Origin of the sequence: Micromonospora sp. WMMA1363, from assembly GCF_030345795.1 — a bacterium.
In the GTDB taxonomy this organism is placed as follows: Bacteria; Actinomycetota; Actinomycetes; order Mycobacteriales; family Micromonosporaceae; genus Micromonospora.
Genome location: NZ_JAUALB010000001.1, coordinates 3,633,992 through 3,688,928 on the forward strand (window position 1 = coordinate 3,633,992; position 54,937 = coordinate 3,688,928).

Annotated in this window: 58 protein-coding genes and 3 pseudogenes (2 of these 61 cut by a window edge); 21 read left to right on the plus strand and 40 right to left on the minus strand. The window is 72.2% G+C overall.

Annotated elements, in window-relative coordinates; translation table 11 throughout:
- A protein-coding gene (locus tag QTQ03_RS16840) for an IclR family transcriptional regulator (RefSeq protein ID WP_502889870.1) crosses the window boundary here: on the plus strand, positions 1-114 show its final stretch. Its footprint begins 483 nt before the window's first position; the window shows 114 of its 597 coding nt (coding positions 484-597); the start codon falls outside the window, past its left edge; it ends in the stop codon at positions 112-114.
- A gap of 12 nt (positions 115-126) precedes the next feature.
- On the opposite strand, the gene QTQ03_RS16845 is transcribed toward QTQ03_RS16840, so the two are convergent.
- A complete protein-coding gene (locus QTQ03_RS16845) occupies positions 127-618 on the minus strand; it encodes a GNAT family N-acetyltransferase (RefSeq protein ID WP_289278884.1) in 492 nt (163 codons plus the stop codon).
- 135 nt (positions 619-753) lie between these two features.
- Here QTQ03_RS16845 and QTQ03_RS16850 point away from each other — a divergent pair, with 135 nt between their 5' ends.
- Positions 754-2,304 carry a hypothetical protein gene (locus QTQ03_RS16850; protein WP_289278885.1) on the plus strand — a complete coding sequence of 517 codons (1,551 nt, stop codon included), beginning with the start codon at positions 754-756 and terminating at the stop codon, positions 2,302-2,304.
- Positions 2,305-2,655: 351 nt separating this feature from the next.
- Here QTQ03_RS16850 and QTQ03_RS16855 read toward each other — a convergent pair whose 3' ends face one another.
- From QTQ03_RS16855 to QTQ03_RS16865, 3 genes and pseudogenes are all read right to left on the minus strand, one after another.
- Positions 2,656-4,344 (minus strand): S8 family serine peptidase, encoded by a 1,689-nt coding sequence (locus QTQ03_RS16855; RefSeq protein WP_289278886.1) that lies wholly within the window; start codon positions 4,342-4,344, stop codon positions 2,656-2,658.
- Positions 4,345-4,410: 66 nt separating this feature from the next.
- Positions 4,411-4,515, minus strand: a pseudogene (locus tag QTQ03_RS16860) (HAD family hydrolase); the annotation flags it as partial.
- A 79-nt stretch (positions 4,516-4,594) separates the two neighbouring features.
- The gene (locus QTQ03_RS16865; RefSeq protein ID WP_289278887.1) at positions 4,595-5,560 is read right to left on the minus strand and encodes an EamA family transporter; all 966 of its coding nucleotides are present in this window, start codon (positions 5,558-5,560) and stop codon (positions 4,595-4,597) included.
- Positions 5,561-5,646: 86 nt separating this feature from the next.
- Here QTQ03_RS16865 and QTQ03_RS16870 point away from each other — a divergent pair, with 86 nt between their 5' ends.
- Positions 5,647-6,192 carry a CGNR zinc finger domain-containing protein gene (locus QTQ03_RS16870; protein WP_289278888.1) on the plus strand — a complete coding sequence of 182 codons (546 nt, stop codon included), beginning with the start codon at positions 5,647-5,649 and terminating at the stop codon, positions 6,190-6,192.
- Positions 6,193-6,246: 54 nt separating this feature from the next.
- Here the strand turns inward: QTQ03_RS16870 and QTQ03_RS16875 are convergent, their stop codons facing one another.
- Both QTQ03_RS16875 and QTQ03_RS16880 read right to left on the minus strand, forming a co-directional pair.
- The gene (locus tag QTQ03_RS16875) at positions 6,247-6,429 is read right to left on the minus strand and encodes a DUF397 domain-containing protein (RefSeq protein ID WP_289278889.1); all 183 of its coding nucleotides are present in this window, start codon (positions 6,427-6,429) and stop codon (positions 6,247-6,249) included.
- The gene (locus QTQ03_RS16880) at positions 6,420-7,232 is read right to left on the minus strand and encodes a helix-turn-helix domain-containing protein (protein WP_289278890.1); all 813 of its coding nucleotides are present in this window, start codon (positions 7,230-7,232) and stop codon (positions 6,420-6,422) included. The genes QTQ03_RS16875 and QTQ03_RS16880 overlap by 10 nt, the downstream gene beginning before the upstream one ends.
- Before the next feature lie 255 nt (positions 7,233-7,487).
- On the opposite strand from QTQ03_RS16880, the gene QTQ03_RS16885 reads away from it, so the two are divergent.
- Positions 7,488-7,814, plus strand: coding sequence for a hypothetical protein (locus QTQ03_RS16885; protein ID WP_289278891.1), 327 nt, complete (start codon positions 7,488-7,490; stop codon positions 7,812-7,814).
- Positions 7,808-8,116 carry a hypothetical protein gene (locus QTQ03_RS16890; protein WP_502889769.1) on the plus strand — a complete coding sequence of 103 codons (309 nt, stop codon included), beginning with the start codon at positions 7,808-7,810 and terminating at the stop codon, positions 8,114-8,116. The genes QTQ03_RS16885 and QTQ03_RS16890 overlap by 7 nt, the downstream gene beginning before the upstream one ends.
- Before the next feature lie 80 nt (positions 8,117-8,196).
- On the opposite strand, the gene QTQ03_RS16895 is transcribed toward QTQ03_RS16890, so the two are convergent.
- The gene (locus QTQ03_RS16895) at positions 8,197-8,604 is read right to left on the minus strand and encodes a RidA family protein (protein WP_289278892.1); all 408 of its coding nucleotides are present in this window, start codon (positions 8,602-8,604) and stop codon (positions 8,197-8,199) included.
- Positions 8,605-8,681: 77 nt separating this feature from the next.
- On the opposite strand from QTQ03_RS16895, the gene QTQ03_RS16900 reads away from it, so the two are divergent.
- Positions 8,682-9,305, plus strand: coding sequence for a TetR/AcrR family transcriptional regulator (locus tag QTQ03_RS16900; protein ID WP_289278893.1), 624 nt, complete (start codon positions 8,682-8,684; stop codon positions 9,303-9,305).
- A gap of 25 nt (positions 9,306-9,330) precedes the next feature.
- On the opposite strand, the gene QTQ03_RS16905 is transcribed toward QTQ03_RS16900, so the two are convergent.
- The 3 genes from QTQ03_RS16905 to QTQ03_RS16915 form a co-directional block, all read right to left on the minus strand.
- Complete coding sequence (locus tag QTQ03_RS16905) at positions 9,331-10,740, minus strand: class II fumarate hydratase (protein WP_289278894.1); 1,410 nt, start codon at positions 10,738-10,740, stop codon at positions 9,331-9,333.
- A gap of 58 nt (positions 10,741-10,798) precedes the next feature.
- Positions 10,799-12,466, minus strand: a complete 1,668-nt coding sequence (locus QTQ03_RS16910) for a fumarate hydratase (RefSeq protein WP_289278895.1) — start codon at positions 12,464-12,466, stop codon at positions 10,799-10,801.
- Positions 12,467-12,635: 169 nt separating this feature from the next.
- Positions 12,636-14,078, minus strand: a complete 1,443-nt coding sequence (locus tag QTQ03_RS16915) for a PQQ-binding-like beta-propeller repeat protein (RefSeq protein ID WP_289278896.1) — start codon at positions 14,076-14,078, stop codon at positions 12,636-12,638.
- Positions 14,079-14,246: 168 nt separating this feature from the next.
- On the opposite strand from QTQ03_RS16915, the pseudogene QTQ03_RS30700 reads away from it, so the two are divergent.
- Positions 14,247-14,463: pseudogene (locus QTQ03_RS30700) on the plus strand (ArsR family transcriptional regulator); the annotation flags it as partial.
- A 110-nt stretch (positions 14,464-14,573) separates the two neighbouring features.
- Here QTQ03_RS30700 and QTQ03_RS16920 read toward each other — a convergent pair.
- Positions 14,574-15,635, minus strand: coding sequence for an LLM class flavin-dependent oxidoreductase (locus QTQ03_RS16920; protein WP_289278897.1), 1,062 nt, complete (start codon positions 15,633-15,635; stop codon positions 14,574-14,576).
- Complete coding sequence (locus QTQ03_RS16925; protein ID WP_289278898.1) at positions 15,625-16,017, minus strand: SCO5389 family protein; 393 nt, start codon at positions 16,015-16,017, stop codon at positions 15,625-15,627. The genes QTQ03_RS16920 and QTQ03_RS16925 overlap by 11 nt, the downstream gene beginning before the upstream one ends.
- Positions 16,018-16,325: 308 nt before the next feature.
- Here QTQ03_RS16925 and QTQ03_RS16930 point away from each other — a divergent pair, with 308 nt between their 5' ends.
- Together QTQ03_RS16930 and QTQ03_RS16935 are read left to right on the plus strand one after the other, a co-directional pair.
- Positions 16,326-17,315: a permease gene (locus QTQ03_RS16930; protein WP_289280866.1), complete on the plus strand. Its 990-nt coding sequence runs from the start codon at positions 16,326-16,328 to the stop codon at positions 17,313-17,315.
- A 12-nt stretch (positions 17,316-17,327) separates the two neighbouring features.
- Positions 17,328-18,065, plus strand: coding sequence for a TIGR03943 family putative permease subunit (locus tag QTQ03_RS16935; protein ID WP_289278899.1), 738 nt, complete (start codon positions 17,328-17,330; stop codon positions 18,063-18,065).
- A 364-nt stretch (positions 18,066-18,429) separates the two neighbouring features.
- On the opposite strand, the gene QTQ03_RS16940 is transcribed toward QTQ03_RS16935, so the two are convergent.
- The 13 genes from QTQ03_RS16940 to QTQ03_RS17000 form a co-directional block, all read right to left on the minus strand.
- A complete protein-coding gene (locus QTQ03_RS16940; protein WP_289278900.1) occupies positions 18,430-19,083 on the minus strand; it encodes a choice-of-anchor M domain-containing protein in 654 nt (217 codons plus the stop codon).
- Entirely contained in the window at positions 19,080-19,727 is a 648-nt protein-coding gene (locus QTQ03_RS16945; RefSeq protein ID WP_289278901.1) for a choice-of-anchor M domain-containing protein, read from the minus strand. The genes QTQ03_RS16940 and QTQ03_RS16945 overlap by 4 nt, the downstream gene beginning before the upstream one ends.
- Positions 19,728-19,893: 166 nt before the next feature.
- A complete protein-coding gene (locus QTQ03_RS16950) occupies positions 19,894-20,835 on the minus strand; it encodes an anchored repeat-type ABC transporter permease subunit (protein WP_289278902.1) in 942 nt (313 codons plus the stop codon).
- Entirely contained in the window at positions 20,835-21,548 is a 714-nt protein-coding gene (locus QTQ03_RS16955; RefSeq protein WP_502889871.1) for an anchored repeat-type ABC transporter ATP-binding subunit, read from the minus strand. The genes QTQ03_RS16950 and QTQ03_RS16955 overlap by 1 nt, the downstream gene beginning before the upstream one ends.
- Before the next feature lie 26 nt (positions 21,549-21,574).
- Entirely contained in the window at positions 21,575-22,555 is a 981-nt protein-coding gene (locus tag QTQ03_RS16960; RefSeq protein WP_289278904.1) for a choice-of-anchor M domain-containing protein, read from the minus strand.
- A 10-nt stretch (positions 22,556-22,565) separates the two neighbouring features.
- Entirely contained in the window at positions 22,566-24,152 is a 1,587-nt protein-coding gene (locus QTQ03_RS16965) for an anchored repeat ABC transporter, substrate-binding protein (protein ID WP_502889770.1), read from the minus strand.
- A 4-nt stretch (positions 24,153-24,156) separates the two neighbouring features.
- Positions 24,157-25,683 (minus strand): TIGR03773 family transporter-associated surface protein, encoded by a 1,527-nt coding sequence (locus QTQ03_RS16970; protein WP_289278905.1) that lies wholly within the window; start codon positions 25,681-25,683, stop codon positions 24,157-24,159.
- Between the two features lie 41 nt (positions 25,684-25,724).
- On the minus strand, positions 25,725-26,978 hold the full coding sequence (locus tag QTQ03_RS16975) for a WxL protein peptidoglycan domain-containing protein (RefSeq protein ID WP_289278906.1): 1,254 nt from the start codon (positions 26,976-26,978) through the stop codon (positions 25,725-25,727).
- Between the two features lie 126 nt (positions 26,979-27,104).
- Positions 27,105-28,574, minus strand: a complete 1,470-nt coding sequence (locus QTQ03_RS16980; protein WP_289278907.1) for a choice-of-anchor M domain-containing protein — start codon at positions 28,572-28,574, stop codon at positions 27,105-27,107.
- Between the two features lie 48 nt (positions 28,575-28,622).
- Positions 28,623-28,928, minus strand: a complete 306-nt coding sequence (gene rpsN / locus QTQ03_RS16985) for a 30S ribosomal protein S14 (protein WP_289278908.1) — start codon at positions 28,926-28,928, stop codon at positions 28,623-28,625.
- Positions 28,928-29,095: a 50S ribosomal protein L33 gene (gene rpmG / locus QTQ03_RS16990; protein WP_095565727.1), complete on the minus strand. Its 168-nt coding sequence runs from the start codon at positions 29,093-29,095 to the stop codon at positions 28,928-28,930. Before rpmG ends, rpsN begins: the two co-directional genes overlap by 1 nt.
- Complete coding sequence (gene rpmB, locus QTQ03_RS16995; RefSeq protein ID WP_289280868.1) at positions 29,095-29,331, minus strand: 50S ribosomal protein L28; 237 nt, start codon at positions 29,329-29,331, stop codon at positions 29,095-29,097. The genes rpmG and rpmB overlap by 1 nt, the downstream gene beginning before the upstream one ends.
- A gap of 57 nt (positions 29,332-29,388) precedes the next feature.
- Positions 29,389-29,547 carry a hypothetical protein gene (locus QTQ03_RS17000; protein WP_289278909.1) on the minus strand — a complete coding sequence of 53 codons (159 nt, stop codon included), beginning with the start codon at positions 29,545-29,547 and terminating at the stop codon, positions 29,389-29,391.
- A gap of 45 nt (positions 29,548-29,592) precedes the next feature.
- On the opposite strand from QTQ03_RS17000, the pseudogene QTQ03_RS17005 reads away from it, so the two are divergent.
- From QTQ03_RS17005 to QTQ03_RS17015, 3 genes and pseudogenes are all read left to right on the plus strand, one after another.
- Positions 29,593-30,911, plus strand: a pseudogene (locus tag QTQ03_RS17005) (CobW family GTP-binding protein).
- Positions 30,901-31,161 carry a type B 50S ribosomal protein L31 gene (locus QTQ03_RS17010; protein ID WP_289278910.1) on the plus strand — a complete coding sequence of 87 codons (261 nt, stop codon included), beginning with the start codon at positions 30,901-30,903 and terminating at the stop codon, positions 31,159-31,161. Before QTQ03_RS17005 ends, QTQ03_RS17010 begins: the two are co-directional and overlap by 11 nt.
- 134 nt (positions 31,162-31,295) lie before the next feature.
- Entirely contained in the window at positions 31,296-31,541 is a 246-nt protein-coding gene (locus QTQ03_RS17015) for a transcriptional repressor (protein ID WP_289278911.1), read from the plus strand.
- Positions 31,542-31,691: 150 nt separating this feature from the next.
- Here QTQ03_RS17015 and QTQ03_RS17020 read toward each other — a convergent pair whose 3' ends face one another.
- On the minus strand, positions 31,692-32,084 hold the full coding sequence (locus QTQ03_RS17020; RefSeq protein ID WP_289280869.1) for a Fur family transcriptional regulator: 393 nt from the start codon (positions 32,082-32,084) through the stop codon (positions 31,692-31,694).
- 735 nt (positions 32,085-32,819) lie between these two features.
- Entirely contained in the window at positions 32,820-33,311 is a 492-nt protein-coding gene (locus QTQ03_RS17025) for an Lrp/AsnC family transcriptional regulator (RefSeq protein WP_289278912.1), read from the minus strand.
- A gap of 139 nt (positions 33,312-33,450) precedes the next feature.
- On the opposite strand from QTQ03_RS17025, the gene hppD reads away from it, so the two are divergent.
- The 3 genes from hppD (at position 33,451) to hisC (ending at position 36,937) form a co-directional block, all read left to right on the plus strand.
- Positions 33,451-34,656 (plus strand): 4-hydroxyphenylpyruvate dioxygenase, encoded by a 1,206-nt coding sequence (hppD, locus tag QTQ03_RS17030; RefSeq protein ID WP_289278913.1) that lies wholly within the window; start codon positions 33,451-33,453, stop codon positions 34,654-34,656.
- A gap of 290 nt (positions 34,657-34,946) precedes the next feature.
- Entirely contained in the window at positions 34,947-35,837 is an 891-nt protein-coding gene (locus QTQ03_RS17035; RefSeq protein ID WP_289278914.1) for an RDD family protein, read from the plus strand.
- Positions 35,834-36,937: a histidinol-phosphate transaminase gene (gene hisC / locus QTQ03_RS17040; protein WP_289278915.1), complete on the plus strand. Its 1,104-nt coding sequence runs from the start codon at positions 35,834-35,836 to the stop codon at positions 36,935-36,937. The genes QTQ03_RS17035 and hisC overlap by 4 nt, the downstream gene beginning before the upstream one ends.
- A gap of 151 nt (positions 36,938-37,088) precedes the next feature.
- On the opposite strand, the gene QTQ03_RS17045 is transcribed toward hisC, so the two are convergent.
- The 5 genes from QTQ03_RS17045 to QTQ03_RS17065 form a co-directional block, all read right to left on the minus strand.
- On the minus strand, positions 37,089-38,345 hold the full coding sequence (locus QTQ03_RS17045; RefSeq protein WP_289278916.1) for an outer membrane protein assembly factor BamB family protein: 1,257 nt from the start codon (positions 38,343-38,345) through the stop codon (positions 37,089-37,091).
- A gap of 72 nt (positions 38,346-38,417) precedes the next feature.
- Entirely contained in the window at positions 38,418-38,885 is a 468-nt protein-coding gene (locus QTQ03_RS17050; RefSeq protein WP_289278917.1) for an SRPBCC family protein, read from the minus strand.
- Positions 38,886-38,987: 102 nt separating this feature from the next.
- Complete coding sequence (locus tag QTQ03_RS17055) at positions 38,988-39,197, minus strand: DUF397 domain-containing protein (protein ID WP_289278918.1); 210 nt, start codon at positions 39,195-39,197, stop codon at positions 38,988-38,990.
- 261 nt (positions 39,198-39,458) lie between these two features.
- Complete coding sequence (gene fahA, locus QTQ03_RS17060; RefSeq protein ID WP_289278919.1) at positions 39,459-40,658, minus strand: fumarylacetoacetase; 1,200 nt, start codon at positions 40,656-40,658, stop codon at positions 39,459-39,461.
- Positions 40,655-41,518: a hypothetical protein gene (locus QTQ03_RS17065; RefSeq protein ID WP_289278920.1), complete on the minus strand. Its 864-nt coding sequence runs from the start codon at positions 41,516-41,518 to the stop codon at positions 40,655-40,657. The genes fahA and QTQ03_RS17065 overlap by 4 nt, the downstream gene beginning before the upstream one ends.
- A gap of 81 nt (positions 41,519-41,599) precedes the next feature.
- Between QTQ03_RS17065 and QTQ03_RS17070 the strand changes: the two genes are divergently transcribed.
- On the plus strand, positions 41,600-42,766 hold the full coding sequence (locus QTQ03_RS17070) for a homogentisate 1,2-dioxygenase (RefSeq protein WP_289278921.1): 1,167 nt from the start codon (positions 41,600-41,602) through the stop codon (positions 42,764-42,766).
- A 68-nt stretch (positions 42,767-42,834) separates the two neighbouring features.
- Here QTQ03_RS17070 and QTQ03_RS17075 read toward each other — a convergent pair whose 3' ends face one another.
- From QTQ03_RS17075 to QTQ03_RS17090, 4 genes are all read right to left on the minus strand, one after another.
- The gene (locus QTQ03_RS17075) at positions 42,835-43,878 is read right to left on the minus strand and encodes a tetratricopeptide repeat protein (RefSeq protein WP_289278922.1); all 1,044 of its coding nucleotides are present in this window, start codon (positions 43,876-43,878) and stop codon (positions 42,835-42,837) included.
- A 10-nt stretch (positions 43,879-43,888) separates the two neighbouring features.
- Entirely contained in the window at positions 43,889-44,371 is a 483-nt protein-coding gene (ispF, locus tag QTQ03_RS17080) for a 2-C-methyl-D-erythritol 2,4-cyclodiphosphate synthase (RefSeq protein ID WP_289278923.1), read from the minus strand.
- A 107-nt stretch (positions 44,372-44,478) separates the two neighbouring features.
- Positions 44,479-45,174 (minus strand): 2-C-methyl-D-erythritol 4-phosphate cytidylyltransferase, encoded by a 696-nt coding sequence (gene ispD, locus QTQ03_RS17085; RefSeq protein WP_289278924.1) that lies wholly within the window; start codon positions 45,172-45,174, stop codon positions 44,479-44,481.
- Between the two features lie 56 nt (positions 45,175-45,230).
- Entirely contained in the window at positions 45,231-45,716 is a 486-nt protein-coding gene (locus QTQ03_RS17090; protein WP_012015454.1) for a CarD family transcriptional regulator, read from the minus strand.
- Positions 45,717-46,039: 323 nt separating this feature from the next.
- Here QTQ03_RS17090 and QTQ03_RS17095 point away from each other — a divergent pair, with 323 nt between their 5' ends.
- Positions 46,040-46,726: a hypothetical protein gene (locus QTQ03_RS17095; RefSeq protein WP_289278925.1), complete on the plus strand. Its 687-nt coding sequence runs from the start codon at positions 46,040-46,042 to the stop codon at positions 46,724-46,726.
- A 91-nt stretch (positions 46,727-46,817) separates the two neighbouring features.
- Here the strand turns inward: QTQ03_RS17095 and QTQ03_RS17100 are convergent, their stop codons facing one another.
- Genes QTQ03_RS17100 through QTQ03_RS17110 form a run of 3 tightly spaced genes read right to left on the minus strand, consistent with a single transcriptional unit; the run spans position 46,818 to position 49,819 of the window.
- Positions 46,818-47,879, minus strand: a complete 1,062-nt coding sequence (locus QTQ03_RS17100) for a type III polyketide synthase (protein ID WP_289280870.1) — start codon at positions 47,877-47,879, stop codon at positions 46,818-46,820.
- The gene (locus QTQ03_RS17105; RefSeq protein ID WP_289278926.1) at positions 47,876-49,039 is read right to left on the minus strand and encodes an acyl-CoA dehydrogenase family protein; all 1,164 of its coding nucleotides are present in this window, start codon (positions 49,037-49,039) and stop codon (positions 47,876-47,878) included. Before QTQ03_RS17105 ends, QTQ03_RS17100 begins: the two co-directional genes overlap by 4 nt.
- A gap of 42 nt (positions 49,040-49,081) precedes the next feature.
- Entirely contained in the window at positions 49,082-49,819 is a 738-nt protein-coding gene (locus QTQ03_RS17110; RefSeq protein ID WP_289278927.1) for a methyltransferase domain-containing protein, read from the minus strand.
- A 46-nt stretch (positions 49,820-49,865) separates the two neighbouring features.
- On the opposite strand from QTQ03_RS17110, the gene QTQ03_RS17115 reads away from it, so the two are divergent.
- The 4 genes from QTQ03_RS17115 (at position 49,866) to disA (ending at position 54,437) form a co-directional block, all read left to right on the plus strand.
- Complete coding sequence (locus QTQ03_RS17115; protein ID WP_289278928.1) at positions 49,866-50,717, plus strand: UbiA family prenyltransferase; 852 nt, start codon at positions 49,866-49,868, stop codon at positions 50,715-50,717.
- Between the two features lie 134 nt (positions 50,718-50,851).
- Positions 50,852-51,577 carry a hypothetical protein gene (locus tag QTQ03_RS17120; RefSeq protein WP_289278929.1) on the plus strand — a complete coding sequence of 242 codons (726 nt, stop codon included), beginning with the start codon at positions 50,852-50,854 and terminating at the stop codon, positions 51,575-51,577.
- Between the two features lie 110 nt (positions 51,578-51,687).
- Positions 51,688-53,142: a DNA repair protein RadA gene (gene radA / locus QTQ03_RS17125; protein ID WP_289278930.1), complete on the plus strand. Its 1,455-nt coding sequence runs from the start codon at positions 51,688-51,690 to the stop codon at positions 53,140-53,142.
- Between the two features lie 119 nt (positions 53,143-53,261).
- Complete coding sequence (disA, locus tag QTQ03_RS17130; protein WP_289278931.1) at positions 53,262-54,437, plus strand: DNA integrity scanning diadenylate cyclase DisA; 1,176 nt, start codon at positions 53,262-53,264, stop codon at positions 54,435-54,437.
- A gap of 30 nt (positions 54,438-54,467) precedes the next feature.
- On the opposite strand, the gene QTQ03_RS17135 is transcribed toward disA, so the two are convergent.
- On the minus strand, positions 54,468-54,937 hold the 3' portion of the coding sequence (locus QTQ03_RS17135; RefSeq protein ID WP_289278932.1) for a hypothetical protein. Its footprint extends 244 nt past the window's final position; 470 of the gene's 714 nt are visible here — the last part of the coding sequence; the start codon falls outside the window, past its right edge; the stop codon is at positions 54,468-54,470.

Genomic DNA, 54,937 nt, shown 5'->3' on the forward strand with positions numbered 1-54,937 from the left:
GTGCCCGGTCTGGAGGCGAGCGTCGGAGTGGTGTCCCTGGCGCCGCTGGACGCCGAGACCGTCGGGGCCCAGGTCCTCGCGGCGGCCAGCGCGATCTCCGCCACCCTCCGCTGACCGCCCGTGCGGCTACTCCGCGCCACTCCGCAGCCGTTTCGCCATCTGCTGCGTGGTGACCTGGTAGCCGCTGCGCTCGTACAGGGCGATCGCCGCCGCGTTGTCGCCGAACACGTTGAGGCCCAGTCGCCGCGCCCCAGCCTCGCGCGCCAACGCCTCGGCGGCGCCGAGGATGGCCGCGCCGTAGCCGGAGCGGCGGTGGGCGGACTCGACCCGGATGTCGAAGAGCCACGCCATCTCGGTCGACCCCGTGCGGGGATCCGCCAGACCGAGCCACACGCTGCCGACCACCTGACCGGCGTCGTTCTCCGCCACCAGCAGGTAGTGTCCCTCGGTCGCCAGCCCGCGCGGCAGGAACGTCGCTCGATCCTGACGCGCCTTCTCCACTGACACCTCGTACGGGGCCGTCGTGGCGAGCGACTCCACGTACTCACGGATCTGCTGCTCCGAGTACACGTCGTACTCGTCCTGGCGCATGTCCCGCAGAACCACCACCGGATCCATGATCAAAGGCTACCGGTCCGCGAGCCGGGCCGTCGACCGGGCCCGAAGGGGGATGGTGACGTCCATTGTCGATGCCCCGGCACGCCGCTAGACTCCACTATCCATCGACATTCATCGACAGGCAGGATCATGACCATGCGCAAGCGAGGTCTCGCCCTGGCCTCCGCCATGACGGTATTCGGCCTGGCGTTGCCCGGAGCCACCACAGTCGACAGCTCCGCCGGCCGCGCCCTGCCCATCCCCGTCGGCCCCCGCGGCATCGCTCTCCAGCCGTTCACGGGACAGCCGGCCGCGGCCCACCCGATCGACGCCCCCGAGGCGCCGCGGCATCCCTTCATGGCCGACAACGGCTCCAGCAACATCCACGGCGACGCCTACCAGACCGACACGTACCGACGTCCCGGCCCAACCGGGCGCGACCTGACGGTCCGCAGCCGGCTGCAGGGCGGGATGTGCCTCTCGGTCACCTTCGACTCCAGGGGCCGGATCGTCACGGTCTGCATCACCCCAGGCCAGGCGCCCCGGCTCCTCCTACTGGATCCGGGCACCCTCGACGCGATCGCCGCGCTGCGCCTGCCCGGCACCACCAGCACCAGCCCCACCGAGATCTCCGGCGGCGTGTACTTCTACCTCGACAACCACGACCGGGCGATCATCCCGACCGACGCCGGTGACATCCTGGTCGTGGCCGTCCAGGGCGACCGCCTCGTGCCCCGGCGCAGCTACGACCTCACCCCCGCCATCGGCACCAGCGACATCGTGTCGGCCCTGCCGGACTGGTCGGGACGGCTCTGGTTCGCCACCAAGGACGGAACGGTCGGCACCCTCGACATGACCAGCGGCCGAGTCGAGACACACGGCATCGACGGCGAGCAGATCGCCAACAGCATCGCCGTGGACGAGTCCGGCGGGGTCTTCGTCGCCAGCGACCACGCGCTCTACCGGTTCGACGCGGCCCCCGACGGCCGACCCGAGGTCACCTGGCGCACCCCCTACGACCGGGGCAGCCGACAGAAACCGGGCCAGCTCAGCCAGGGCAGCGGCACCACTCCCACCCTGATCGGCCCGGCGTCCGGCCCGGACGGCGGCTACGTGGCCATCACCGACAACGCCGACCCGGCCATGCGGGTACTCGTGCTGGCCCGGGGAAAGGCCGGACCGACCAGGGTCTGCGCCCAGCCGGTCTTCCCCGCCCGCACCGGCGCCACCGAGAACAGCCTCGTCGCCGTCGGCGGTGACCTCATCGTCGAGAACAACTACGGATACCGGGGCGACTTTCGGACGCTGCTCAAGGGGCTGGCCGGGGCCAGGCTGGCCGACACCGCGCCGGGCCTGACCCGGATACACGTCGACTACTCCGGCCGACGCTGCTCCGTCGCCTGGTCCAACACGACCGAGCGGATCCCGAGTGTGGTCAGCAAGGTCTCGCTGGCCAACGGACTGCTGTACACCTACACTCATCCGTCCGCCGACGAACTGGCGTTCCGACCCGGCGGCCGGCTACTGGGTTGTCCGGACGCGTGGTACCTGACCGCGATCGACGTGCGGACCGGCGAGCGGGTGTGGCGCCGGCTCGCCGGAGCCGGCCCGCTGGTCAGCAACCACTACGCCCCGGTCTCCCTCGGGCCGGACGGCGCCGCGTATGTCGGTAGCGTCGGCGGCCTCATCCGCATCGCCGACGGCTAGCCGGCCCGCCCGCGGCCTGCGATTGCCCGCCATGAGCGCGTCCCGGCAGCACACGCGGCGGGCGCTCCGAGGAGTGGCCGGACAGCTGCGGCGAGAGTGAGGTGGATCCCCGACCACCGAGCGACCCAGCCGGACACGGCGTTGGGGACGCTGGCACCCGGATCGTTTGCGGCCATCGATCCCTTCCCCGCGGTAGTCACGACACTTCTTCGGCTGCCCCGGGGCCGTCACCCAGTCGGGAGACGCCGCACCACGCGAGGCGAGGGCCCCGCCCGCGAGGTCCGCCACCTGACCGACCAGGGGGTCCGGCCGACCGGGTGGTCGGCCGGACCCCGAGGATGTCCCGTCCGGTCAGGGGCGGGCGTACGGCCTGAGCGGGGTGGTCACCGCCGCGTACGCGTCGACGATGCCGTATCCGTAGAAGCCGTTGAAGTTGAGCCCACCGGCGCAGTACGCGTCGTAGGACTCGTCGCGGCCCTCGTCGCGGTACTGCTGGAGCCGCGGCTCCGGGCAGGCGTGCTCGGCGGCCGTCCGGTACAGGTGCTGCTCCACCAGGTCCGGGTGCAGGCCGAAGCCGCCCCGACGCTGCGGCTTGCCGTGCTTGCTGACGATCAGCGCGGCCACACCCGAGGCGTGCGGCGAGGCCATCGAGGTGCCCTGGAGGTACGTGTAGTACCCGCACTCACCGTTGCGCTTGCACTCCTTGAGCACCGACGTTTCGGCGCCCGGGACGACGTTGCCGTCCTCGTCGACCGCACCCTCCTCCTGAAGCACCTTCTTCGGGTAGGTGGAGAGGATCAGGTTGCCGTAGGTCCGGTAGCTGTCCGTGCCGAAGCCGTCCCGGAACCAGCCACCCGGTGCGGCAACACCGATCTCCTCGGTGCCGTAGTTCGAGAAGTCGGACTTCTTGCCGGACGGGCCGACCGACGACACGCCGATCACGTGCGGGCCTTCGACCGGAAGGTCCCAGCAGCTGTTGTTGTCGATCTCGCGCGGGTACGGCGGGGTGTCGCCGTAGTCCGGGCTGGAGGTGTCGGTCCGCGGGTTGGCCAGGTCCTCGTGGTTGTTGCCGAGCGAGCCGACCAGGGTGACCCCACGGTTGTGCGCGAAGGTCAGCGCCCGCTTCATCGCCTTGATGATGGCGCGCTGCTCGGCCTGGTGCTCCGGCGAGTCGGCCGGGTTTGCGGTGCAGTTGTACAGCCACGGGTCGACGTAGAACGACATGTTGACCACGTCGAGGCCAGCCCTGCCGGCGTGCAGCAACGACTTGACCACCGGCTCCAGGAAGAAGTAACCGGAGTCCTGGCCGCCCTTCAACTCGACCAGGGAGACTTTCGGCGCGACACCGGAGAGGCCGAACCCGTTGGCGGCGGCGCCGATGGTGCCCGCGACGTGGGTGCCGTGGCCGCCGTCGTCCGTGCCGACCGGGTCGACGCAGCTCGGGACCTCACATTCGCCGTCCACCTCGACGATGTCCGGGGCGAAGTTGCGGGACAGCTTCCAGTTGAAATTCGGTGCGATGTCCGGGTGGCTGGCGTCGAGACCGGTGTCCAGGACACCGACCGTCACCCGCCGGTCGCCCGGCTCGACCTTGCGGGCCCGGTCGGCCCGGATCATGTCCAGGCCCCAGAGCTTGTCGTCCAGCGGGTCCATCCGCGCGGCCCGGCGCCCGCCGGACCCCTTGCCGGCGGCGGCGGCCAGCAGGTGTTCCTGCTCGACCCGGTCGAGCTTGGGCTTGCGGCCGATGGCCTTCTGCTCGGCGGCACCGATCAGCGCCGGGGCGGCGGTCGCCCGGGACGCGAAGTCCGTCCGGTCGCTGGTCACCTGGAACATGCCGACATCGTCGGTACGGGACACCACGGTGCCCCCGGCAGCCCGGATCGCGGCGACGGCGGCGTCAGCGGCGACACCGTCCTCGGCCACGACGGTGAAGGTCCGGGCACTGGTGGGTGCGGCGCCCGCCGGAACGCCGAGGCCGGTTACCGTCAGTGCCAGAACCGTCGCGGTGGCGACGGCTCCAGCGGTGAAACGTTTGCTCACATCGGATCCTCTCGTTGAGGGACGTGGCAGCCATCGAACATCACCGGCACCGTTTGCGCCAGACACCTACCCGATAACGACCGAGAGATCGGCTTCGTCCGTAAGAGCAGTCGGGTCGGCGGGCAGATCCGTCAAGGTGGACACTTCCGCGTCGGGTCGCACGTCGGCGGGCCCGACGGACCGGAGCCTCACCTCTCCCCCGCGCGGTGACCGGCCGGACGCGGGCCGGTCGTAGAACCCGCACAGCGGGTCAACGGCCGGTGGCGAGCACCAGCTCCTCCTGGGGGTCGGTGACCGTCGGGGTCTCCCGCGGCTCGTCGAGGCGGACCAGGGCCACGCCGGCGACGATCAGCACACCGCCGGCGAGTTGGACCACGGTCGGCAGCTCGCCCAGCACCAGCCAGGCGATCAGCACCGCGAACATCACCTCGGTCAGCCCGACGAACGAGGCCAGCCGGGCGCCGAGGCTGCGGGTCGCCGCGACCCCGGTGAGGTATGCGAGCACGGCCGCCACCAGCACCAGCCCGGCCACCGGCACGAGCCAGCTGGTGTGCTGCCCGGCGAAGTCGACGGCGCCGAAGTACGCCCGCAGCGGCAGCACCCCGACCAACCCGAGGAGCAGCAGCACGCCGGCGCCGACCGCCATCCCGCCGGAGGCCAGCACCACCGACGGCAGGTTCGGGTCCATCCGGCCGGCGAGCACGAAGTAGCCGGCCAGCCCGACCGCCGCGCCGAGCCCCCAGAGCACACCCACCGGGTCGAGACGTCCGGCGCCGGCCAGGTCGAGCACGAGGCCGAGGCCGGCCAGGGCGGCGACGGATCCGGCGGCGGTGAGCCGGCGGGGGCGTTGCCCGTGCGCCAGCCACATCCAACCGACCACGACCACGATGCCCAGGTATTCCAGCATCAACGCGACCCCGACCGGCAGGTAGCGCACGGCGTTGAAGAAGCACACCTGGGCGAGGGCGACGCCGAGCAGCCCGAACCCGCCGATCGACGCGATGTTGCGCCGGAGCACCGACCGGCGGCCGCGCAGCGCCAGCACTGCCGGCACCGCCAGCACCACGGCGGCGAGGCCGACCCGGGCGATCACCAGGGCCTCCGCCGACCAGCCGGCGTTGATCAGTGACCGGGCGAACGTGCCGGACGTGGCGAAGGTCAGCGCCGAGAAGACAGCCAGGGCGAGGCCGGCACCTCCGACGGATGGTTGGCGCATCGGGCTCTCCTTGGCGAGCGAGGGGCGTCATGGGCAAAATATGGCTGTGCCGATGACGCTAGGCCGACCCAGCGACAGGAGTCAAGTTGCTTTTCACCCATGACACCGAGTGCTCGCTGATCGCCGCCGCCGCGCTGGTCAACACCGACAGCGTCGACGGCGAAGGGCTGCCGGACGTGACCGCCCTGGACGAGTTCTTCGTCACGCACACCTTCAGCGGACGACACGAGCACACCGACACCGAGTTGCGGGCGGTCCGCGACCTGCGCCCTCGGCTGCGCCGCATCTGGCACGCCGACACCGACGCGATCGTGGCCATCGTCAACGGACTACTCCGGGAGAACGACGCCCTGCCCCAGCTCATCACGCACGACGACGAGCCGTACCACCTGCACGCGGTGCCCCGGGACGCGCCGCTCGCGGTGCGGATGGCGGTGGAGGCCGCCATGGCGATGGCCGACCTCGTCCGCAGCGGCGAACTGAGCCGGCTACGGATCTGTGCGCACCCCGACTGCGACAACGTGCTGGTCGACCTGTCGAAGAACCGGTCCCGCAGGTTCTGCGACGCCGGCTGCGGCAACCGCGCCGCCGTCACCGCCTACCGCGCCCGCAAAGCCGCCGCGCGACCCTGACCACTTTGGCCCGCGCCCGAGGGCGGGGATCTCCGCGTCGGGCGAGGCGGTCACCTATCGACGCAGGGCGGACACGAAAACCCGCCAGGAGTACGGGTCGAAGGCCAGCACCGGCCCCGCCGGATCCTTGCTGTCCCGCACCCCGACCACCGCCGAGAGGTTGGTCGCCACCTCGACACAGTCGTTGGTCTGGGCGCTCCGAGTGCTCTTCCGCCAGATGGCGCCCATCAAATCCATGACTCCGTCACTTTCCTCACCAGTTCAAGAGACTCCTGCGGGGGCAACGCCTCGCCAAGGATAGCTTCCCAGACCCGTTGCAACCGCCCGAGATCGGCCGGTTGATCAAGCTCCTGCCCACCCACCTGCGTGGCGAGGAACGCCAGTTCCATTCCCTCCCGGAGAGTCGCGAGGATGAACGGGCCCCCGAGCCCCGGATGTTCTTGTGCCGACTGCGGCACGACGTGCAGTCGGACCCGGGGGTGCTCGGTCGCCGTCCGCGCGAGGTGGGAGGTCTGGTCACACATGGTCTTGCGCGTCCCGACCTGACGGCGCAGAGCAGCCTCGTCCACGACCGCCACCAACCGTGGCGGCTCCTCGTCGTAGAGGATGCGCTGGCCCTCCATCCGCTCGTTGAGTCGACGCTCAACGTCCTCCTCTTCGAGCAGGCCACCGGCCTCGAAAACGGCGCGAGCGTAAGCCTCGGTCTGGAACAGGCCGGGCACGTACAGCGGCTCGAACCAGCGCAGCACCTTCGCCTGCGCAACGATCGCGCCTCTGCCGCGCAGCCAGGGCTGGGCACGGTCCAGGCTGACCAGGTCGGTGAGCATGCGGGTGTAGAGGCCGCCGGTGTCGAGGGCCTTGTCGAACTGTTCGAGGTACTTGCCGGTGGGTGGCTGCTGCCCGAGTTCCACCGCGCTGACCATCGACGGTGAGTAGTTGACGGCCCTGGCCAACTCGTCCTGACTCCAGCCCCGCCGGACCCGCGCCCGGCGTAGCTCCGCCACCAGGAACGCCGCGGCGGTCATCTGTCCAGTCGCCATCTCCAGCCGCCCTCCACGAACCGGTTGATCGACTCCAGCGCCACGCCACCGGCATCCCGGACCTGCCCAGAGGGCCTCGGACAGCGCGGACAAACCCTTCCGACCGTAGCGGTGTCCTCAGCAGACTGTGAAGCGCGACGCGCGCCGCTCGGTCCCCGAGCCTGGCGTCGCGGTGGGACCGCCCGCTCCCCGGCCGGACGGTCCCACCGCCGGGGCGATGACGCACACGAGTCGGTTCGAGAGGAAGGCCGCGCCATGTCCCGATCCGCCCGGCGGACCTGGTTTCCGCACCGCTTCCGGGGTGCCCACGACCCGGTCCGGATTGCCCACAACCAGCGTCCCGTACCGCCCGCGCCCCGGCACCGCCGGGTCTGGCGCGGGCCGCGCCCCTACTGTTCCTGTGGCCTGCGCTGGCGGGCCTGCCCGGACCGGCACGCGACCGTGCCGACCGAGCCGGCCGCACCTCCACCGCCACCGTGCCGTCCACCGTGGGCCCGGCCCACCGTGGCGAACCCGCAGGTCGGCCGCGCCGGGCGGCTCACCCTGGCCCAGTCCTGGCGGGCCAACGGCGGCCGGTGGTGACCGGCCCGGCCGCCCCCGCCGCCCGGCCGCACCTGCCACTGCGCCCAATCTGGCTGTGCCGGGCGTGCGCCGCGCCGTGGCCGTGCGCGACCACGCGACTCACGCTTCGGCGGGAGTACGTCGAGGATCCGGTCGCGCTGCGCATCTACCTCTGCACGCTGCTGCACGACGCGGTGGCCGACCTGTACGAGCTCAACCCGCACGACGGCCCGGACCCGAAGGCCCTCTTCGACCGCTTCCTGGCCTGGGCGCCGCGGCTCGGCCCGCGCTGGCCCGAGGACGGCGGGCGCCGTCGGATGTGATCGCCGGCGGCGAGCACCGCGCTGGCGCGGCCGGACGGCGGTGGCTGCCGCGCCGGTCCGGCCGCGCACCGCCGTGCACGTCAGTCGAGGACCGCGGTGGCCTCCACCTCTACCAGGAGGTCGGGGCCGGCGAGCGCGCTGACGCCCAGCCCCGTGAACGGCGCGACCGGGGTGATCCCCAACTTCGCGGCCGCCCGGGCGATTCCCTCCATGAGCAGGGGCATCTTGTCGGGAGTCCAGTCGACGACGTAGGCGGTCAACTTCGCCACGTCGTCGAAGGACGCGCCGACCTCGGCCAAGGCGGTGGCGACGTTGAGGTAGCACTGCTCGATCTGGGCGGCGACGTCGCCGACGCCGACCGTGTTGCCGTCGCCGTCGACGGCGACCTGGCCGGCCAGGAACACCAGCCGCGATCCGGTGGCGACCGCCACCTGCCGGTAGAGGTCGACCTTCGGCAACCCTTCGGGGTTTACCAGGGTGATGGCCATGCTGACTCCATTCGTCAAGAGCCCGTAGGCTCGGCTCACCAAAACATAGCACGGCTATGTTATGTATCCTGGGAGCCGTGGCCAGAACGAAGGACCCCGCGGTCCGCACCCTTCTCATCGAGCGGGCCGCGCACATGCTCCGCACCCGCGAGCCCATCACCCTCCGCTCGCTGGTAGCCGGGACCCACGTGTCGACGATGGCCGTCTACACCCACTTCGGCGGCATGGACGGCATGTGGAAAGCCCTCCGCCAGGAGGGCTTCACCCGCCTGGCGGCCAGGCTCGCCGCGGTCCCGCCGTCCGAGGACCCGGTCCGCGACCTGACCGCCCTGGTCACCGCCTACCTCGGCAACGCCCTGGACCACCCCGACCTGTACCGGGTCATGTTCGACGCCAACTTCGACCTGGAGGACGCCCAGGCCGCGGACGACACCCTGGAGTACCTGGTCCAAGCCGCCGAACGGGGCCGGAGGGCCGGCCGCTACCGCGCCGACATCGTCCCGCTGGAACTGGCGACCCAGAGCTGGACCGTCGCCCACGGGCTGGTCTCCCTGGTCGCCAACGGCCCCCTGCCACGCCAGACGCTCGCCCACGGCCCGCTCCTGCTGACCGCGCTGTTCACCGCCACCGGCGACGACCCCGACAGGTGTCACCGGTCGGTCGAGCAGGGCTGGCAGCGGCTGCACCTGGCCGGCGACTAGCCCGGCCAGATGCAGCGCGGACCCGTCAGGGGTGGGTCATCCGGAGCAGGTCGAGCGCCTCGTCGAGCTGCGTCTCGGTGAGCACGCCGGAATCGACGTGCCCCCGGGCGACCACCACCTCCCGGATGGAGATCTGCTTGGCCAACGCCTCCTTGGCGATCGAGGCGGCCTCGTCGTACCCGAGGTGGCGGTTGAGCGGCGTGACGATCGACGGCGAGCCCTCCGCGTACGCCCGGCAGACCTCGGCGTCCGCGACCAGGCCGACCACACAACGGTCGGCGAACAGGCGACTCGACGCGGCCAACAGCTTGATCGACTCCAGGATGTTACGGGCCATCACCGGGAGCATGACGTTCAGCTCGAAGTCCCCCTGGGAGCCGGCGAAGGCGACGGTGGCGTCGTTGCCGATCACCTGGGCGCAGACCTGGCGAACGGCCTCGCAGAGCACCGGATTGACCTTGCCGGGCATGATCGACGAGCCCGGCTGGAGATCCGGGATACGCAGCTCCCGCAGGCCGGCACGAGGTCCCGAACCCATCCAACGAATGTCGTTGGCCATCTTGTGCAGCCCGACCGCGACGGTACGAAGCTGCCCCGAGGTCTCCACGAGCGCGTCCCGCGCCCCCTGCGCCTCGAAGTGGTTCCGCGCCTCGGTCAGCGGCAGGCCGGTCGAGGCCCGCAGCTTCTCGACCACCCGCGCGGCGAAGCCGAGCGGGGTGTTGATGCCGGTGCCGACCGCGGTGCCACCCAGCGGCAGCTCGGCGAGCCGGGGCAGCGCCGACCCCAGCCGCTCGATACCGTAGCGGACCTGCGCGGCGTAGCCGCCGAACTCCTGGCCGAGCGTGACCGGTGTGGCGTCCATCAGGTGGGTACGCCCCGCCTTGACGACAGTCTCGAACTCGACCGCCTTGCTTTCCAGCGCCTCGGCCAGGTGGGCCAGGGACGGCAGCAGATCCCGCGCCACGAACTCGGTGGCCGCCAGGTGGATCGAGGACGGAAAAACGTCGTTACTGGACTGCGACGCGTTGACATGGTCGTTGGGATGCACGTCCCGACCCAGCTCCCGGCCGGCCAGGCTGGCGATCACCTCGTTCGTGTTCATGTTGGACGACGTGCCGGAGCCGGTCTGGAAGACGTCCACCGGGAACTGGTCGTCGTACCCGCCGTCGGCCACGTGCGCGGCGGCGGCGGCGATCGCGACGGCCAGGTCGGCGTCGATCACGCCCAACTCGCCGTTGACCTCGGCCGCGGCACCCTTGATCTGGGCCAGCGCCCGGATCTGCGCCGGCTCGATCCCCCGGCCGGAGATCGGGAAGTTCTGCACCGCACGCTGGGTCTGCGCCCGCCACAGCGCCTCGGCGGGCACCTCCACCTCGCCCATCGAGTCGTGTTCGATCCGGTAACCCGTCGCCTCTGGAGTCGTCACACGTGCCATCCTGCCGCGCCGAGCGGCGGTGTGCAGATGTTCGGGCCCGGCACCCGGCTCAGCCCGGTCAACGGCGACCGACGGTGAGCACCGGCCTGGTCACCTCGGCGAAGAAGTCGTTGCCCTTGTCGTCGACCACGATGAAGGCGGGAAAGTCCGCCACCTCGATCTTCCAGACCGCCTCCATGCCCAGCTCCGGGTATTCGAGCACCTCGACGTGCTTGATGCAGTCCTGGGCGAGCCGCGCGGCCGGGCCGCCGATCGAGCCGAGGTAGAAGCCGCCGTGCTGCTGGCAGGAACGGGTCACCTGGGCCGACCGGTTGCCCTTGGCCAGCATCACCATCGAGCCACCGGCCGCCTGGAACTTCTCCACGTACGCGTCCATCCGGCCGGCCGTGGTCGGACCGAACGCCCCGGAGGCGTACCCCTCGGGGGTCTTGGCCGGGCCGGCGTAGTAGACGGCATGGTCGCGCAGATACTGCGGCACCGGCTCACCGGCGGCCAACCGCTCGGCGATCTTGGCGTGCGCGATGTCCCGGGCGACGACCAGCGGGCCGCTCAGCGACAGTCGGGTCTTCACCGGGTACTTCGACAGCTCGGCGCGGATCTCGTCCATCGGACGGTTCAGGTCGACCCGCACCACCTCGGAGGTGTCCAGCTGCGCGTCGGTCACGTCGGGCAGGTAGCGGGCCGGGTCGCTTTCGAGTCGTTCCAGCCACACGCCCGACGGGGTGATCTTCGCGACCGCCTGCCGGTCCGCCGAGCAGGACACCGCGATCGCTACCGGGCAGGACGCACCGTGCCGGGGCAGCCGGACCACCCGCACGTCGTGGCAGAAGTACCGGCCACCGAACTGCGCGCCGATGCCGAAGCTGCGGGTCAGCTCCAGCACCTCGGCTTCCAGCTCCAGGTCGCGGAAACCGTGCGCGGTCATCGAGCCGGCGGTCGGCAGCGCGTCGAGGTACTTCGCGGAGGCGTACTTGGCGGTCTTCAGCGCGTACTCGGCGCTGGTGCCGCCGATGACGATGGCCAGGTGGTACGGCGGGCAGGCCGAGGTGCCGATCAGCCGCAGCTTCTCGTCCAGGAACTGCATCATCCGGGTCGGGTTCAACAGCGCCTTGGTCTCCTGGTAGAGATAGGACTTGTTGGCCGAGCCACCCCCCTTGGCCATGAAGAGGAACTTGTACGCGTCCGGGTGCCCGTCCGGGTCCTCGGCGTACAGCTCCACCTGGGCGGGCAGGTTACTGCCGGTGTTGCGTTCCTCCCACATGGTCAGCGGGGCGAGCTGCGAGTAGCGCAGGTTCAGCCGGGTGTACGCCTGCCAGACCCCCCGGGAGATCGCCTCCGCGTCGCCGCCGTCGGTGAGCACATGCCGGCCACGCTTGCCCATGACGATCGCGGTGCCGGTGTCCTGGCACATCGGCAGCACACCGCCGGCGGCGATGTTCGCGTTGCGCAGCAGGTCCAACGCGACGAACCGGTCGTTCGGCGAGGCCGCCGGGTCATCGAGGATCGACCGGAGCTGCGCCAGGTGCGCGGGGCGCAGGAAGTGCGCGATGTCGTGCATCGCCTCGGCGGTCAACGCGGTGAGCGCGGCAGGTTCCACGGTGAGGAACCGGCGACCTCCGGGCCCGTCGACGACGTCGACGCCCTCGTCGGTGACCAGGCGATACTCCGTCTGGTCCGGACGGGTCGGCAGCAGGGGGGCGTACGAGAAGGCGGCGGCACTGCTCATGAGCGGAAAGCCTAGGGCAGGCGGGTCGATCAGTCCCAGCCGCGGTGCGCCCTCGGCGACCGCTCGCATCGGCGCCAGCCCGGGCCGGCGCCGCGCGAGTCCCGCGTCGGTCGACCTGGCGCAGGCACGGCGTGCGGGACTGTTCGCCGCGGGCACCGGACGTGACACGTCAGCCGTCCTCCGGATCGGCGCACGACTCCCGCTTCGGGCCGCAGCTGTCCTCGGCTGGCGGCACGCCGCCGGTCCCGGCGGGACTCGACGGCCGGTCGCCGCCGTTACGCGGTCGGGCGCCGGTGGCGCCGGTGGCACCGGTGAAACGGACGTACCCGATCTCCCGACCCTCGCCGATGATCATGCCGGTCGACCCGACCGCGAGCGCGTTCGCCGCCGTGCGCAGGGTCGCCAGCTCGGCGCCGCCGCGCGGGTCGAGCGCCACGAGCCGGGACGGCTTGTCGTCGGCGAGCACCGCCGCGTGGAGAGTGAGTGCGGCACCCGCCTTCGCCCCGGCGGAACGGGTCCACCGCACCCGATCGGTGCCCAGTTCCCGGGCGGTGACCGAGCGCTGGTCAGCCGCCCGCACGAGGGCGTACCGGTCGTCGACGGCGACGATCCGCTCACCCGAGGCGGCCACCAGCAGCAGCCGACCGTCGTACCCGTCGAGGACCGCTTCCCGGCCGTCCGGTGCGACCCCGATCAGCACGTTGCGCCCGCCCTGCGGGTCCTCCCGTTGCGCGCAGCCGGCGTTGTCGGCGGTCCGCAGGTTGACCCCGGCGCGTTGCCACGTCTCCTGCCCGGTGGCCGGGTCCCGACCGGAGATGGCGAAGTAGCAGGTGCCGTCCTGGGACCGGGCGGTGATCCGCAGCAGCCGGCCGCCGATCACCGACAGTCGCTCCTCGCGGCCCGGCTCGACGTCGGTGAGGACCCGGCCGGTGGCGGTGTCCAGGACGTGCACCCGCCCGTCGATCGGGAACCCGAGCAGCGGGGGCACCGGCTCCGGCCCGGCCAGTTCCTCGTCGACCCGCACGGCGTCGAGCCGGCGGGTGTCGAGCAGGTCCGGGTTGTCGCCGAGCAGGCCGCTGCGGACGCCGGGCACGAAGGCCGTCCACAGGGGAGCCGTTCCCCGCGGGTCCCAGGCGGTGAGGGTGCAGTCGGTCGGCGCCACGCAGTGGGCGTCGAGCAGCAGGTTTCGCCAGGTCCAGACGGCCACCGCGGCGTCGTCCCGCCGGCGGGTGGCGCCGGTCGTCGGGTCGAGTACCTCGTACCCCTTGGTCAGGAGCCTGCCCACGACGACGACGGCGTCCCGGTCGGCGCCGGCGACCGCCGACCAGTCCGCCTTACGCTCCCAGAGCTGCGTGCCGTCGCTGAGCCGGCGCGCCTCGACGCGGGTGCGCTGCTCGACCACCACGGCGTCACCGGCGAACGTGACGCTGCGCGGCGTGCCGCCGATCCGGCGCTGCCAGACCACGTCCGGCTCGGAGATCGGTTCGCTACGGTTGACCCACTCCCACACTCCCGGGAAGGGATTCCACACTCCGGTCGACGCCAGGACGACAACGGTGATCAACCCGAGCAGCAGCCAACCACGCACGCCGAGGCCACTCCCCTTCGCCACCGGATCACGGTAGCCAGCCGTTCCGCCGAGCGCGCCCCGGCACGCCGTCGCGGGGCGAGAAAGGGACCCCGGTCGACGCAACCGGAGGGAGAAGATCCCCTGCGCTGACACCCAGCGCGGCGGCGTCAGGACCCGCCTTTCGCTCCTGGACGAAACAGGGAGGTGGCGGTGCGGATCGAGGTGACCACTGCCGACGTCGCGGCGAGCCGTTTCGCGATCTCACCCCTCGGCGAGGCGATGTCCACGCTCCAGCTCTGCGCCGGGCAGAACGCCCGCCCCCGGCCTGGCTCCCTGGGTGGCCCGGGTGCGACCGGCGTACGCCCGCCGGATCTACGACTCCCCCGATGCGGTGGACCGGATCGCGGAAGTTCAAGATCGTCGCGGTGACAGTGGCCGGCACGGTGAGGGCTTGCGCTCCCATCTGGAAGTCGGAGTCGATCTGCGTGGTGACGTCGACCCCCGCACGTTCGTTGGCCCAGGCTGCCGCGGGCGACGTCACGCTCGCGGCGAGGGCGCCTCGGCCGACAGGCCCAGCACGTCAGCCGCGATGCGGTGGACCGTGCCGATTGTACGGTCGCGTCCGCCGGCCCCCTCCACCATGAGTAGCAGGTGCCGCACGCCGGGCAGGGTGGCAGCCTGGTCCAGGATCTCGCCGCAGCGGCGAGGCGAGCCGACGGGGTGGACGGTGATGAGGCGTTCCACGTAGCCGGCCAGATCCCGGTGACGCGCGGGAGTCCCGTCGAGGCGGACGTACTCGCGGGTGCCGGCCAGCAGCGCCGGAAGCCCCGCCCGGATCTCGTCGGCAGCCCGCGCATCGCTGTCCCCGACGTGCGCGAGGTGGGCGCTGGCGTGGCCGATCCGGTGTCCGTCGTGGCCGTGAACGGCGGCCACCTGGGCGTACCGGTCGAGCAGGCTAGCTTTCTCGGCGAGGTCGGCGTGTAGGCCGAGCAGCAGCGGCATGCCGTGCCGCGCGGCGAGGTCCACCGTCTGCGGCGAGGTTGCGGCGATCCATACCGGTATCCGGCGGGTGGGTCGCGGCACCACCGGCACCGGGCGGAAGGGGAAGCGGTCGTTGCCGGCCACGGTCGGTGCGCCGGACAGCCACCGGCCCAGCAGCTCCAGTGCGTCGTGGAAACCGGCGTGAAAGTGGTCCAGACCGACGCCGAAAACCTCCAGGTCCACCCAGGGGCCACCCCGGCCGACGCCGAGGCGGAACCGACCTCCGGACAACTCGTCGAGCAGCACCGCCTCTTCGCCAAGAGCGACCGGGTGGCGGTTCGACAGGATGCAGGCCGCGGTGCCGACCGCGATGCTCCGGGTGCTGCCGAGCAGGTGCGCAGCGAAGGTGACCGCCGAGGGGCACACACCGTAGGAGATGAAGTGGTGCTCGGCCATCCACACCCCGGCGTACCCGGCAGCCTCCGCGGCCCGGCCATACTGGTGGGCGTCCGCCAGAGCCGCCGCGTGGGTGCCGCCCGAGCGCCGCCCGGCGAGCAGGAACAGGTGGACATCCACCTCCCGGCCCGCCCGCCGGGCGGTGACCGGGTCAGCAGTCACGCAGCTCGGGAGACTGGTTGAGCAACTGGCCGCGGGTGGACACGAAACGGCGGTAGGTGTCCGAATCGACGGCGGACCGGCGGAACGCCGCGATGCGGTGGCAGTTCTGGAAGGCCAGCTTCACACCGAAGTGACGCTCGAGGCTGGACCGGATGGCGTCACTGGCCAGGGCACGCAGCAACTGACCCCGCTCGGACTCACTGGGCGGCGGAATGACATTGTCGGCGAACTCGGCGTCGGACGACTCCAGGTCCACCACCACTCGGCTGACGGTCTGCCAGGCGTACGGCAACGATTCTCGGACGCAGGCCACGAACGCCTCGTCGTCGACGGGACCGGATTCGGCGGCCCGCAACAGGACCGGTGGCACGGTGAGAGACATGCTCCTCCTCACACGATAACGATCAACGATTGTCGTTAGCGTCGCGACGTGAGCACACCATGTCACGGTCGGTGGCGTCAACGGCACCGCTCGTGTTCCACCGCCGACGGGGGACAGCCGGCGGCACGCGCCCACGCATCGCCTGAGTCGGAAGTCGAACTTGGCGCGGTGGCGCCCGCAACGCTGAGCTCCATCACTGGGTTGATTCACTTGTGAGTGCAGCCGGACAGGTCAGCGGTGAGACTGACGTCCCCGAAGACCAGGCCGACGGGCACACGGCGCGACGGGGGCGGCATCACGGGTCGTTCATGCCGGCCGGCGCCGCGAGTGGCACCGAGGGGCACCCAGCGGAGGCGGGTACCGCCGTGGTCGTGGTCGTGACGGTACTGCTGGTACTGCTGGTGGTCGGGCAGTCACCAGTCACTGTCGGCCTTGGTGCTCGGCTGCTGGCGACGTGGACCACTGTCTTCGTTTCGGTGTTGGTGCAGGCGGTGCCCTTCTTGGTGGCGGGTGTGGTGTTGTCCGCAGTCATCGCTACATGCGTCCCGCCGTCGTTCTGGGCGCGGGCGCTGCCGGAACGATCCGTTCTCGCGGTGCCGGTTGCCGGCGCTGCCGGTGTGCTGCTTCCGGGTTGCGAGTGCGGCGCCGTACCGATGGGTGCTGCGCTCGTGCGCCGAGGCGTGACGCCGGCGGTCGCGGTGACGTTCCTACTGGCCGCGCCGGCGGTCAACCCGGTCGTACTCACGGCTACCGCGGTCGCGTTTCCGGCCAACCCGGAGATGGTGCTGGCGCGTGGCCTCGCCAGCATGACGGTGGCCGTGGCCATGGGCTGGCTGTGGTTGCGCTGGGGCCGCACGGACTGGATCAAGCTGCCGAGCCGGCCTGAAGAGACCCGCCGGGCGCGAGCGTTCTGGCTGTCGCTACGCCACGACATTCTGCACGCCGGTGGGTTCCTGGTCGTCGGCGCGGCGGTCGCCGCGAGTGTCAACGTGTTGCTACCGGAACGGGCACTCGGTGTCGTTGTCGGCAACTGGGTCGTCGAGGTGCTGATCCTCGCCACGTTGGCCGTGGTCCTGTCGCTCTGTTCGGAGGCGGACGCTTTCGTCGCGGCGTCGATGTCGCAGTTCTCCCTGACCGCGCGGTTGGTGTTCCTGGTCGTCGGCCCCGCCGTCGACGTCAAGCTGATCGCCATGCAGGCTGGGGTGTTCGGTGGTCGATTCACCCGCCGTTTCGTACCCGCCACACTGGCCGTCGCTATCGGTGTCGCGTCCGTAGCCGGCGCGGTCTTGCTGCCCTAGCTCGGAGGACAGGTGCACCGCCTTGCTCAGTCGCTCCTGCTCCTGGTGTTCGGCGCCACCATGCTGCGGACGGGTCTGACCGACCTGCACCTGCGCTACGTTGCCGAGCCGTTGGGCCCGTTGCTGGTGGTCGCTGGCGGCACAGTCTTGATCGCCGCCCTGGTCGCGTTGCGGCACGACCTGGACCTGGCGGACACACGGGCCACCGTCCGCGTCGGTCCGGGCTCGGTCGGCCATCAGCACGGCGGCGATCACGGTCCGGCGGTTGCCTGGCTGCTTGTCCTGCCCGTGCTCGCGCTGACGTTGCTGGCGCCGCCGGCGCTTGGCGCCTACCGAGCGGAGCGGACCGGCACCATGCTGCACCGGTCGCCGGGTGTGTCGTACCCGGCGTTGCCTGCCGAGGATCCCGTCACGCTCACCCTCTACGAATTCGCCTACCGGGCGTCAACGGACGCCGGCGCCTCTCTCGCCGGCCGCAGGGTCCGACTGATCGGTTTCGTCGCGACCGGTCCGGACGGCCGGCTCCTGCTGGCGCGGATCGTCGTGTCCTGCTGCGCCGCGGACGGCAGACCGATCAAGGTCGGCCTGACCGGTCAGGTACCTGCCAGGCTCGTCCCAGACACGTGGATAGAAGTCACTGGCCGGCGCAGCACTCGCATCGGCACCGACCCCGCCAACGACGGGCCCATCCCCTACCTACACGTTGACGGTTGGCAACCCGTGCCAGCGCCGCGGCAGCCGTACGAGTGAGGTATCACCGCCGGCCCGTGCGCAAGACGCCGACCGACCCCGGCAGCACCGGAGGAAGGGCCGGGTGACTCAGCCTTGATCGTCCTCGCCGCACTGTCGATGCACTCGCACTGCGCGGCGGCGCCCGCCGGCCAGAGCGGCCGGCGGGCGGACACGTCGAGACCGCATCGCACGCATCGTCAGCGAGTTCGTCCACTGCCGGTTTAGCTATAGGCCAACTCCTTCTTGCCGTTCATGGGTGCAGCGGGCCAGCCGGCGCGAGGCCGCGGCGTGGGCGGTGGGATCGCGCCGGCCCGGTCCGCCGCTTGCAGGTACCACCCCTACCTCGGCGGGCGTCTGGTGCGGCTACCGCACCTGGCGTTGGTCAGGGGAGGACTTCGAAGGTCCAGGTCTTGGCGCCGGAGCTGATGGTCGTGCCGTTGGCGGCCAGTTTGCCGGTGACCTCGAAGGTGACGGTGTAGATGCCGGCGGCGTCGAAGCCCCAGTTGACGTGGGCGTGGGTGTTGCGGTTGACGTTGAGGCTGTCGGGCAGGCCGTTGCCGCTGTCGAACAGCACGGTCGGGGTTCCGCCGGATACGGTGTAGACGCTGAAACCGGCCGGCCCGGCGACGTTGGTGAGCTTGAAGGTGACACGGTTGTTCTGGAACACACCACTGGGCACCTCGGTGGTGTTCCATCCGGCCCAGAGCAGCCCGGCGGTGCTGGCCTGGGACAGCACCCAGGCTTGGCCGCCGGCGCCGAGGAACGACCAGGCACCACCGCCGGGCACGGTGACCTTAGCGCTGGTGGGAACGCGCAGGACGACGTCGGCGGGGTTGCGCTCCACCGACGGGCTGACGGTGTCATCGAGCAGGTTGACGGTGAGCGCGCCGCTGGCGTAGTCGACGTCGATGACGTCGACGTGGCCGCTGGACAGCACGATCGGCGCCGCGGCCGCAGGGGTGGCGGTGCCGGCGAGCAGCGCGGCGGTCAGGGCAAGGCCGGCGAGGAAACGGCTGCGGGTACGCACAGCGCTCACGCCCTGACCACGACGCGCAGGGTGGCCGCCTCGCTGGTGACCTGCTGCCCGGTGGCAGCGAGGGTGCCGGTGGCGCGGACGGTGAGGCAGTAGGTGCCGGCGCGGTCGAACGCCCAGTTGGCGTGCAGGTGGTCGCCGGCGGTCAGAGCGATGGTGTCGGGCAGACCGTCGCCGCTGTCGGCGAGGACGGTGGGCTGCCCGACGGCGTTCTCGGTGTAGATGGCGAGTTGCCCGGGTCCCCTGACCGACTGCAGGTTGAGGGTGAGCGCGTCGCCGGTGAAGGTGCCGGCTTCGACTTCCTCGGCGGCGATTCCGGGCCACACGAGGTCGGTGTTCTGGATCTCGGGCAGGATCCACACCTTCGACGCCCCGGGGGTGCCGAGGAAGCCGAAGGCGGGATCGTTCGGGACAGTGACCTTGGCCTGCCGCTTCACGACGATCTTGACCTCGTCGGTGGCGTACTCGACGTCGTTGTCCTCGTCGTGGACGCCGAGTTCCAACTCGCCGGCCTCGTACGCGATGTCGACCAGGTCGAGGTGCCCGGAGTTGAACGTCACCACGGCGGCCTGCGCCGGCGGCACTGCCGCGAGCATCGCCGCGGTCACCGCCCCGGAGGCGAGAAGCAGGCGGATCGGCTTACGCACGAAAGGCTCCTTTCCATGCGGTCCCCAGTAGACCACACTATTGAAAATGATAGTCGTTTCACTTAATGCGGGGAAGGGGATCTCGGGGCCAACAGCGACCCAACCGCCTTCGTCCACGTCCCAGCTCCTGGGGACAGGCCACCCGGGCGCCGGGGCCGGCATTCGGCTAGCGAGGGGCGGACGGTGACGCCTGGTGTGGTTGGGGCTGGCCGATGTGGGCATCGGGTGGCGTACTCTGCGTGAGTTCCCGCTCGGTCGGACGCTTCCACCGCCGGGTCAGCAGGCCGTGTCGTGGGGCGATCAGCCAGGCGGCGAGGAAGACGGCGGTGGCGACCAGGACGATGGTGCCGCCGACCGGTGTGTCGTAGCTCCAGGACAGGTACAGCCCGACGAGGGCCGACGCGCCGCCGACCAGCGGGGCGAGCAGCATCATGACGCCGAGCCGGTCGGTGAGCAGGCGGGCTGCGGCGGCGGGGGTGATCAGCAGAGCGAGGACGAGGATGTTGCCGATGGTCTGTAGGGAGATCACCACGGCCAGGGTGACCAGGACGTAGAGCGCGACGTCGAGCCAGAAGACCGGCAGCCCCATCGAGCGGGACATCTCCCGGTCCAGGCAGACCGCGACGAATTCCTTGTGCAGGGCGAGCACCAGGCCGAGGATGACCAGGCCGGTGCCGCCGACGAGGTAGAGGTCCCGGTTTGGGATGCCGGTGATCGAGCCGAACAGGAACTGTTGCAGCGACCCGGCGTAGCCGGGGGCCTGGGAGATGATCACGATGCCGAGGGCGAACGCGGCGACCAGGAAGACGCCGATCAGGGAGTCCTCCTTGACGCGCCGGTTCTGCGAGAAGATCGCGATCAGCAGTGCGGTGGCGAGGCCGGCGGCGGCGCCACCGAGGACCAGGCTGCCCTGCAGGACGAAGGCGACCGCGATGCCCGGGAAGACCGCGTGCGCCACGGCGTCGCCGATGAAGGCCATCCCCCGGAGTACGACGTAGCAGCCGACGACGCCGCAGACGATGCTGGACATGACCGCGATCGCCAGTGCCTTGGGCAGGAAGGCGAGGTCGGGGTTGAGCAGGTCGGTGAGGAATTCGGTGATCGACATCAGGCTGCCCTCACGAGCTTCAGCAGCGCAGACGTCGCGCTGACCCCGAAGGTCTGTGTCCACAGCTCGGCGTCCTGCAGGTCCGCCGGGCGCCCATCGGCGATGATCCGGCCGTTGAGCAGGACCAGCCGGGTGCAGGAGTCCACCGCCGCGACCAGGTCGTGGGTGGTCATCAGCACCTCGCGGCCCTCCTGCGCCAGGCTGGTGAACAGGTCGCCCAGCAGTTCCTGGGTGGGCATGTCCAGTCCGGTGAACGGCTCGTCGAGCAGCAGGATGCTCGGCGCGAGCGCGAGCGCGCGCGCGACCAGGACACGTTGGCGTTGCCCACCGGAGAGTTCACCGACCGGCCGGCGGCGCAGAGCGGTGAGTTGCACGCGGTCGAGCGCGTCGCCGACCGCCCGCCAGTCGGCCACGCCGGGACGACGGAGCAACCCGATCCGGCCGGTGCGACCACTCATCACGGCCTGCTCCACCGAGATCGGGAAGTCCCAGCTGAACTCGTGGCGCTGGGGGACGTAGCCGATCCCCGATCGCCCGGGACGTGCCGGCTCACCCTCCACCAACACCCGGCCGCCGCGGGTGCGGATCAGCGCCAGGACGGCGCGCAGCAGGGTGGTCTTGCCGGCGCCGTTGGGGCCCAGCAGCCCCACCAGTTCGCCACGGTCGAGGTGCAGGTGTACGTCCCGCAGGACCGGCCGGCCGCCGAGATCCACGTCCAACCCTTCGATGTCGAGTGCTTTCACGGCTGACCCTCCGACGATGCGATCACGCGCTCCCGCTCGGCCCGCCGTCTGGCGCCGCGTCCGCGCAGCAGGAGAACGACCAGGCCGAGAGCGAGCACGACGGCCGTCCCGGCCAGTGCCGTCACCAGCAGCGTCTGAGAACCATCGGCCCGATCGTCGACTCCGGCCGGGTCCTGGCCGGGCGGCTCCTGGCCGACCGGTACGGCGATGTCCGCCGTGGCGGCGAAGGCCTCGTCGGCGCTGGTGGCGTCCCCCACCGCGAAGCGCAGCGTACGGGTCGCCGAGGCCTTCTCCCCGTTGACCAGGTCGGCCGACACCTGCACCGCGACCAGGTAGACACCGGGTGCGGTGAAGACCCAGTTGGCGTGGGTGTGGGTGTTGACCTCGGCCCAGAAGGGTTGAGCCTTCGCCTCGGCCGACCGCCACAGCGGCTGAGGCGCGGCGAAGTTGCCCGACTGGAGGTAGGTCGTGAGGGTCCCCGGGCCGCGTACGCCGAGCAGGGTCAGGGTGACACCTCGGTCGATGGTCTGCATCACCCGCGGGTCCTGGGTGTTCCAGCCTAGCCAGATCACGTCCGGCGCCTGGACCTGCGGCACCACGTACACCCGCTTGCCGGCCTCGACGCCCAGGAACGCGTACGCCGGGTCGTCGGGGACGGTGTGCAGCGCGGCGTCGGACACCCGCAACAGGGTCTCGTCCGGGTCACGCCACACTGGTTGCGCCTGCGTGCCGTCGTGGATCAGCAGCGTCCACCGGTTGTCGACGTAGCGGGGACCGATGTCGACGTGCCCGGTGGCGAGCGTCGTCCGACCGGCGGTGATGGGCTGGTCGGCCGCGATCGACTGGTCGAGGTTCGGCGTCGGCGCCGCTGCCCGCGCCGGGTTCGGTGCCGCCGACAGCACCAGCAGCGCCGCGATCGCGGCTCGCAGAATGACTGTGGTCGCGCGGGTGCGGGGACGTGCCCGTCCTGCCGTCACTGGTCCTCCATCACTTGTCCGTGGTCAGGCAATCGCGCAGCGATTCGGCGTTGAACCGCATCATCTCCGCGTAGGTGGTGACGGCGCGGTCGAACGCGTCGCCGTAGATCGGGCACACCCGCAGGTCCTGTTCCCGGGCCACCTCGGTCAGCGTGGCGGACCGGGCCGCCAGGTTCGGCTCCAGGAACACGGCGGGAATCCGCAGGTTGCGGATCGTCTCGGTGAGCCGGCGGCGGTCGGCGAGGCTCGGCTCGGTGGCGGGGTTGGGGGTGACGAAGCCGGAGATCTGCACCCCGTATGCCTGGCCCAGATAGCCGAACGCGTCGTGCGTGGTGACGAGGTGACGCCGCGACGGTGGAATCCGCGCGATGGTGTCCCGGACGTAGGTGTCGAGCTCTTCCAGTTGCCGGATGTAGGCCGAGGCGTTCGCCCGGTAGGTCGCCGCCCCCTCAGGGTCGACTCCGGTCAGTGTGTCCCGGATGAGCTCGGTGTAGGCGATGGCGTTGCGGACGTTCTGCCACAGGTGCGGGTCGATCTCGCCGTGCACGTGCTTGCCGAGAACGGCCTGCGGAAGCTGATACACCTGGGTGCCGGGTCGACCGAGGAACCGGAACCGCCGGTCGCCGGGAACCTCCAGCATCGCCTTGTTCGGCACCTCGACGACGGTGCGCGCCGGGTCGTACACCCGTTGGGTCGCCTCGCCGCCACCCTCGGGGTCGGCGAGTAGGTAGAGCCGCCGCTGGTCGAGGTCGACGGTGACGTCGGCGTGGCCGCCGTTCAGCACCTCCGACATCCCCGGCACCGAGTGCGGGTCCACCCCGACGGCGAAGGTGAACACCTGCTCGCCCATGGGGACGGGCGCTGTCTGCGGATCGACGGCCAGCCGCGCCCGCATCGTCAGCCGGTAGACACCCGGCTCGGTGAACGCCCAGCTCATGTGGGTGTGCGCGTCCGGCGGCAGCATGGCGGTGTCGTCCCGGTAGCCGTTGGCGGCGTCGAACCCGTCGGCGGAGTCGACGTAGAACGACGGGTTGCCGAACGACTCGGTCAGGTACGCGAACATCCGACCCGGCCCGTCCGTGGCGGTCGCGCTGAGCAGCACGTCCGAGGAACGGTTCGCCCCGTGCGACGCACCGGTGCCGCGCACCCGCATACCCAGCCAGATGGTGTCCAGCGACACGTCCTCGACCAGCGGAATGATCTCCGCCGCGTACTTGACCGCCCCCTCGGCCAGCGAGATGTTCGGCACGCCGTCGCGCAGGTTCGCGTCCAGCGCCTTGATGACGGCCTGCTCCTCCAGCAGCAGGTAGTTGCTGAACGCCACGTCGGCGTAGACGACGTCGCGGATGTCCCGCAGCGACGCCTCGTAGCTGTGCGGATCGGCCCCGTCCGGCACCAACGAGGTGACCCTCACTCGGTCACCACCGACGTTTCCTACCAGGTCGCGCAGGATTCCGGTGGTCGTCACGACCTGTACCCGCTCGTCGTGCGCGCTCAACGCCACCTCCGACCGGCAGCCGCCGGCGAGCAACGCGGCCAGCAGCGGCAGCACGACCAGCCGCCGCGTGCCGACCCGGTGGGTGCCCGTCCTCGGCACCCCGTCACCCGGTCCGAAGGGCGGCGCGGCGGCGGGCCAGCAGCAACAGCAGGGCTCCGAGCGATACCAGGACGACGCCGAGCGCTGCGGCCGTCAGCACCCAGCTGGCACCCGTAAGCGGCAGCGGCCCATCCTGGCGCCCGCCGCCGTCGCTGTCCCCGCCGCCGTCGCCGTTCCCGCCGCCGGGGCCGAAGCCGGCGTTCGGATCGGTGTTGTCGCCGACGGCGATGGTGAGCGTCTTCGTGTCGGTGACCGCCCTGCCGGCGGTGGTGGTGCCGCTCATCTGCACCGCGAGGCGGTACAGACCGGGCTTGCCGAATGCCCAGTTGCCGTGCGTGTGGGTGTTGAGCGGGATGTCCAGTTTCTGCGGGAACGGCCTGGTCGAGTCGAACAGCACGTCGGCCTTGCCGAACGAGCCGGTCAGGAAGAGGGCGAACCGCCCGGGCCCGTCGACCCCCTTCAGCGTCCACGTGACGTTGCCCTTGACGCCCGACACGACGGACGCGTGCTGGGTGTTCCAGCCCGGCCAGACGAGACCCGCCTGCTGGGTCTGCGGCAGCACCCACACGGTCTCGCCCGGCTTGCCGAGGAAGTCGGCTCCGGCGGGCACCGTGATCTTCGCCTTGTCCTTGGCATGCAGGACCACGTCGGCGGTCTCCCGCCAGACCGGAGGACTGGTCCGGTCGTCCTTGATCCGGATCGTCCAGCTGTCGCCGTTCAACATCGGGCCCATGTCGACGTGCCCGTCACTGATCACTTGCCGAGCACCGGCAGCGGGTTTCGCGGGCTTCGGCGCGGCAGCGGGCTTCGGCGCGGCAGCGGGTGCGGCGAATGCCTCGGCGCGCGGCTGCGCCGCCTGCGTCAGCAGAGCAGGCGACGCCCGCTCGGCCGGCTCGATCGCCGGGACGTGGACGCGGTACGTCGCATCGGCGCGCACCGTCTCCCCCGAGCGCAGGGCTGCCGAGCCGGTCAGGGTGAGCCGGTACTCGCCGGCCGCGTCGAAGGCCCACACCACGCCGCCGGTACGCGTGCCCGCCGGCAGTCGCGTCGACCGCTGCACGCCGGCACCATTGCCGAACAGCGGGGTCGCCGCGCCGAGGCCGGACAGGGTGTAGGCGGTGAACGTTCCCGGCCCCTCGACCGAGCGCAGCATCAGGGTCACCCGGTCGTCGACGACGACGCCCGGGCGTACTCCGGTGGTGTCCAGAGCCGGGAACCCGGTGTCACCGGCGGACAGGGCCCACACGGCGTGGCCCGGCCGTCCGAGAATGGTTAAGGCCGGTCCGGCCGGCACCCGGCCGGCCAGGCCGCCGTTTGGCCCGAGCACCACCTCGGCCGGGTCGCGCCCGGCCGCGCCACCGGCCGCCCGCGCGGCGTCCCGAAAGCGCAGCGACATCGACTCACCGTCGAGCGCGACGGAGACCAGGTCGGCGCCGGCCGAGGTGACGGCAACCGGTTCCGCGGAGGTTGGCGTTGCCGCGGGGGCCAGTGCCAGCACGACGGCGGCCAAACTCGCGGCACCGGCGCGCATACGTCTCGTCCTCATTAGGTCGCGCCCCAGGCGTAACCGAGTCACTTCTCGTCCTTCCCCGTGTGGTCGATGGTGGGATGTCGGTTGTCCAGGCCCAGGCCGCGACGATCGGCGTCCGGCATCGGACGGCCGTCGGGTGCTGATCCGCCGTCGCCGGCGGCCGGGGGCTGCCCGTCGGCAACCACTGCGGCGTCCTGGCCGTCCGGTGCCCGGCTGGCCTGCGCGCGGCCCTCCTCCCGGGCGGCGGCCACCGCTCGCGCGAGCTGCGCCGCCCGGCGACGCCGGGCCGCGATCAGTGCCCAGCCGGCGAGGGCAAGCAGAGCGAGCACGGCCAACTGCGGCCAGGGCATCGCCCAGACGGCCGCCCGCGCCGTGCCCGCCGGCGGTGGCGGGTCGAGGACCTGATCGCCCACGGCAGCCGGCGTGACGGTCGCGTTCGCGGTCAGCCGGAACAGCGGCGGGACACCCGACATGCGTACGGTGGCGGTCAGCTCGCCGCCGGGCAGGATCTCCGGTAGGGCCTCACCGTCCACGGACCGCCGGGCCAGGCCGAACGGTCCGGCCACGCCGAGCACGGGCTGCCCGGCGAGCCGCACGTTGCCGGTGTTGTGGACGGTGAACGTGGCGGTGACCGTGCCACCGGCCAGCGGGTTGACCGAGCCGGTGTGCCGTACACGCACATCTTCGACGGTCAGCGTCGGATGCAGCTCACCGGTGACCCGCAGGTAGATCCGCGCGCCGACCCGGTGGTCGACGGCGACCTGGTTACCCTGCGCGTCGACGGCGATGCCGGCGAGTGAGGCGACGATCCCTCCGGCGTGGTCCCCTGGCGTGGCGTTTCGCGGGACGGTGAGCGTGAACGGTACGTCCAGCCGGGACGTCGACGGGATGGTCAGGGTACGGCGCGGAAGGCGGACCCAGGAGCCCACGTCGGTGGGCTTCTGATCGGCGGCCAGCAGATCGAACCCACCCCGCGTGGTGGTGACCGCGTCGCTGGCGTAGAGGTTCAGGGTGAGCGGCCGGGTGGAGTGGTTCGTGACGCCGACGTAGTCGGTCAGGGTGGCGCCCGGGTCGAGCTTGTAGCTGAACGCCGCCCGGCCGTTCGGCCCGCGTGCGCTCGATGGTGCCACTCCCCACGTCGCCGCGGCCGGATCAGGGGAGGCGCTGGACGGAGCTGAGGGTCCCGGCTGCCCCGGCCGGGTGGCGGGGGCAGGTGCGGCCAGCGTCGAGGCAGGTGGCGCGGGGACCACGCCGAGCAGGGCGATCCCGGCGGCGATGGTGGCGAGCAGGCGCATTGCGGGGACGGTGTCCGTTCCTGTGGTGACGAGGGGAGGCGCGGGGCGGGCGGGTCGCGGCAACGACACACCCACCCCGCGGTCGTCCGGTGGCCAGGCTCAACACCCGACCACCGGACGGTGCGATCAGATGGCGGTGAGGGTCAGGGTCGCGGTGTAGGTCCCCGCCGCCGTCTCGGTGGGCAGGCTCAGCCGCAGTCCCGCGCCCAACTGCGCGGTACCCCGGCCGGCGCCGGACGGCGCCGAGCCCAGCACCGCGCTGTTGCCGAGGCCACCGCCGACCCCGACGACGTACGGTGCCACCTCCGGGCCGGCGACCACGCCCTGCCCGTCGGCCTGAGCCAGAACGCGCGGCGTCCAGCCGAGGTAGCCGGCGCTGAACGTCTTGTCGTCCGGCCCGGTGAAGTCGGCCGGGATCTGCCCGGACGCGTTCCAGCCCGGCTGACCTGCGCGGGTGTCGGTCACCGTGACCGGACGGAGCTCGCCGTTACTCTCCCACCGGTCGCCGGCGACGTTGAGCCGTGCCGGCGGCAGCACCACGGCCCGGTCGTCGGGGTTGACGCTGATCACCAGTGAACCCTGGGTCTCGTCGACCGACGCGGTGATCGTCTGCGAGGCGCCCGGCTCCTGCGGCGGGAACGCCACCCACAGGGTCACCGGTTCGCTGGTCGCGACGACCGCGTGGTCGTCGTCGTAGAGCTTGGCGACGTACTCGCAGGCGTTCAGCTCCCGCGTGGCGGTGAAGGAGTAGCTGACGCCCCCCTCACCCGGAATGATGGTCCAGTCCACGCCGGGGCACTTGCTGAACCAGTGGTAGTGGTCCAGCTCGGTCTGCGGCGTCTGCACCGCGGTGAGCGTGACCGTGTCGTTGGGCTGGTACTCGTCGGCCATGCCGAGGACCGACAGGCTGGCCTCCGGACCGCCGCCGGACAGCTCGCCGACGACGAACGAGTAGTCGACCGGCCCGGTGCTGACCGTGGTGCCGTTGGTCAGCGTCGCGTCGGCCTGGAACTTCAGGGTGTAGCTGCCCAGCGCGCTGAACGCCCAGTTCGAGTGCGCGTGGGTGGGCACCGGCACGTCGATCGCGTCCGGGAGCCCGTCGTCGGAGCGGAACTTCATGATCGGACCGCCGAACGAGTCCTGGGTGAACAGCGTGACGTTGCCCGGCCCCTGCACGTCGACCAGACTCAGCCGTACCTTGTTCCCCTCGAACACTCCGGAGCCGAGCGTCGTGGTGTTCCAGCCCGGCCAGAGCAGGTCCGGGTCCTGGGTCATCGGTAGCAGCCAGATCTGGCTGTCCACCGGGCCGAGGAACGCGAACCGGGGATCATCCGGAACGGCCATGGCCGCCTCCGGCAGAACCTGGAACGTCACATCCGCCGGGTCCCGGATCACACCCGGGCTGACCGTGTCGTCATGCACCTTCAACGACAGCCTGCCGTCGCTGTAGTGCACGTCGACCGCGTCGGTGTGCCCCTTGGACAGCACCACCTTCTCGGCCGCCGACGCAGCGGCGGGCGCCAGCACCGTGCCGGCGACCACCACCGCCCCGGCGACCAGGGCCGCGAGGCCGCGAGCCCTCACCGTCGCATTCATACCTCCCCTTTCACACCGCGCACCCGCACGGTGGTACATGTGGTGACGTCACCACGACGCCTTGCGCACCCCGGGCATCTCGCCGCGCAGGGCCAGCTCGCGGAACCGGACCCGGGACAGCCCGAACCGGGTCAGCACCCCGCGCGGGCGACCGTCGATCTGGTCCCGCGACCGCAACCGCACCGGGCTCGAATCGCGCGGCAGCCGACCGAGCCGGCGCACCGCCTCGGCGCGTACGTCCGGATCGGTCTCCGGATGGGCGACCAGCCGCTTCAGCTCGGCCCGCGCCCGGGCGTGCCGGGCGACCAGTTCCGCGCGACGTGCCTGCCGGTTGACCAGGCTCTTCTTCGCCATCAGCGGGCCTCGCGGAACTCGACGTGTCGGCGCACGATCGGGTCGTACTTGCGCAGGACCAGCCGGTCGGGGTCGTTGCGGCGGTTCTTGCGGGTGACGTACGTGTAGCCGGTGCCGGCCGTGCTGCGCAGCCGCACGATCGGGCGGACGTCGGTCTGGCGGGCCATCAGAGCCTCACTCCCCTGGCGCGCAGCTCCGCGACGACCGCCTCGCTGCCCTTGCGGTCCACGGTCTTCAGCGCCTTGGCGGTCAGGGTGAGGCTGACCCACCGCCGCTCGGACGGCAGCCAGTAGCGGTGGTTCTGCAGGTTGGGATTCCAGCGGCGGCGAGTGCGCCGGTGGGAGTGGGACACGGCGTTGCCGAAGCTCGGCTTCGCGCCGGTGACGTCACAGCGTCGGGACACAGTGCTCGCTCCCTTGATCAGACTCACACGGTAACGACAACGGTTATCATTTCTACATCAGTCGTTCGGACACACCCGTTCCGGGTCGTCGACGATCTCCACCGAACAGCCGGCGCCGAGGCGGTATCCGATGCCGTGGCGGCAAGGGACGTCATCGGAGTGCAGGACCTCGACTCCGCGCGCCCGCACGCGACTGCTGGCTTCAGCACCTCGCATGTGCCTATAATGACAATCGTTTTCAAGTAAGTCGAGAGGAATCCGATGTCGTCGTCACCACAGGCCCCGACCCATGCCGTGACAGCCGACGCCGATACCCGTCCGTCGCTGACCGTGCTGTCCGGGTTCTGGCCAGCGGCGACCTTCGCCGTTGCCCGCGCACTGCTCGCCGCCGATGAGTCGCTCCTGCTGGTACGGCACGACCTCACCGGCATCCGGGACGGCGTCGTCCGCCGGGTGGTCCGCTCCGGCGCGGGCATTGTCGAGGACAAGAAGGTCGCGCTGCGGCACGGTTGCGTCTCCTGTACCCTGCGCGACGACGTACTACCCACCCTCGTCCGGTTCAGCCGCAGTCACCCTGGCCAAGACCTGGTGCTGATGCTGCCCGAGGTGGTGGAGCCGGAAGCGGTCGCTGCCGCCTGCGCCCATTGCTTCGTCGACGGCGCACCGATCACCGAGCTTCTCCGCATCGACTCCTATGTGACCGTCCTCGACACCGAACACTTGCTCGACGGTCTGGCCAGCACCGACGGCCTGGCAGCGCTCGGCATCCATGCCGCCGAGGACGACCATCGTGCGCTCGCCGACGTGGTGGTCCGGCAGATCGAGTACGCCGACACGCTGGTGCTCTGGGGACAGTCCCGGGAAGGCGAGTTCGACACCGGCAGGATGTCGATCCTGCTGCAGCGCATGGCACCCTGGGCGGCGCACATCCGCGTCGACGCCGACCGCGTCGACGCCGACGCGTTGACCCGCCAGCTACGCCACACCGATCGACACCGGCCCGAGACTCCCGGGGTGCTCGCCCGTGGTCTGCAGGGCTACACCCTCGGCACGCACGAGCCGGAGCCCGACTGCGGAGTTGTCTCCGCCGTCTTCCGGGCACGCCGCCCGTTCCACCCCCAGCGCCTGCACGACGTCCTCGAAGACGTCAACGCCGAGGTCATCCGCTCCCGGGGCCACCTGTGGTTGGCGAGTCAGCCTGACACCGTGGTGGCCTGGGAGTTCGCTGGCGGCGGGCTGGCGATGGGTTCTCTCGGGCACTGGTTGGTGAGCCTGCCCGAGGACCGCTGGGAGCACCTCGAGGACCAGCGCCGCCTCGCCGCCGCCCTGGACTGGGATCCCTACTACGGCGACCGGCACCAGCACCTGGTCTTCATCGGTCTCGACATCGATTCCGCCGAGCTGCACCGCAGCCTCGCAGGCTGCCTCCTCACCGACGCCGAACTCGCCGACGGCGAGGAGGTCTGGCGGACCTACCACGACCCGTTCGCCAACTGTTCCCCCTCACGGCCGACGAGCCGACCGACACCGACACCGACACCGACACCGACACCGAAGGAGCGCAACCGGATGAAGCCTGACGTCGACCCCGAGTACCGCCCCGTCGTCTACCGTGACAAGGGCGCCGACTTCGCCTTCCTCACCCGCTCCACCGCCACCAGCGACCAGACGATCGAGTGGACCGACGGCAACACCTACCCCGTCATCGACGTCCAGATCTCCTCCGCCAGCCACCCCTTCTGGACCGGCAAGCAGCGCCTGCTCGACACCGCCGGCCGGGTCGAGAAGTTCCGCCAGAAGTACGCCCACCGCGGACCCCAGGGCAGATGAGCACCGACGCGCCGGTCGACTGGACGGAGCCGGCGCCGCAGCTTGTCGGCGCCGCCCGGCTCCCCGCCTGCAGCACACACCTCGGCGTACGCCCGTAGTCCGCCAGGACCACTCCGCTCGTCCCGGACACGCAGTTGCCGGTCGTCGGTCTGACGTCCACCGCGCCGCGCCGCGCCGTCCTGGCGCTGCTGGCCGGACGTTCCCGCCCGCTCACCGCCCAAGAGGTACACGCCGGACTCACCAGCACGTTGCGGCACATCGGCCTGACCACCGTCTACCGCGCAGTGCACAGCCTCGCCGACGCCGGCTGCTGCACACCTTCGGCCCTGACGGCCAACGCGCCTGCCGCCACTGTGGTGCGGCACCACACCAGCGCCTGATCCGCAGCCGCTGTGAGGCGGTGACCGAGTGCCCGCCCGAGATCGTGACGAGCCGACCCAACGAGTGCGCCGGCACACCGGCTTCACCCCGCATCCGGACCGACTCGACCTCAGCGGGATCTGTGCGACCTGTGCCGACAGGTAACGTGATCAGCGGGAGCATTCGGCGCAGATGCCGAAGATCTCCAGGGTGTGACCCACGTCGGTGAAACCGTGCTGCGCGGCCAACTGGTCGGCCCACCGCTCGACGGCGGGCCCGGCGACCTCGACCGTGCGCCCGCACTCGCGGCAGACCAGATGGTGATGGTGTTTGTTCTGGCTGCACCGGCGGAACAGCTGCTCGCCGCCGGGCAGCCGGGTGGAGTCGACCTCGCCGGCCTCGAACAGCAGCTGCAACGTCCGGTACACGGTGGTGAGGCCGACGCGCGCCTTCCGGGCGAGCAGCATCTGGTGCAGCTGCTGCGCCGAATGGAACCCCTCGACCTCGCGCAGCAGTGCGAGCACCTCGCCACGCTGGCGGGTGTTGCGGGCCACGTTCGGCATCGGCCGGGTCACCGTGATCGCGTCCTCCTGTGCTGGCGGCCGTGGCCTGCGCGGCGCTTCCAATCTCACCCCTTACCTGCGATGGCCCCATTATGCGTCGCTGGGACCGATAACCTGCCTCGCCGTCCCCCCCGATGCCGCTACGCCGATCCGATCGGACGCGCGGCGGTGGGCTGCGGTGTCGCGACGGTGAGCCGGATCACGGTGGTCAAGGTCAGGCCCGCCACCCGCCAGACGAGTGGGTCCGAGCGCTCGCGCGGCGTCGGCAGTCACGGTGTCGAGACGTTCGGCCGCCGAGGCGGGTCGGGCGGGGCCGACGACGGCCGCCGCGAAGAGGACGAGCGCGATCGAGCGGCGATCAGGCCGCCCAATGCCTGGCAGGAGAAGACACAGCGTTCACCGACACCCCCGGCCTGCTCCTCGCCGTCATCGTCACCGCCGCCAGCGCCAGCGGATCGGCGTAGGGATTGTCCAGGCGAACCGATCTTTGCCGTCGTTCATGGACGCTGAGCCTGCCAGGGTCACCTCGCAACGGTCGCTGTGGGCACGGCGATTGCGGCGAATGCCTTCTCAGGGTGGAAGAGCTGCCCTGTTGCGAGGCAGTGGTGCGGGCAGCCGAGGAGCCGGGTGAACAGGTGCCGGAGCACTGCGTCTTGCAGACCTGCAGAGGCCGGGTAGCGGGCAGACATCCCGCGAACCGCGGCGGGTCGTTCGGGGACTCATTAGGTAACGGGGTCAGCTGGGTCGGGCCGCGGAGCGGACCAGGGGGAGGGTGCGGTAGGGGATCTGCTCGGCCAGGGCGATGATGGTGGAGGCGCGGCGGATGCCCCCGTAGGAGACGATCTGGTCGATCACCCGCTGGAGGTCGGCGTTCGACCGGGCCACGATGCGGCAGAGCAGGTCACCGGAGCCGGTGATGGTGTGCGCCTCCAACACCTCAGGGATCGCCGACAGGTGGGCGGTGACCGGGTCGTGGCCGTGCCGCTGGGTGATCTCCAGGGTGACGAAGCTGGTCACCCCGAACCCGATGGCGGCGGGCGAGACGTCCGGCCCGAACCCGCCGATCACCCCCCGCTCGACCAGTTTGTCCAGCCGGGCCTGCACCGTGCCCCGCGCCACCCCGAGGCGACGCGAGCACTCCAGCACGCCGATCCGGGGCTCCTCGACGAGCAACTCGATCAGCCTGGCGTCGAGCGTGTCGGGCTGTACATCCTGACCAGTGTTCACGGGATTCCACCCTACTACTTGCGCAACCTGACCAGCTTGATTCGCGACAGTTGCCCAATGAACCGCGCCCGACGATATTCGCGGGAACAGCACGACAGCGGCGGCCCACCCGGCCGGCCGGTACGCGAGGGAGGCCACCATGACCCAGGCGATCGACCGACCCCAGTCGACCGAGAAGGTAGACGTCGACCAGCTGGTCGGCGCCGTCGACCACGACATCAGCCGCGACCCGTTCCCGGTCAAGGGCCTCGACCACGTGCACTTCCTGGTCGGCAACGCCAAGCAGGCCGCGCACTACTACTCCACCGCGTTCGGCATGACCTGCGTGGCGTACCGGGGCCCCGAGCAGGGCAACCGGGACCACGCCCAGTACGTGCTGACCAGCGGCTCGGCCCGGTTCGTACTGACCGGCGCGGTCCGCCCGGACGCCGCGGGCGCCGAGCACGTGGCGAAGCACAGCGACGGCGTCTCCGACATCGCGCTGGAGGTGCCGGACGTCGACGCCGGGTATGCGCACGCGCTCACGCAGGGTGCGACCGGCCTGGTCGAGCCGCACGACGTCAGCGACGAGCACGGCACCGTCCGGATGGCCGCCATCGCCGCCTACGGCGACACCCGGCACACCCTGGTCGACCGGTCCCGCTACGCCGGCCCGTTCCTGCCGGGCTTCGTCACCCGCGGCCCGATCGTGGACCGACAGCCGATGATCGACGCCGGCGTCCAGCCGAAGCGGTTCTTCCAGGCGATCGACCACGTCGTGGGCAACGTCGAGCTCGGCCGGATGGACGAGTGGGTCGAGTTCTACCAGCGCGTCATGGGCTTCACCAACATGGCCGAGTTCGTCGGCGACGACATCGCCACGGACTACTCGGCGCTGATGAGCAAGGTCGTGGCCAGCGGCACCCGCAAGGTGAAGTTCCCGCTCAACGAGCCGGCCGTGGCCCGCAAGAAGTCGCAGATCGACGAGTACCTGGAGTTCTACCAGGGTCCGGGCGCCCAACACATCGCCGTGGCGACCAACGACATCCTGGCCAGCGTCGACGCGATGCGCGCGGCCGGCGTCGAGTTCCTGGACACGCCGGACTCGTACTACGACGACCCGGAGCTGCGGGCCCGCATCGGCGAGGTGCGGGTGCCGATCGAACAGCTGAAGGCCCGCAAGATCCTGGTCGATCGGGACGAGGACGGCTACCTGCTCCAGATCTTCACCAAGCCGGTGCAGGACCGCCCGACCGTCTTCTTCGAGTTGATCGAGCGACACGGTTCGCTCGGCTTCGGAAAGGGCAACTTCAAGGCGCTCTTCGAGGCCATCGAGCGAGAGCAGGAGAAGCGCGGCAACCTGTAACACTGTCGAGCGTGAGCCGACCCTCTGCCGAACGTGCCGCCGCCGGCCGGGCCTCCACCCACCGGCGGCGGGCGCACCGCACCCCGGTCCCGCGCCCCACGGATGTTCGATCCGGGCCGGCCGGCGGTGTGGTGGTGCAGTTCCTCGCCGGTTCCCTGGTGCCCGGCCTCAGCCACCCCGACGGGCCTGGCAGTTGTGGGACAAGCCCCGGCAACGGTGCCGCCACGACAGGTCCGCGGAAACGGTCGTCGCTAAGGTGTCCAGGTGAGCGAGCGCAACGAGGCGACGCCGTGAGCGTCGCGCCCGGCTGGTACGTCGATCCGGCTGACCCGCAGACGCGACGGTACTGGGACGGCGAAGGCTGGATCGGCGCGCCCATCCCGGTCGACGCCACGCCGCCGGAAGGCCCGCCGCCCGAGCCCGCCCCCGCACCGCCCGAGCCGGAACCGCCCGCCCGGCCCACCAGCCCGCCCGCGCCGTCCGGCGGCGCCGGCACGGCGCCGGGGTACGGCGTGCCGCCCGGTCCGCAGCCGGGTCAGCCCCACGGCCCGCCGACCGGCTGGCCGTACCAGACCTGGCCGGCCCGGCCGCCGGAACCCCGTCCACACGGGCTGCCGCTGGCCGGGTACGGGGCCCGCCTGGTGGCCCGCCTCATCGACGTCGCCGTCGTCTTCGCGCTCAACGCCGTCGTCAACGGCTGGTTCGTGTGGCGGTACGTCCAGGAGATGTCTCCGGCCCTGCACGAAATGTGGTCCCGGTTCATCAACCAGGAGCGCACCACCGAACCGCTGCCGGCCGCCGGCGAGCAGGCCGGCGGCCTGCAGATCGCCATCCTGCTGATCGCCACGGCGCTCTGGCTGGCGTACGAGGTGCCGTCGACGGCCTCACGCGGGCAGACCTTCGGCAAGCGGGTGCTGGGCTTGAAGGTACTGCCGGTGAGCGTCGACGCTCCGCTCGGCTTCGGCCGGGCCCTGCGCCGCTGGAACACGCTCGGCCTGCCGACCCTGCTCTGGTTCTGCTGTATCGGCTTCGTGCTACAGCTCATCGACGCGGTCTCGCCGCTCTTCGACCATCCGCTCCGGCAGGCGCTGCACGACAAGCGGGCGCAGACCGTGGTGGTTCAGCTCCCCCGTACCGCCGCACCGAACGACCCCCCCACATCCCCGGGAGACACCCCATGAGCGACACCGGACGTCACCAGGCGGCGCTGCGGCTGACCCGCGCCGACCTGGCCGCGCTGCCCAACTACGTACCTGGCCGGAGCCCGGCCGACCTGGCCCGGGAGTTGGGCCTGCCCGAGGCGGTCAAGCTGGCCAGCAACGAGGTGCCGTACGGTCCACTGCCCGGCGTGGTGGAGGCGGTCGCGGACGCCGTCGCCGGGGTGCACCGCTACCCGGACATGGGGGTGGTGGCGCTGCGCCAGGCGCTGGCCGAGCGGTACGCGGTCCCCCCGGAGCGGATCGCCACCGGCTGCGGGTCGGTGGCCCTGGCCGAGCACCTGGTGCGAGCCACCTGCCTGCCCGGCGACGAACTGCTCTACGCGTGGCGCTCTTTCGAGGCGTACCCGATCATCGCGGCGACCAGCGGCGCGACCAGCGTGCGCGTCCCCAACGCCGCGGGGCACGGGCACGACCTGCCGGCGATGGCCGCCGCCGTGACCGACCGGACCCGGCTGATCCTCGTCTGCAACCCGAACAACCCGACCGGCACGGCGGTCCGCCGGGCCGAGCTGGACCGTTTCCTCGACGCCGTGCCGGACGACGTGCTGGTGGTCATCGACGAGGCGTACCGGGAGTTCGTCACCGATCCGACGGTGCCGGACGGCCTCACCTACGCCGACCGGCCGAACGTGGCGGTGCTCCGGACGTTCTCCAAGGCGTGGGGCCTGGCCGGCCTGCGGATCGGGTTCCTGGTCGCCCAGCCGGAGGTGGCGGCAGCCGTCCGCAAGGTCGTCACACCGTTCTCCACCAGCATCGCCGCGCAGGCCGGCGCGCTCGCGGCGCTCGCCCAGGCCGACGAGGTGCGGCGGCGCTGCGCCCTGGTGGTGGCTGAGCGGGACCGGGTCACCGAGGCACTACGCAAGCTCGTGCCAACCGTCCCGGACAGCCAGGCGAACTTCGTCTGGCTGCCGCTCGGTGACGGGGCCCTGGCCTTCGGCCAGGCCTGCGAGTCGAAGGGTGTGATCGTGCGGCCGTTCCCCGGCGACGGGGTCCGGGTCACCATCGGCACCCCGGCCGAGAACGACGCCTTCCTCGCGGCGGCCGAACCGGCACTCGCCTGATTCGTCCCGGCCGCCACGCCACTCGCCGAAGGACCGGGCCGGTCCACCATCCCCCAGCGGACCGGCCCGGATGCGGTCCGGCGACCGGCATCGGCGGGCACCACCAACCGAATGGCGAAATGCCCGTTTTGTTCCAGTATAGAACGTCCGGTCAGGTCGCGGCGACCAGCACCGGCTCGGAGGTGAAGAAGTAGCGCTGGTCGTCCGCCTCGGGATCCACCGGCTCGCGGAGCCGCTCCACCGCCAGGTAACCGTCCACCGCGTACGCGGCCCCCGGTGCCCACCCCGTCCCGTCCGCACCGACCGTGAGCGTGAACGAGGAACGCCGCGCCCCGGTGACCGGGTCCAGCGTCACCAGGTAGTTGTCACCGGACACGAGATGCACCCGGTCCGGCTCCACGGCGAGCACCCGGGCGGTGCCCAGACCCGCCCGGCGCCACCGCTCGGCGCCCGTCCGCGCGTCGCGGCCCACGAGCGCGCCGCCGTCGGTCCCGACCGCGGTTTCCCCGGCGAGCGCGCTGTTTGGCTGGTCCAGAACCGGCGCCGCGGACGGCTCCCCGTCGCCGAGGAGCCAGCCCCGGCCCGGGTCGTCGCCGGTCCCCGTGACCGTCCGGAGGCCGGCGCAGCCGGACCGGCCGGTACGGCAGCCCAGCGGCGTGGCGACCAACGCGTCGCCCGCACCCGGCGGACGCCACCGGATCTCCACCGTGCCGGTGTCCGCGTCCCGGAACTCGACCGTCGCCGGACCATCGCACACGTCGACGCTCACCAACCGGCCCGCCACAGTGGTGCCGATCGACTCGTGGCAGCCAGCACCGACCCCGGCACGCCACCGGAGCCGCCCATCGGTCAGGTCCACGGCGGCGAGCCCGTCGCCGCCGGCGACCACCACCACCGCCCCGTCGCCGGCCGTCGGCGCGACGAAGAGGCCCTCGGGGCTCCACACCGTCGCCGCTCCGGTCCGCCGCGCGGTGACCGTCCGGGCCGGCACCGGCCCCTCGGTCTGCCAGGCGACCCGACCGGTCCGGGCGTCGACCGCCACGAGCAGGCCGTCCGACCAGCGGGTCACCACGACCGGCCCGCTCGCCACCACGCCGGCCAGTTCGGCCGGCCAGCGGCGGTACGACCAGTACGGGGTGGTCCGGTATCGAAGGTCCAGCGACCGGTCGGCGTAGACCTGACGCTGCGCCGCGTACACCCGCAGCCGACCGTCGACGACCAGCGGGGCCACCGGCAGCCGGGAGACCACACCCGGCGCCGGACTCGGCGCCGTCGGATACGGACTCCGGGCGGGCGTGCTCACCTCGGCCGGGGCGAACACCCGCCAGACCGTGGCCGCGACCGCAACCGTGGCCAGCAGGACCACCACCACCAGCAGCAGAGACCGTCGGCCCCCGGGGAACCCCATGCGCACCTCCGACCGGCACCCTACCCAGCGCGGCGCGCCCCGCCACTGTCAGGTTGCCGGACCGGTCGGCGGTCAGGCGGCCTCGGCGTTGGTGCGGGTAGCGGCCGCGAGGGCGGCGAGATCCCGCCGCAGGGCGCCTTCGACCGCCCGGGCAGCCAGCCCACCGAGGAGAAGTGCGACGACCCGGCCGGAGGGCGCGGTGGGTATCGCCTCCTGGGTGACCGTCACCATCGTGCACCCGCGGCCACGCCGCCGGACCGGACGCAGCGTCCAGGTGACCGTGTAGTCCACACCCGCGCCGGGTGAACCGAGCACCAGCCGGCGCGGCGGCTCCGCTGCGACCACGACGAACTCCTCGGTCAGTGCGGACCCGTCGGGTCGGGAGCGGACCTCCCGCCAGGCGGTGCCAGGGCCGAAGCCGCCCGGAGTGAGCACCTCGAGGCCGCGGGTGGCACGGGCGCGCACGGTCAGGTCGGTGAGTAGCCGCCAGACGTCCACGGCGTGCGCCTCGATGGAACGGGTTACCGCCACGCTCGACATGCCACCTCCCGTGGCATCGACGGTACGCCGAGTGAACGCCGAACGGGGCCTCCCGAGGAAAATACCGCCCTGGAAGGCCCCTCCCGGCGCGGCCGGCGGCGGTCAGGAACGGAGCCGATCCACCTGGATCGCCCGCAGGAACGCCGTCCACTCCACGGGGCTGACCGCGAGCGTCGGGCCGGACCGGTCCTTCGAGTCACGTACCGCCACCACCCCGAGCACGTCGACCAGGTTGTCGGCAACCTCAACGCACAGTCCTTGGTCGTTGGAGCGGCTGCTGGTACGCCAGACCGCGCCCGCGAGATCGTTCATCCTCACCCTCCTGTCGATGGACGCCCGCCGACAGCCGGGTCGGGAACCGACGAGGAGGAGGCCCGGCCCGGCGCGGCACGGCGACGGAATCCGGGTCGATCAAACGCGGGCGGCGCGGCCCCGGATCGGACGATCTGTGCGACGGCACACGTCACCCGCCCGACACGCGGCACGGGCGATACGGCAGGACGATCGGACCCACCACGTCCGGTCGCCGCACGCGGCCGGCCGTGGGAGCCGGGGTCCGGTGGACGGGTCGCGTCAGCGAGCCGGGAGGATGGTGCCGGTCACCTCACCGAGGGCGATGGTCGTGCCGTCCGGACCGGGCGCGGTGGCGGTGAGCGTCACCGTGTCGCCGTCCTCGAGGAAGGTGCGGGTGTCCCCGCCACCCACCTTCACGGGCTCGGCGCCGCCCCAGGTCAGCTCGAGGAACGAGCCGACCTGGGACCGCTGCGGACCGGACACGGTGCCCGAGGCGTACAGGTCGCCGGTGCGCAGCGACGCCCCGTTGACGGTGAGGTGGGCCAGTTGCTGGGCCGGCGTCCAGTACATCGTGGCGAACGGCGGCTCGCTCACCCGCTCACCGTTCCACTCCACGGCCAGCCGCAGGTCGAGACCGAGGCGCGGCACGTCGCGCAGGTAGTCGGCGACGGGCGGGTCCTGCTCCGGTGCGGGGACGAACGCCGCACCGAGCGCCTCCAGCGGGGTCACCCAGGCCGAGACCGAGGTGGCGAAGGACTTACCCAGGAACGGGCCGAGCGGCTGGTACTCCCAGGCCTGGATGTCCCGGGCGGACCAGTCGTTGACCAGCACCACCCCGAACACGTGGTCGGCGAAGTCGCCGGCGGCGACCCGGCTGCCCAGCGGGCTGGGCACCCCCACCACGAAGCCGACCTCCGCCTCGATGTCGAGGCGGGTCGACGGGCCGGTGACCGGGCCCTGCGGGGTGGCCCGCTGCCCCTGCGGTCGCACCACCGGCGTCCCGGAGACGACGACCGTGCCGGCCCGGCCGTGGTACCCGATCGGCAGGTGCTTCCAGTTCGGCAGCAACGGCGGCTGGCCGGGGCGGAAGATCTGGCCCACGTTCGCGGCGTGGTGTTCGGAGGAGTAGAAGTCGACGTAGTCGGCCACCTCGAACGGCAGCAGCAGCTCGACCTCGGCCAGCGGCACGAGCAGCGGCTCGACCGCCGCCCGATGGGTGGAGTCGGTGAGCAGCTCGGTGATCCGCTGCCGGACCGCCGTCCACTGCGGACGGCCGAGCGCCAGGAACTCGTTCAGCCGGGCCCGGCCCAACGACCCGGCGGCGAGCACCAGGCCGGCCGCCTCCGCGGTGCCCAGGTCCAGCACGGATCGGCCGATACGGACACCCACCCGCGGGTCGCGGCCGGCGTGGCGGAACACCCCGTACGGCAGGTTGTGCACCCCGTACGGGGAACCGTTGGCACCAGTCACCCAGGTCATGCGTCGACGCCCCCGTTCACCAGCCCCAGCCGGATCAGATCGGTCAGTGGTTCCAGGATGCTGCACGAGCCGTACCCGACCCACAGCGGACGCGCCTCGTCCAGGCCGGCCTCGATCAGTTGGAGCAGCGGCCGGGGGTCGGTGGCGGCCAGCAGCTCGGTGACCCGTGCCGCCCCGGCGCCCCTGGCGGCGGCGAGCGCCGCCGCCAGCACGTTGGCGAAGCCGTGGTGCGTGAAGCCGGTCTCCGACTCCAGGTGGCGGACGGCCTGATGCAGCCCGGCGGTCAACTTGAACGGCAGCCCGCGGTCCCGGCACGCGCAGACCACCGCGGCCAGTTCGGCGGACGTTGGGAACAGTTCGGCGGCGAGCCCGCCAGTGCGGAACTTGACCGCGACCGGCAGCCCGTCCGCCCGGGCGTCCGTGACCGTGTCGAGGGCCTCCATCAGGCCGAAGGTGAGCGGAATCTCCGCGTACACGGCCGCGCCGTCCAACTGCTGGGCCAGCTTCAGCAGCCCGGTCAGGCCTGGACGCGGGTCCTCGCCGCGTTTGGCCACGGCCACCTCGACCTGCCGGGCGGTGACGCCGGCCGGCAGTGCCGCCAGGGCGGCGGGCAGGCCGTCGAGTCCGGTGTCGCCGACAACCCCGATCACGAGGCCCTCCGCCGGATCGACCAGCGGGTGCAGCTCGCGGCCGGTCAACGCGGACGCGGGCACCAGCAGCGGGCCGACCAGATCGGCATACCAGGAGGTGCGGTGGCGCCGGTGCGCGGCGACGGCGGCGGGCACCGGCGCGCTGCCGGGCGGGAAGACCGCGGCGTCGTCGACGAGGCCGGTCAGGAGCCGGGGCAGCTGCGTTGACACGAGACAACAATGTACGCGACGCTACAAGGAGCGGACAACTATGTCCGATAATCGGACGCATTCGGGAATCCGGGAGGCGAGATGCCGTACTACCGCCGCATGGGCGAGGTGCCGCGCAAGCGCCACACCCAGTTCCGTCAGCCGGACGGAACCCTCTACGCCGAGGAGCTGATGGGCCAGGAGGGCTTCTCCTCCGACTCCTCCCTGCTCTACCACCGGTACCCACCCACCGCGATCGTGGCGGCCGAGGAGTTCACCCCGCCCGCGTTCACCCGCGCGCCGAACCTCCCGCTCAAGCCCCGGCACCTACGGACCCACAAGCTGGACACCGCCGGCGCCGACCCGGTGCTCGGCCGCCGGTACCTGCTCGCCAACGACGACGTCCGGATCGCGTACGTGCAGGCCGACCGGCCATCCCCACTGTTCCGCGACGCCACCGGCGACCACTGCCTCTACGTCGAGTCCGGCACCCTGCGCGTCGAGTCCACGTTCGGCGTGCTCGACTCGGTCGCCGGCGACTACGTTCTCATTCCGACCTCGACGATCCACCGGCTCGTGCCAACCGGCGCGGAGCCGGTCCGGCTGCTCGCCATCGAGGCCGCCGGCCACATCGGCCCACCGAAGCGCTACCTGTCGGTGCGGGGGCAGTTCCTGGAGCACGCGCCGTACTGCGAACGGGACGTCCGCGGACCGGACGCGCCGCTGCTGGTCGACGGGACCGACGTCGACGTGCTGGTCCGGCACCGTCGCGGGTGGACGACGTACCGCTACGCCAACCACCCGTTCGACGTGGTCGGCTGGGACGGGCACATGTACCCGTGGGCCTTCTCGATCCACGACTTCGAGCCGATCACCGGCCGGATCCACCAGCCACCACCGGTGCACCAGACGTTCCAGGGCCCGAACTTCGTGATCTGCTCGTTCGTACCGCGCAAGGTGGACTACCACCCGGACGCGATCCCGGTGCCGTACAACCACCACAACGTCGACTCCGACGAGATGCTCTTCTACACCGGCGGCAACTACGAGGCGCGGCGCGGTTCCGGCATCGCGCAGGGATCGATATCGCTACACCCCGCCGGCTTCACACACGGGCCGCAGCCCGGCGCCGCCGAACAGTCGATCGGCGTCGACTTCTTCGACGAGCTGGCCGTCATGGTCGACACCTTCCGCCCGCTGGACCTGTGCGACGCGACGACCGCCTGCGAGGACGACGCCTACGCCTGGACCTGGGCGCGCCGGGCATAGTCACCACCGGAGCGCACCGCCGCCTCGCCCACGCCGGCTGTCGCCGGAGCGGTCACCTCGGGCCCGGGTCAGGCGCCCGGCCCGGGTCCGGCCGTCGAACGGGTGAGGACGGTGAGTTCGGCGACGGTCGCCACGGCGATCGCCAGGACCAGCGGCCACGGCGAGCCGACCAGAGCGTAGAGCAGGATCAGCACCGGCGCGGCGGCAGCCGCGTACACGGCCAGGGCGAGAGCGCGGTCGGAGCGCAGCAGGCTCGGCAGGATCGTCCGGGCCAGGCCAGGCAGCTTCGCGGCGTACCGCCAGACCACCAGTGCGCCGCCAAGGGCCGCGAACACCGCCGCCACCCGGGACGTCCCGCCACTGCCCACGGCGACGCAGGCGAGCAGCACGGCCGTGACCATGGACCAACCGGCCCCGAAGACGACGAGCTGACGCAGGCCGACGGAGATCGTCCGACCGGAGTCGATTCGGCCTGAACTCATCGCGGCCGCCTCGGCCAGGTGTTCCAGCGCCTCGCTCCACCGCCGCTGCTCCAACCGCAGTACGCCGATGTCGTGCCGCGCCTCGGCCAACCGCGGATCGAGCCGCAGCGCCTCGGCGTAGGCCCGCTCAGCCAGGTCGTACATCTGCATGTTCGCCGCGACCAGGCCGAGCACGAGGTGCGCCTCCGGCTCCTCGGGAGCCAGCTGCACCCCGCGCCACGCCGCGTTCAGCGCCGGCTGGCCGTTGCGGGAGCCGGCCAGGATCGCGGCGGCGCTGCGCTGGGCGTACGCGTCGTCCGGCCCGACCGCGAGGAGCCGGTCGGCGGTGCGGGCCGCCGCCGCGTACTCCGCCAGGTCGGCCAGCGCCAGCGCCCGGGCGACCAGTGCGGGGACCAGGTCGGGGGCGGCCGCCACGGCACCGTCGGCGGCGGTGAGCGCGTCGGCGGGCCGGCCGGCGGCGAGGTGCACCCGGGACAGCGCGGTCAGCACCGCCGGGTTGGCGGGTTCGAGCGCGACCGCGAAGCCCAGCTCGGCGGCGGCCTCGTCGTACCGGCCCAACTCGGCGAGCAGCTGGGCCCGCTGGAGGTAGCCGTCGGCGGCGGAACGGTCGGAGGTCGCGTCGCTGGACATCGCGGCGAGCCTAAGCGGCCGGAGCCTCGTACACCAGAGCCACCGCGATGCCGGTCAGACCCTCCCCGCGGCCGGCGAAGCCGAGTCCGTCGGTGGTGGCGGCGGAGAGGCTGACCGGGGCACCGACCGCGGCCGACAGCACCCGCTGCGCCTCCTCCCGACGCGGTCCAATCTTGGGACGGTCCCCGATCACCTGCACCGACACGTTGCCGATCCCGAACCCGGCCGCCCGCACCCGGCGGGCGCTCTCGGTGAGCAGAGCCACACCGGACGCACCCGCCCACTCCGGCTGCCCCACGCCGAAGTTCGAACCGAGGTCGCCGAGGCCGGCGGCGGCGAGCAGCGCGTTGCAGGCGGCGTGCGAAGCGACGTCGGCGTCCGAGTGCCCGGCCAGGCCGTCCTGGCCGGGCCAGTGCAGGCCGGCCACCCAGCAGGGCCGGCCGGCCTCGAAGGCGTGCACGTCCGTGCCGATGGCCACCCGCGGAACGATCATGGACCCGAGCGTACGCGAGCCGGTCGGCACCGCGCGACCTGCGCAGATCGGAAACGTTCAGCCGACGGAGGGGCCGATTTCCGCGCCGATCCCGTGGGCGGCCAGCGTCACGCGCCGGTGGCCAGCAGGTGCTCGGCCAGCGCCAGGTCGAACGGACGAGTGATCTTCAACGCATGCTCCGAGCCGGGCACGCACGCCACCGGCACCCCGAGCTTCTCGACCAGCCCCGCGTCGTCGGTGAGCGGGTCGGCGGCAGCGGCGTGCGCGGCGGCCAGCACCGCCCGACGGAAACCCTGCGGGGTCTGCACCGCCCGCAGGGCGGCGCGGTCGACGGTGCCGAGCACGATTTCGCCGGCACCGACCTGCTTGATGGTGTCGACCACCGGCAGCACGGGAATGACCGCGTCCCGCCCGGCGCGGACCGCCGCCGCGACGGACTCCACCAACTCGGGCGGGGTCAGCGCCCGGGCGGCGTCGTGCACCAGGATGATCTCCGGGCCGGCGGGCACCGCGGCGAGCGCGGCGGCGACCGACGCCTGCCGCTCGGCACCGCCGGGCACGACGGTCACCGGGGCCACCGGGGCCAGCAGCTCGCGTACCGCCGCCACCTCTGCCGGCGGGGCGGCCACCACGACGGTACGCACCGACACGGCGCCGGCGAGCCGGCGGACCGCGTGCACCAGCAGCGGCTCGCCGCCCAGCGGGCGCAGCGCCTTCGGCCGGCCGGGACCGAGACGTACCCCCGCACCCGCGGCAGGCACGAGGACCGCGACGTCACCGCGCGGATTGAGCTGCGCGGTCACGTCGCGGTCCTCGGTGGTTTCTTCGCTACGAATCGGGTACGACGATGGGGTGCGGATCAGGCCTCGGTCAGCACCTTGTCGAGCAATGTCTCCGCCTCGTCCTTGGTGCTCTTCTCAGCCAGCGCGACCTCGCCGACGAGAATGTCGCGGGCCTTGGCGAGCATGCGCTTCTCGCCCGCGGACAGCCCCCGCTCCCGCTCCCGGCGCCACAGGTCACGGACGACCTCGGCCACCTTCAGCGGGTTGCCGGAGGCCAGCTTCTCCAGATTCGCCTTGTAACGCCGCGACCAGTTGGTCGGCTCCTCGGTGTGCGGAGCCCGAAGAACGTCGAAGACCTTTCCGAGGCCCTCCTCGCCGACCACCTCGCGCACACCCACGATCTCGGCGTTCTCAGCGGGCACCCGGACCGTGAGGTCACCCTGCGCGACCCTCAGGACGAGGTACTGCTTCTCCTCGCCTTTGATGACCCGAGTCTCGATTGCCTCGATGAGTGCGGCCCCGTGGTGGGGGTAAACAACGGTCTCGCCGACACTGAAAACCATAGGTTCGAAACCCCTTTCGCTGTGTCTAGGGTAACACGCTCAGACACCGATGTCTCACCGCTGTCCTGACCGTTGGCGCAGCTCAGGGGCCCTGTGAGAGGTATTTCTTCGGCTTGACAGGCCGCCAGACCGAAGAATCGAACACGCTCCGTGACGATCAAGTGACGTCCCGGTACGGGTGATGGCAACCCGGGATCAAGGGCGTTGCGCTCGCACTCATGGTATCCCGCGGCGCGGGTACGCGCCCAGATGTGGCGGGAGGAGGTCCGGTGCGGGACGCTGGAAGGAGCCGCCGGCTCGCCGGCACAACTCCAGGGGGTCCGATGGGCAAGCCCGACGCAGACGACCCCGGACTGCCCGACCTGCCGCCGGAGTGGGGCCGGGTGGTCGTGCCGGACGACGCCTCCGCACTGGCCGGCGAGGCCGCGCGGATCCGCCGGGAGCTGCGCGGATCCGCGCACGACGCCACCCCCCGGGCCGTGCCGCCGCTCGCGATGCCACTGCTGGTGCTCCTGGTCGCCGTGGTCACCGCCGTGACCGGTCTGGTCGCGGTCACCTGGTCTCGCTCCAGCCGCCCCACGCCGCAGTCGACGCCGGCCCCATACGCGCCACCGCCCGGACTGACCGGACGGCCAGTCCCGGCGCTCGACCTGGTCGACGACGGGCAACCGGTGCCGCTGCGCGGACTGGTGCCGGCGGTCATCGTCCTGGTCGACGGGTGCGCGTGCGCGCAGGAGATGGCCGGCACCGCCGCCGTCGCGCCGCCCGGCGTCACGGTGATCACCATCGACGCCGATCCGGCGGTCCACGTCCCGCCCCCACCCGCCGGGACGACCGTCCGCGCGCTCGCCGATCCGGCCGACGCGCTGCGCACCTTCCTCCGGCTGCCGGCGCGGGCCGGGATCGCCACCGCGCTGCTGGTGGACGCCTCCGGGACGCTGGTGAAGGTGGTACCCGAGGTCCGCTCGACCGACGACTACCAGCCCGAGCTGGCCCGGCTGGCCGGCTGACCCGCGTCACGGCAGCACGGCCCAGCTCCACCGCCACCCGTGGGCGACCGCCCGCGCCGTCCCGGGCCCGGCGCGGCCCCACGGGTCGCCGTCAGCCGTCCTGCCGTTCGAAAAGCGCCGCGTACAGGGTCAACCCCGGGCCGAACGCGAGCATCACCACCCGCCGGGGCGGCACGGCGGCCCGGCACAACCGGTCCAGGATCAGCAGCACCGTCGGAGAGGAGCAGTTGCCGTGCTCGTCCAGCGTCGCGCGGGACGCGGCCAGCCCGTCCGGCGGCAGAGCCAGTTCCCGCTCCACCACGTTGAGGATGCGCGGGCCGCCCGGGTGGACCACCCAGCCATCCACCTCGGGCCGCCGGGCACCATGCCGGGCGAGCAGGTCGTCGACCAGGCCGCGGACGTGGGTGGAGAGCACCTGCGGCACCTTCGGCGACAACCCCATCCGGAAGCCGGAGTCGGTGACATCCCACGTCATGTGGTCGGCCGTCGACGTGTCGGTGATCGAGGCAACCTCGCGCAGCGCGTACCCCGCACCGTCCGGCAGCACCACGGCGGCGACGGCGGCGTCCGAGAAGAGCGCGTGCGAGACGATCTGTTGGGTGTCCACCCGGGCGGTGGAGGGCTGGATGTGCAGGCTGGTCAGCTCGGCGCAGAGGAGCAGGGCGGGGCGCCCCCGGGCGGCGACGAAGTCGGCCGCCGCGCCGAGCCCCGGCAGCGCCGCGTAGCAGCCCATGTGGCCGACGAACATGCGCTGGGTGTCCGGGGCCATGCCAAGGTCCCGGGCGAGCAGGATGTCCAGACCCGGGGTGGCGTACCCGGTGCACGAGCAGACCACGAAGAGCCCCACCTCGTGGGCGGCCAGGCCGGCCGCGGTCAACGCCCGGCCGACCGCCTCCTTGCCCAGCGGTAGGGCCTCCACCTGGTAGCGACGCATACGCCGCTCGGTCGGCCAGTCGGAGACGTCCTCCAGTAACGGGTTGACCGCGGCCTGCCGGCGACTCACCCCGGAGTTCGCGAAGACGCGCCGGGCCAGCGCCCGGGTGGTGCCGGAGAAATGTCGGGAGAAGAAGCCGTCCCACAGCTCCCCCTGGTCGGCCGAGGGCGGATGCGCCGTCCCCAGACCCGCGAGCACCGGCACCGGCCGGGCCGTCACCACCGGGGTGCCGATCCGTCGCGGTCCGGGTCCCCACCCAGCGCCACGGTGCCGAGCCAGTCGGCACACACGTCGGAGGTCGCCGGCTGCAGCGAGCCGCAGCGAGCATCCCGGTACAGCCGTTCCAGCGGATGCCCACGCCGGGTCGCCGACGTCCCGGCCGCCTCCAGCACCGAGGCCGCCACCTCGGCCGCCGTGGTGCCGGCGACCAGCTTCGCGCGCCACACCCACCGGTTGGTCTCGACGTCGCCGGGCGCCTCGTCGACCCGACGGGCCGCCTCGGCCACCACCAGGTCGGCCGCCGCGACCGCGGCGTCGGCGCGGCCCAGCCGGGCCCGGACCGCCGGCAGGCCGGTGAGACTTCGGGCGGTGAGGTGTTCGGCCGCCGCGTCGATCGCCGCCCGGGCGACCCCGACGTAGACCGCAGCGTAGCTCGCGACCAGCCAGTGCGGCATCAGCTGCGCGACGACCAGGGCCAGCCCCTCCACACCACCGAGCAGGCGATCCGCCGGCACGGTGACATCCAGGTGCAGGTCGTGCGACGAGGTGGCCCGCATCCCGAGCGAGTCCCACGTCTCCTCCACGCTCACCCCGTCACCGGCGGGCACCAGGAACTGGGAGACAACCGACGGGTCGGCGGCGCTGCGCGCGGCCACCAGGTATCCGTCGGCGTGGCCGGCCCCGGAGCAGAAGGTCTTGCTGCCCTTGATCCGCCAGCCCCCCTCCACCGGCTCGTAGACCGTGCTGAGCTGCGAGAGGCGGGCGCCCGCGCCGCGCTCACTCATCGCCACCGCGTACCAGGAACCGTCGGCCGCGGCGCGCAGCAGCCCGTCCCGGGCCGCGAGCGCTTCCTCCGGTACGCCGAGCGTCTCGGCGAGGTCCTCGGTCACCGCACCGAGCGCTCCGGTCACCGAGGCGTGCATGTTGAACACCAGAGCCGTCGCGCCGTTACCCCGGGCCAGCTCGGTGGCGACGGCCGCGTACCCGGCGAAGGTGGCGCCGTGGCCACCCAGCTCGCGGGGGACCATCAGGCCGAACAGACCCGCCTCCCGAAGGTCCCGGAAGTCGTCGACCGGAAATGAGCCGTCCCGGTCGTGCCTGGCGGCCCGAGCGGCGAGCCGCGGCGCCAGCCGGCGGACCGCCTCCACAGCCTGCGTCATGCAACCCCCTTCTCCGCGTACCGGTACCTCGCTCCGACCCCGCTATCCCCTTCGGATCCCCCAGCCCTGGTACAGCACGGCCGTCGACCAGGTCGGCACGATCCGCGGTGCTCGCCGCACGGGCCCCCCGGCTCCGCGGACCCGCCGGGCCAGCCAGCCGAGCACGCGGGTCACCTGCGGCCGGGCACCCCGCAGCCGCAGCTGGACGCCGTGCCGGCCGCACTCGGCGACCAACGCCCGAGCGTCCACGAACATCCGTGGATCGTGGATGCCCCGGGGCACCGTGGGCAGCCGCTCCGCGATCCGGACGGCCAGCAGCCGACTCAGCGCGGTGTCGTTGAGGGTGTCAAGGACGAGCAGGCCCCCCGGGCGGAGCAGGCGGCAGGCCTCGGCCACCACCCGCCGCCAGTCGGCGACGTGCTCCAGCAGCTCGCCCGCGGCGACCACGTCGGCGCGGCCGGACGCCAGCGGCACCGCGGTCGCGTCGGCGTTCAGCACCGACACGCCGTGGCTGGCCGCCTGGTGCAGCGCCGAGGTCGTGAGGTCCACTCCGACGTGTCGGTACCCCTTGCCGGCGAGGTGCGGGGCGAGCAGCCCGGCCCCGCAGCCGAGGTCGACCAGGAGGGCGTCGGGGCGGGACGCCACCGGTACGAGAGCCGCGCGGGCCGCGGCCAGCCAGTGCAGCATCGCGAACGCGCCGTCCGGCCGCCACCACTCACCGGCCAGGTCGTCGTACTGGCGCGGATCGTTGCGCGGCAGGTTACGGCCCGCTTCTCGCATGGACACGAGCCTGGCACGACTGCCCGGTAACGACCAGACTTCCCTCATGCCGTCGACAGTGCTAATGCCGGCCCTCGCCCTGGTCAGGGCGAGCCACCCGGAGCCGGCCGCCGCCGTCACCACCGTTGCCGGCCTGCTCGCCTGGGGGGTCGGGCACCGGGGCGCCGGCGTCGTCGCCGTCGTACTCACCGTTGCCGCCAGCCAGCTCGCCGTCGGCTGGGCCAACGACGCGCTCGACGCGGGACGGGACGCCGCGGTGGGGCGTACCGACAAGCCGGTCGCCGCCGGCGCGGTGAGCCGGCGCAGCACCGCCCGAGCCGCCGCGTTGGCCGCGCTCGCCACGCCGGCGCTCGCGCTCGCGACGAACCCGTCCGCGGCGCTCGTGGCCACCGCCGGTCTGCTCTCCGCCCTGCTCTACGACTGGCCGCTGAAGTTCTCGCCGCTGTCGGTGCTCCCCTACGCGGTCTCGTTCGGGTCGCTGCCGGCCTTCGTCGTGCTCGCGCTGCCCGGCGCTCCGCAGCCGCCGGTGTGGTTGGTCGCCGCCGCGGCCCTGCTCGGTGCCGGCGCACACTTCGCGAACGCGCTGCCCGACCTCGCCGACGACGCCCGCACCGGCGTCCGGGGCCTGCCGCACCGGCTCGGCGCCGTCGGCAGCCGGGCCGCGGCCGCCGGGCTGCTGCTCGCCGCGACCGCCACGCTGGTCATCGGCCCGCCCGGGCCGCCGACCGCGGTCGGGCTGGCCGCGGTGACCGCCGCCGTCGTGGTGCCGCCCCTGACCTGGTACGGCAGCCGCGCCGCCAGCCGCGCCGGGGGACGGTCGGTGGCGGCCTTCCGGGCGGTGATGGTGATCACCCTCATCGATGTCGTTCTGCTGGTCAGTAGCGGTCGCGTGGTCTGAGACCGCCCCGGGAGGTGGCATCCCCGGGTCGGCGTGCGGGGGTGGATCCGGCCCAACTACGCTTGACCGCGGTCTGCGCGGGCATGGCCACCGTGCCCGGCGTGCCGGGCGGAATCGTGACGAGGAGGACCGACGTGACGCGCTCGATCAGGGGTTCCCGGCGGGCGGCCCTGCTGCTGTCCGGTGCGGCGACGACCGGCCTGCTGCTGTCCGGGTGCGGCGCCGGCCAGGTCTCCGCGACCGCCGACACGCAGCCGTCGGTCCAGGGTGTGAGCCTCCAGACCGACGACGGTGCGTACGCCGTACGCGGCCTGTTGCTCGCCTACCCCGGCGTCGAGGGCTACCGAGCCGGGGCGAACGCCGCCCTGAGCGCGGTGATCTACAACGAGTCGCGGGACCCGGTCACGGTGACCGTCACCACCGACGACGCCCGCGAGGTCGTGATCACCGAGGCCGGGTCGCCCGCGCCGAGCGAGTCGCCGACGCAGAGCCCGTCGGTCACGCCGACGCCGGAGGGATTGGAGTCGCCCAGCCCGGTCGACAGCCCCACGGAGAGCCCGTCGCCCACCCCCGCCCCGGCCGGCCAACCGGCCCGGATCGAGATCCCGCCGCTGAGCTACGTGCAGCTCAACACCGAGGGGCAGCAGGTCCTCCAGCTGATCGGTCTGAACGAGTCGCTGCTCTCCGGCCAGAGCGTCTTCGTGACCTTCGACTTCAGCAACGGCGCCACGGTCACCGGCCCGGCCCCGGTCGCCGTGCCGCTCACCCCGGCCGCACCCCCGTCGCCGATCATCGAGCGCGAGGGCGAATACCAGGACGAAGCGGGCGGGCACGGCGGCGCGGGTGGCGCCGGGCACTGATGTCCGGTAGCACCACGGCGCCGCCCGGTAACACCACGGGACCGCCGGCGTTGGGTGAACGCCAGCCCGCCGGCGGTGTTCTCGTCGTACGTGGCAGCTAACGTCCCGGTGTGACCACCTCGCGATCCACCTCCCCGCGCGCCGGCACGGCGGGCGGGCGCAGCCGTGCCAGCGCCCGCGGGCCCCGTCCGGCCTACGAATGCGACGCCTGCGGCCACCAGCCACCCAAGTGGGTCGGGCGATGCCCGGAATGCGGCGAGTGGGGCTCGGTCGTCGAGTGCACGCTCACCGGCCCGACCGTCTCCGGGCGGGTGGTCAGTTCCCGGCTGCCCGCCGAGCCGGCCCGCCCCATCGCCACCATCAGCGCGGCCCCGGCGCGCGCCCGCCCCACCGGCGTCAGCGAGCTGGATCGGGTGCTCGGCGGCGGGCTGGTCCCCGGCGCGGTCGTGCTGCTCGCCGGGGAGCCCGGAGTCGGCAAGTCGACCCTGCTGCTCGACGTGGCGCAACAGTGGGCGGCCGGCGGGGGCAGCCCCTCGCTGGTCGTCAGCGGCGAGGAGTCGGTCAGCCAGGTCCGGCTACGCGCCGAACGGATGGGCACCCTGCACGACCAGCTCTACCTGGCCGCCGAGAGCGACCTCGCCGCGGTGCTCGGCCACCTCGACGCGGTCAAGCCCGGCCTGTTGGTGCTCGACTCGGTGCAGACCATCTCCACCACCGGCACCGACGGGGTGCCGGGCGGGGTCACCCAGGTCCGGGCGGTCACCGCGGCGCTGGTCGCGGTCGCCAAGGAACGCGGCATCGCCACCGTGCTGGTGGGGCACGTCACCAAGGATGGCCAGGTCGCCGGCCCGCGCGTGCTGGAGCACCTGGTCGACGTGGTGCTGCACTTCGAGGGTGACAAGCACTCGTCGCTACGAATGGTGCGCGGCGTGAAGAACCGGTTCGGCGCGGCCGACGAGGTCGGCTGCTTCGAAATGCACGAGGGCGGCATCACCAGCCTCGCCGACCCGTCCGGGCTCTTCCTCACCCGCTACTCGGAGCCGGTGCCGGGCACCTGTGTGACGGTGGCCATGGAGGGGCGCCGGGCCCTGGTCACCGAGGTGCAGGCACTGATCGGGGCGACCGTGGCGGGGTCGCCGAGGCGTACGGTCTCGGGGCTCGACTCGGCCCGGCTCGCCATGGTGCTGGCGGTGCTCCAGCGGCGCACCGAGCGGTTGACCCTGCACGACCGGGAGGTCTTCGCGGCCACCGTCGGTGGGATCCGGGTGGTCGAGCCCGCCGCTGACCTGGCCGTCGCCCTGGCGGTCGCCTCCGGCGGGCTGAACCTCGCCATCGCGGGGCACCTGGTGGCCATCGGCGAGGTCGGGCTCACCGGCGAGGTTCGGCGAGTCGGCGCGGTGCCGCGCCGGGTCGCCGAGGCGGCCCGGCTCGGCTTCCGGCTGGCGCTCGTGCCGCCGGGCTGCGGGCCGGAGAGCACCGGGGTCCGCACCGAACAGATGCGGGTCGTCGAGGTCTCCGACGTCCGGATGGCCCTCCAGGCGGTCGCGCGGGCGTCGGCGGAGTGACCCGGCGGCCTCCGGCTGGCGACACCGACCGGAGGCCACGGCGGGGTCGGAGAGAGGATCGTGGCACATCACAGTAACCGCGACAGCACCCACCGCAGGGCAGTCCGTAGACTGTGCGCGTGCCGATCGACCGCGACACCACCAAGCCTGCCGGCGCGACGCCCCACGCCCGCACCGGCAGCGTGGGTTCGCCCGCCCGTCCGATCAGCGTCAACGTGACCAGCGGCGCCGTTGGCGACCCGCTCCGGGCCAACCTGGCCCTGATGGCACCGGGCACCGCCCTGCGCGACGGCCTGGAGCGCATCCTGCGCGGACGCACCGGCGCGTTGATCGTCCTCGGGTACGACAAGGTCGTCGAGAACCTCTGCACCGGCGGTTTCCCGCTCGATGTGGAGTTCTCCGCCACCCGGGTCCGGGAGCTGTGCAAAATGGACGGCGCGGTGGTCCTCTCCAGCGACGGCACCCGGATCGTGCGGGCGGCGGTGCACCTGATGCCCGACCCGTCCATCCCCACCGAGGAGTCCGGCACCCGGCACCGCACGGCCGAGCGGGTCGCCCGCCAGACCGGCTTCCCGGTCATCTCGGTGAGCCAGTCCATGCGGATCATCAGCCTCTACGTCAACGGCCTGCGGCACGTGCTGGACGATTCGGCGGCCATCCTGTCCCGCGCCAACCAGGCCCTCGCCACCCTGGAGCGGTACAAGCTGCGCCTGGACGAGGTTTCCGGCACGCTCTCCGCGCTGGAGATCGAGGATCTGGTCACGGTCCGGGACGCGGTCGCCGTCGTGCAGCGGCTGGAAATGGTCCGCCGGATCGCCGACGAGATCGCCGGGTACGTGGTCGAGCTGGGCACCGACGGCCGCCTGCTCGCCCTCCAGCTCGACGAGTTGATGGCCGGCGTGGACGCCGACCGCACCCTGGTCATCCGGGACTACCTGCCCGTCGGGCGCAAGTCGCGCACGCTCGACGAGGCCCTGGTCGAGCTGGACCTGCTGACCGCCACCGAGCTGATCGACCTGGTGGCGGTCGCCAAGGCGATCGGCTACCCGGCCGCCTCGGACGCGCTCGACGCCGCCGTCAGCCCGCGCGGTTTCCGGCTGCTGGCCAAGGTGCCACGACTGCCGGTGGCCATCGTCGACCGGCTGGTGGTGCACTTCGGCAGCCTCCAGCGCCTACTCGGTGCCACCGTGGAGGACCTGCAGGCGGTCGAGGGTGTCGGGGATGCCCGGGCTCGGGGCGTGCGGGAGGGGCTCTCCCGGCTCGCCGAGGCGTCGATCCTGGAACGCTACGTCTGACCTGGCCGGCGCCGTGGCCCGCCGGGCTGGTCAGTTGGTGATGGTGAGCTTCACCGGCTCGCTGAGCTTGGTGCCGACCCGGGCGAACACCTGGTACGTGCCAGCCGGCGGGACGGGACCGGTGGCCAGGCCGTCGGCACACCGGGTGGCGTCCTTGCCGTTCCAGCCGAGCTGGTAGGAGCGCTCGAAGTTGGGCGTGAACGGCTGCACGTCGGAGCCCCTTCCGGTGCCGCAGGTGTCGGAGGACCAGACCTTCGCGGCTCCCGACTTGATGAACAGCTCCTGCACGTCCGCGCCGACATCCCGGCGGCACGTCCGGTCGGACCTGTTCTTGATCTTCAGTTGCAGGTCGACAGTGGCTCCCCGGACCACGGTGGCAGGCCGGGCCACGGCGGTCACGGTAACCTCGGCATCGGTGCAGGTGCCATCGTCGACGACCGGGGCGACCGGCGGCGGCACGTTCGCGGCCGTCGCGTCGGTCGACGGGCCCGCACCGCCCG

What these genes read in the sequence shown, in the direction of transcription:
- QTQ03_RS16845 (WP_289278884.1), bottom strand. Translation starts at nt 618, where the DNA reads ATGGATCCGGTGGTGGTTCTGCGGGACATGCGCCAGGACGAGTACGAC.
- QTQ03_RS16850 (WP_289278885.1), top strand. Translation starts at nt 754, where the DNA reads ATGCGCAAGCGAGGTCTCGCCCTGGCCTCCGCCATGACGGTATTCGGC.
- QTQ03_RS16865 (WP_289278887.1), bottom strand. Translation starts at nt 5,560, where the DNA reads ATGCGCCAACCATCCGTCGGAGGTGCCGGCCTCGCCCTGGCTGTCTTC.
- QTQ03_RS16875 (WP_289278889.1), bottom strand. Translation starts at nt 6,429, where the DNA reads ATGGATTTGATGGGCGCCATCTGGCGGAAGAGCACTCGGAGCGCCCAG.
- QTQ03_RS16880 (WP_289278890.1), bottom strand. Translation starts at nt 7,232, where the DNA reads ATGGCGACTGGACAGATGACCGCCGCGGCGTTCCTGGTGGCGGAGCTA.
- QTQ03_RS16885 (WP_289278891.1), top strand. Translation starts at nt 7,488, where the DNA reads ATGTCCCGATCCGCCCGGCGGACCTGGTTTCCGCACCGCTTCCGGGGT.
- QTQ03_RS16895 (WP_289278892.1), bottom strand. Translation starts at nt 8,604, where the DNA reads ATGGCCATCACCCTGGTAAACCCCGAAGGGTTGCCGAAGGTCGACCTC.
- QTQ03_RS16905 (WP_289278894.1), bottom strand. Translation starts at nt 10,740, where the DNA reads ATGGCACGTGTGACGACTCCAGAGGCGACGGGTTACCGGATCGAACAC.
- QTQ03_RS16910 (WP_289278895.1), bottom strand. Translation starts at nt 12,466, where the DNA reads ATGAGCAGTGCCGCCGCCTTCTCGTACGCCCCCCTGCTGCCGACCCGT.
- QTQ03_RS16925 (WP_289278898.1), bottom strand. Translation starts at nt 16,017, where the DNA reads ATGTCTCTCACCGTGCCACCGGTCCTGTTGCGGGCCGCCGAATCCGGT.
- QTQ03_RS16930 (WP_289280866.1), top strand. Translation starts at nt 16,326, where the DNA reads ATGCCGGCCGGCGCCGCGAGTGGCACCGAGGGGCACCCAGCGGAGGCG.
- QTQ03_RS16950 (WP_289278902.1), bottom strand. Translation starts at nt 20,835, where the DNA reads ATGTCGATCACCGAATTCCTCACCGACCTGCTCAACCCCGACCTCGCC.
- QTQ03_RS16970 (WP_289278905.1), bottom strand. Translation starts at nt 25,683, where the DNA reads ATGCGCGCCGGTGCCGCGAGTTTGGCCGCCGTCGTGCTGGCACTGGCC.
- QTQ03_RS16975 (WP_289278906.1), bottom strand. Translation starts at nt 26,978, where the DNA reads ATGCGCCTGCTCGCCACCATCGCCGCCGGGATCGCCCTGCTCGGCGTG.
- QTQ03_RS16980 (WP_289278907.1), bottom strand. Translation starts at nt 28,574, where the DNA reads ATGAATGCGACGGTGAGGGCTCGCGGCCTCGCGGCCCTGGTCGCCGGG.
- rpsN (WP_289278908.1), bottom strand. Translation starts at nt 28,928, where the DNA reads ATGGCGAAGAAGAGCCTGGTCAACCGGCAGGCACGTCGCGCGGAACTG.
- rpmG (WP_095565727.1), bottom strand. Translation starts at nt 29,095, where the DNA reads ATGGCCCGCCAGACCGACGTCCGCCCGATCGTGCGGCTGCGCAGCACG.
- QTQ03_RS17000 (WP_289278909.1), bottom strand. Translation starts at nt 29,547, where the DNA reads ATGCGAGGTGCTGAAGCCAGCAGTCGCGTGCGGGCGCGCGGAGTCGAG.
- QTQ03_RS17010 (WP_289278910.1), top strand. Translation starts at nt 30,901, where the DNA reads ATGAAGCCTGACGTCGACCCCGAGTACCGCCCCGTCGTCTACCGTGAC.
- QTQ03_RS17020 (WP_289280869.1), bottom strand. Translation starts at nt 32,084, where the DNA reads ATGCCGAACGTGGCCCGCAACACCCGCCAGCGTGGCGAGGTGCTCGCA.
- hppD (WP_289278913.1), top strand. Translation starts at nt 33,451, where the DNA reads ATGACCCAGGCGATCGACCGACCCCAGTCGACCGAGAAGGTAGACGTC.
- hisC (WP_289278915.1), top strand. Translation starts at nt 35,834, where the DNA reads ATGAGCGACACCGGACGTCACCAGGCGGCGCTGCGGCTGACCCGCGCC.
- QTQ03_RS17045 (WP_289278916.1), bottom strand. Translation starts at nt 38,345, where the DNA reads ATGGGGTTCCCCGGGGGCCGACGGTCTCTGCTGCTGGTGGTGGTGGTC.
- QTQ03_RS17050 (WP_289278917.1), bottom strand. Translation starts at nt 38,885, where the DNA reads ATGTCGAGCGTGGCGGTAACCCGTTCCATCGAGGCGCACGCCGTGGAC.
- QTQ03_RS17055 (WP_289278918.1), bottom strand. Translation starts at nt 39,197, where the DNA reads ATGAACGATCTCGCGGGCGCGGTCTGGCGTACCAGCAGCCGCTCCAAC.
- fahA (WP_289278919.1), bottom strand. Translation starts at nt 40,658, where the DNA reads ATGACCTGGGTGACTGGTGCCAACGGTTCCCCGTACGGGGTGCACAAC.
- QTQ03_RS17070 (WP_289278921.1), top strand. Translation starts at nt 41,600, where the DNA reads ATGCCGTACTACCGCCGCATGGGCGAGGTGCCGCGCAAGCGCCACACC.
- QTQ03_RS17075 (WP_289278922.1), bottom strand. Translation starts at nt 43,878, where the DNA reads ATGTCCAGCGACGCGACCTCCGACCGTTCCGCCGCCGACGGCTACCTC.
- ispF (WP_289278923.1), bottom strand. Translation starts at nt 44,371, where the DNA reads ATGATCGTTCCGCGGGTGGCCATCGGCACGGACGTGCACGCCTTCGAG.
- QTQ03_RS17090 (WP_012015454.1), bottom strand. Translation starts at nt 45,716, where the DNA reads ATGGTTTTCAGTGTCGGCGAGACCGTTGTTTACCCCCACCACGGGGCC.
- QTQ03_RS17095 (WP_289278925.1), top strand. Translation starts at nt 46,040, where the DNA reads ATGGGCAAGCCCGACGCAGACGACCCCGGACTGCCCGACCTGCCGCCG.
- QTQ03_RS17105 (WP_289278926.1), bottom strand. Translation starts at nt 49,039, where the DNA reads ATGACGCAGGCTGTGGAGGCGGTCCGCCGGCTGGCGCCGCGGCTCGCC.
- QTQ03_RS17110 (WP_289278927.1), bottom strand. Translation starts at nt 49,819, where the DNA reads ATGCGAGAAGCGGGCCGTAACCTGCCGCGCAACGATCCGCGCCAGTAC.
- QTQ03_RS17115 (WP_289278928.1), top strand. Translation starts at nt 49,866, where the DNA reads ATGCCGTCGACAGTGCTAATGCCGGCCCTCGCCCTGGTCAGGGCGAGC.